The organism is Flavobacterium xanthum (assembly GCF_900142695.1).
Taxonomy (GTDB): Bacteria; Bacteroidota; Bacteroidia; order Flavobacteriales; family Flavobacteriaceae; genus Flavobacterium; species Flavobacterium xanthum.
In genome coordinates this window covers 1-57,671 of sequence record NZ_FRBU01000019.1, presented here as the reverse complement: position 1 = coordinate 57,671, position 57,671 = coordinate 1, and the positions used below count along the sequence as shown (strand labels likewise).

The window sequence follows — 57,671 nt, the reverse complement described above, 5'->3', positions numbered from 1 at the left end:
TGGATTCTTGGGATTACTTTGGTTATTACTGTAATTGTATCCGTTTTGGATTACGTGATTCCAGCTAAAGGCACTAAAAAATTTGGAGGCAGTTCTTACGGTATTTGGGGGACAAACATTGGCTTAGTTGTTGGGATTATTGCTCCCGTTCCTTTTGGCTTCCTTATAGGTCCGTTTGTGGGTGCTTTGATAGGAGAACTTATTTTTGATTACAAAGACCACAACAGAGCGTTGAAAGCCGCTACAGGTTCCTTTGTTGGGTTTCTAGCGTCTACTTTTATGAAGTTTTTGATTTGTGTACTTTTTCTGGGACTATACGGCTCGATTGTTTGGCATTATAAATCTGAACTATTTTAACAGCTTATAAAAAGGGAGGTGTCACTATTTATAAGGCGACAAAAGTTTCCTTACCTACTTTATTTTTAGTCCACTTGTGATAAAAAAAATTGAAGATTACTATTTTTCATGCTAAATATTATTCTATCAGAAAAATAGCTGTCGAAATCACCAACTACGATAGAATGCTTTCCTTTTTAGTAATCAAGATAAAATTTATTGCTAATTTAGATGAATATTAAATTGTCTTTAATAACTAAAATAACGAAGTTTAAGTTTGAACTTTGACCAATGTAACGTGCTATACTAGCTTTTTTAAATTTCAACATTAAAAAAAAAGAAACATTAATTTATCTGCAAAATGATACTTTTAGCAAACTAAGATAAAAATTTTTTATCCTAAAAGTTCAAATTATCGTGCGATACAATTTTTAATTTTCAAAAATATCAATTAAATCTATAAAAAATTACGGACTATATCATGCACCAACTTCACAATTGCCCCATTTGCAACTCGCAGACTATTAATCCTTTTATTCAAACGACAGCTCAAATGCATTCAAGCAAAGAGTTATTTAATTTTGATCAGTGTGCCGAATGTCAACTGGTTTTTTTGAACCCAAGAGTAGAATTAGACGTATTAAAAAACTATTACACTTCTCATTACCTACCTTACAGGGGTTCTGAAGCGTGGGGGAAATTTGAAAAATTAGTTGAAGGAAGCCAGCAAAAGTTAGATTTAAAACGAGTGCAGCGGGTAAAAGATGCTCATTTCATTTCATCAGAGTCGTTAATTTTGGATGTTGGTTGTGGTAAACCATCTTTTTTGAAAGCGTGTCAGCAAAAGTTACATTGCCAAACAATGGGGATTGACTTTAGCGACGAAGGTTGGAAAGAGCAAGAGGCCAGTTTTGAAGGATTAGATTTGCGAGTAGCAGAAATTAAAGAGTTATCAAGTAATTTGCAACCCGATGTTATCACGATGTGGCATTATCTGGAGCACGACTACACTCCATTAGAAAATCTTACCTATTTAAAATCTATTGCGAAACCATCAACAACACTTGTTATTGAAGTTCCCAATTTCGATTCTGCCAGTCGAAAAAAATACAACGAAAATTGGGCTGGTTGGCACACACCGCGTCATATTTCATTATTTTCTCCGAACAACATAGAATTGTTACTTAATAAAAGCGGATGGAAAGTCACCAAACTATTAACTCATGGGACCATGGATCCTTACCTGCTTTATTGGATGAGTGAAATGGAAAAAAAGGGAATACAGTGGGATAAAAATATGGAAGACGAATTTTGGAATTTTATGGTTGGAATGGTACAATTCATGCCCAAAAAATGGATGGAAAAGAAATCATCTCTCGGCATTATGACCGTAATTGCAACACCAAATTAACGAATTTTATAAACTTAAAAGATCTTTACCCTCCCAAGTTCCGGATGATTTATAGGGTTGAAACCTAGAAAAAAGTTCTTCTGAATACCATTCATATTGGCGTGTTTTCTTAATGGCTTCTTGATGTTGCTTGCTTTTATAGGCAAATTGTTTTACCGAGTCAAAATCCTTCCACAAACTGAAAGTCGCCATTTGAATAATGGGAACCTCGCCAACACCTTTAGTGTAGATCAAGCCTTCATTTCCGTTTAAACCCTCTTCAGAAGTGGGAACGTATTTCCAAAACTTTATAAGCCAGTTCCATTTTATGGTTGCTCGAGTAATAATTGCAATCGGTGAATTTTGTTCTAGTTCCGCACCTTTTTCAAAAGGATTTTTGCCAACCCAAGTCCCAACTGCTGAAATATTTTTCATGTAAAGTGTATATATTTCCGCTGTATGTTTCTCATACTGTTTCATCAAATCAGAAGATGAAAAAAAGGTTTGGGCTGCTTCTTCTGATTCCCAAACTTGTAGTAAACAATATACAGACCAATCAGGCAAAGGATTGAAACCTCTTCCTTTTCCACTGCCCATCAATCTGTAAAAAGTCAAACCGTTTACTTTTTTTAAATCTTTATTAGCGAATTGCATCATCCCAAAGCCCCAAGCTTTATCGCTAAACGAAGCATATCTAAAAAAGGTAATTGTACTAATTTGTTTGCTCATGATCAAATAATTTCTAATTAATTATAGTTGGAAGTTAGGAATATAGGTTGCAAATGCTTTTTTATTCGACACTTAGATTCAAGTGATTAAAAAATACAATGCAACAAAAAAGACAAATTGTGCAAGTAGAATAACCACGCTAATTTTAGGATTTATTTTAGGACGAAAAAAGTAAATCAACCCATGAATAAAACTACTGGTAGCAAACCACATCACGTAGTTTTGAAATGGAACTACACTATTTTCCCAACCCCAAAAACCCAATTTCATAGCAACAGGTTCAATGAAAAAGTCCAAGGCAGTCATTATCATAGAAGGGAAAATGACTAATAAAAATGGCTTTTTAGTAAAATATTGAACGACACCATAAGAACTTAATGACAAAAATAACCAATTGACACCAATGACTAGCGGTGTTTCAAAAACTTTAAATCCAAACAAATCACCATACGAATAGCTCCCAAATAACACGCCTGTCGCTACTCCAACTGCCTCAACTGTAAATCCTATCAAAAAAATTAGTACCGATAGGATTAAAAACTTTTTACTAAAATCATTATTAACTTTGTAAAAAACAAATAGCGTTAGTAGTAAGTTAAGAGGTGTGAGCGGCAAAAAGAAATTTTTATATTCTTGCAGCGCTATTCCGAGTGTTCCAAAAAAATAGAACAAGAGCAAAATTCCAATCCAACGATTTTCTATTGATATGGTTTTTATCATTTTACGAGTTTATCAATAATTTTTGCGGACAATAAGGCCAAAGGAATTCCACCACCTGGATGTACACTACCACCACAAAAAAACAGATTCTTGTACTGCGAAGAAAAATTCTTGTGGCGAAAGAAAGCGGCAAACCTATTGTTGCTTGATGTCCCGTATAGCGATCCTTTATACGAATATGTTTTATCTTGTATGAGTTGTGGAGTTAATTGTTGCTCAAATTGAATCAGATCCTCTATACTTTCACCTAAATTTCTTGAAATTTTGCTTAAAATATTTTTTCTAGCCTCGGCAATTAAACTATCCCAATCTTGACCGTAAACGGACGGGACATTAATCATTACAAACCAGTTTTCTTTTCCTTTGGGAGCGTCTCCTTCATTTTTTTTACTGGTAATATTGATATAAATAGTGGGATCTTCGTAGATTGTTTTGGTTTCAAAAATATGATCAAATTCGGCTTTATAATCCTCTGTAAACATAATGTTATGCACATCCAATTGCGGAAATTCTTTATTAACTCCCCAATAAAAAATAAGTGCAGAACTCGATCGTTCTTGTTTATCTACCTCTTTTAATTTTTTTGCAGAAGGAATTAATTTTTCATAAACAGTATGAATATCAGCATTACATACAACAAGATCAGCAGCGTAAATACAAGAGGCTGTAGTAACGCTTTTTGCCACATTATTTTCAGTTCCAATCGCAATAACTTCTTGATTAAAATGAAATTCAACACCAATTTCTTTAGCTAGTTTTACTAAACTATTAGTAATCTCGTGCATTCCGCCTCGAGGTAAGTAAGCACCAAGACCAAACTCCAGATGCGGAATTATATTCAATATTCCTGGCGCTTTATATGGATTTGATCCATTATAGGTGGCATATCTGTTAAACAACCGAATCGTTTTCGAATCGGTAAAGGTATTTTCATTGACCTGATTCATTGTATTAAAAATATTCAAAAACGGCATTTTGAATATAGCCACTAAAGTCGAAAAAGAAAGAAATGAATTTATTTTATGAAGTGATTTGTTAAGGAATTGATCTTTAGTAGCACCATAAATAAAGGCACTTTTATTTAGATGCTTCTTCACCTTTTCGGCAGAATCAGTTGTTTTTCGTTCCATTTCTGCTGCAAAAGCATCGATATCTGAACTTGCTACTATCTGTGTTCCATCCTCATAAAAATAATTACATAAAACATCAAGTTGATCAAAATTGAAATAATCAGTCGATTTTTTTCCAGAGAGATCAAAAAGTTCGGTAACTAAATTAGGCATTGTAAAAAGCGAAGGTCCAGCATCAAACCTAAAACCATTCCCACTAATTTGGGTTAGTTTTCCACCAGGATAAGAGTTTTTTTCAAGAACTTGAACAGCGTAACCCTTGTTTTGTAACCGAATTGCCGCGGCTAGTCCCGAAATTCCAGAACCAACAATGATTGCCTGCTTCATAAAGGTTTTACTATTAAAAAAATGTCGATAAAAAAGATAGTTTTGACGATTAGTTTTCCAGACTAGAAACCGCGGTTCTGTTGAAAATATTTATGATTTAAAAGATAAGCTAAGAAAAAATTGTTGAGTACTATTTTATAAACTTCCCATTTTAAACATTTACTTTTTTAAGCTCTTGTTTTAAAAACTTCCAGGGAACAATCAACATTCCAAAACACTCGCCTTCCTCTTTCCCTCTATGTTTATGATGCACTTTGTGTGCTCTACGGATCGCTTTTAAATAAACATTTTCAGTATTTCTAAACCATTTAAATCTTTGATGAATAAAAACTTCGTGAACTAAAAAATAAGCTAGTCCATACGCTAATATACCAAAACCGACATACATCACTGTCCAGTACCCGTACATTGAACCTAACATAATGCAAAGCCAAGATGGTATCGCATAAATTAGGAAAAAAGCATCATTTTTTTCAAAAAAGACTTCCTTATTGGGGGTATGATGATCAAAATGTAAATTCCATAAAAAACCGTGCATTACATATTTATGTGTAAGCCAAGCCATAAATTCCATTCCCCAAAAAGTTAAAAAAATAATTATAAAACCCATACCTATTAATTTTAAAATCAAACAAAGATTAAATGTATTATTTACATTGAACAATCAACAAAACAGGAACTATTGTAATGATTGTCCTTTTTTTTATGATGAACCTGCAAGTGTAAAAATGGTTTATAAAGGTACGAATTTAAAAAGATAATTTTTACCTATTTAATCTAGTAAATTTGGATCAATTTTAAAAATTTTCGAGAAATATTAAAACATTGATTTTTGCATTTTAGATTGATATCCAAATCCGAAAGTTTTGTACTTCATCCGTATTCGTTACCATTCCTGTTTACTAAAGTTATCAAAAACAAAAAAGCCTTTCGGTTACGAAAGACTTTTTTCTTACTAGCGGTCTGGACGGGACTCGAACCCGCGACCCCATGCGTGACAGGCATGTATTCTAACCAACTGAACTACCAAACCAGTATTTTTTTTAAACTGCAACGCTTTAATGCTCTTTTCCAAGAATTCTTCGGAAACTGCCTCCTCCCTAACATCGAGATGACTGACATGTTTACTAACCAACATCCTTTATTTTAAATCAAAAAAGCTATTCGCCGAGGCGAAAAGCTTTTCATTGGTCTAACTACTAAACCCGCTACGAGTTACAAATTCGTAGCAAACAACACAACTAACGTTAAAAACCTTATGGGGCAAAAAAGCCTTTCTGTTACGAAAGGCTTTCCCCAATATTGCGGTCTGGACGGGACTCGAACCCGCGACCCCATGCGTGACAGGCATGTATTCTAACCAACTGAACTACCAAACCTCTGCGTTATTGCGGTGGCAAAGATACAATAGATTTCCGTTTGCACAAGCGTTTTTTGAAAAAATATTTGATAAATATTCCCCGTTTTATCCAAAGTTTTGTTTTTCAACCAAGTATGTCATTAATATTTTTTCAAAACTTTCATCCACACTCACCGGAATGTACTTTATTCTGTTCTGAGAACAAGTCAGGGCCAACTTTTTAAAGTAACTTTCTATCTGTTTTTCATATTCTTCTTTTATAGTATCGGCAAAAACAGCTACTACCTCGCCTGTTTCAACATCAACAAACTTCCTTGGAGCGTTATCAAAATCAAAATTTAACTCTGTTTTATTATCTACGACGTGAAATAAGACTACTTTGTGTTTATTGTGTTTCAAATGTTGCAATGCATTAAACAGTGCTTCTTCATTTCCAGATTGAAACATATCCGTAAATAAGATAATCATAGAGCGTCGATGAATCTTTTCCGCTATTTGATGTAAAAATGTAATCGTATCGGTACTTTTTTGGACCACAGGTTTTATTAGCAGTCCTTCAAGAGCATTTAAAATCATTCGATGATGGCGATCACTGCCTTTTTCAGGCGCGTAGTACTCGTAAGTATCCGAAAACACACTCATGCCTACAGCGTCACGTTGTTTCTTCAGCAAGTTCATTAAAACCGCCGAAGCCAAGACCGAAAACCCTATCTTATTTTCAAAAAACGGCTGGCTTTTCGTTAATACTGGATAGTGCATCGATGACGAATTATCGATAATAATATGACAACGCAAATTTGTCTCTTCCTCAAACCGTTTCGTATACAAACGATCCGTTTTGGCAAACAACTTCCAATCAATGTGCTTGGTGCTTTCGCCAACATTGTACACTTTATGTTCAGCAAATTCTGCTGAAAACCCATGAAAAGGACTTTTGTGCATTCCTGAAATAAAACCTTCCACAACCTGATTGGCCAATAACTCCAGATGCTGGAAACTAGAAATTTTCTCTATTTGCGATTCGATCTTCATCTACCAAATATATTAAAAGATTAAATGATTTAAAAAATTACCTAAACAAAACTTAATCAAGAAGCTTAAATCAATTCCGCTTAAACAAAAAAAAGGTTTGACTTTCGCCAAACCTTCTCTCTGAACCCAAAAGGATTCTATATAAATCATAATCTACCGATTACAACAACGCGTCTAAACTATCTGCATACGTTTGCTTTGGAGCTACTCCTACTTGTTTACCTACAACTTCTCCATTATGAAAAACCAATACAGTCGGGATGTTTCTCACTCCATATTTAGCTGCAAATTCTTGATTTGCATCAACATCTACTTTTCCTATAACAACTTTTCCTTCGTACTCATTGCTTAATTCATCTATGATTGGACCTACCATTCTACATGGTCCACACCAAGCTGCCCAAAAATCTACCATTACCGGTTTGTCTGATTTCAAAACTACTTCTTCAAAAGTAGCATCTGTTATTGCTAATGCCATAATATTTAATTTAAAGTTTATCGTTTGATTATTTTACTGTTTCAAACTAGAATACAAATTTAGAAATTAAAAACAAATCAAACACTATTCACAAATTAGTTTTGACTATTAATCTATTGCCAATTTCTATCTATAGTATTGGACAAATTATACCTTTTTTTTTCTAAAGCGATCTAGCCTGCCGATCAATGGGTTTCTTCTCCCTAAAAATTCAACACGTGCTATTCGCGCTAAAAAGTGGAAAAATTTCCATTTTAGTAGGCAAAGTCCATTTTGCACTACAAGAAACTCAACTCAAAAAGCAAAGTGTTTTTTTTCAAAATGAAAAAAACTGCCTCTAAAGGCAGCTTTTCAATCTATACTTCAAAACTATTTTATTATAAGCTGTATTTCATTCCAAGTGTTAATCCCAATCCACTAATTCCAACGTAAGAACTCAACTCATCTGTTGGCCTAGTACTATCAATCGTATTAAACTGTGAATTATTCGAATTACTATCCAAACGATCAGAATAATTAGAATGAATCTGTGCCGTGGTACGCGTATTTAATCGATCTGTTCCATTAACAGTAAACTCAGTAGTTTCTTTATCTTTTCCATGAACGGTAAAGTTACGGTATTCTAATTCTGCAAAAGCAGAAAGGTTTTTAGCCAGTTTATAAGAAGTCCCCAATGCGGCTTGAAAACCTAAAGTAGGATTTGGTTTGATAACATCTTTGCTAAACACATTTACACCGGGTGCAGCAACTGCATTTGTTTTAATGGTCAAATCACCATGCACAGGAACAATCACCCCAACTTTTGAGTAAGTCTCAAATCCTTTCACTTCACCTAAAAATAACACAATAGCTGGAGCTAAATCAAAAGCTCTAATCTGACCCACAGATCTCAAGGTTACTGCCCCGTCATCTACTCTTTTCACCATGGTCTTGTCATTACTATTGTAATAATTAATCCCCATTTCTACACCCAAACGATCTGTAAAACGATAACCCACTCCAGCTCCAGTTCTAAAACCTTCCCCAAAAGAACCTGTAATACTTTCTTCTGAAATTAAATTTCCACCCACAAAAACCTTGCTTAATGCTGCTTGTCCGCCTACAGTAGGAAATTCAGTTGCAGCAGTCTGCATAAAATAAGATCCGCCCAATTTAAAATACCAACTTTCCTTTTTTTCGGTTTGCCCTATCATCGTCATGGAACAAATCATAAATCCTAGTAAAAATAACTGCTTTTTCATAATTTCGTTTATTATCATTTATACAAAAATAACTCATTTTTACTTAAAATTTAATAACAAACACAGTCAATTATATGTTAAAAATGATTAAAGTTTAATAGTCAAGCTATTGCAAACGTTTAGGTATAAAAATAAAACTACACACCTGAAGCATAAATTGTGATGGAATTGCTAGAACAAACGCCTTACAAATAATTTTCAAAATCATCCATTTTTACGCTCTCAAATTTTTCATCTTATTAAAAATTATGATTTTAATTTAATTTAAAGTTAATCTGCATTTTCTCTAACTCAACTAATAATTCATTTGAGATTTTAATTTTCAATTTCCTACTCGGCATCGTCAATTTAGTGACCACCTTTATCTCTTCAACTTCTTCCACTTTTGCTACAGCACTAGTACTATCGGGAATTTCCAGAACTTCCATTTCAGGATCATCCTCACTAACATCAACAAAACCAACCTCATCATTTTCCACTTCAATGGGAGCAACAGTAACGAGTCTCTTTATTTTTTCCAATTCCATGATTTCAAAAGACACCGTATTATCTCCCTTATTCTCCTGAAAAAGACGACTTAGTCTATGAATAAAATCGGTTTCTAAATCCGATATATTAAGTAGCAAAATTAATTTCTTGGCAAAAGTTTCCAAAACATCTTGCAACTGCTTTACTTCTACAAATTGCAGTCTCGGCTCTCCTTTTTTTCCTGTATCTCGATCTGTCCAACCTTCTTTCACTAATACTTTCATGAATGTGAAATTATTTTGAATAAAAAAGTGACGAAACTTTAAATACTCCTCACCAAAAATCCGGAATTCATAACTCTCATCGTACCCTTCTAAAGTAAACATCCCCCAACCCTTTCCGTTCTTGGCCACACGATGTTGAACATTATTGATAATTCCCCCAAAAGTTAAATTTTTACTCAGATGTAATTCCATATTTCTCAATGCATCTAATCTGGCATTACAAAAATATTTCATTTCAAATTTATAGTCATCCAACGGATGTCCCGAAATATAAATACCAACCACCTCTTTCTCTTTGGCAAGCTTTTCCATTGTACTCCAATCTTCACAAGGTGGTACAATAGGCTCTGCAATTTGTACTTCGCTCGCATCCCCAAATAGGCTTACTTGCGATGAATTCTCGTTTTCCTGATACTTTGATCCATACCGAATCGCTTTTTCATAAAACGTAATTCCGTCCCCATCATCATGAAAATATTGCGCTCTCGTAGTTCCTAAAAACGAATCAAAACCTCCTGCTAAAGCTAAATTTTCAATCGCTTTCTTATTGGCCGCACGCAAATCAATTCGTTTGGCCAAATCAAAAATCGATTTATATTTTCCATCTTTTCTATTCTCTACAATCGTCGCCACGGCTCCGGAACCAACTCCTTTAATAGCTCCCATACCAAAACGAACGGCATAATCATCATTTACGGTAAACTTGTAAAAGGACTCATTAACATCTGGACCTAAAACTTGCAGCCCCATCCGTTTACATTCCTCCATAAAGAAAGAAACTTGTTTAATGTCACTCATATTATTAGACAAAACCGCTGCCATGTATTCTGCTGGATAATTGGCTTTCAAAAAAGCGGTTTGGTAGGCAATCCAAGCATAACAGGTAGAGTGTGACTTATTAAAAGCATATTCTGCAAAGGCCTCCCAGTCTTTCCAAATTTTTTCCAGTTTATCTTCGGCATGCCCTTTGGCGGCAGCCTGACTGATAAATTTAGGTTTCATTTTGTCCAAAACATCTTTCTGCTTTTTCCCCATCGCTTTACGCAAAACGTCGGCATCCCCTTTGGAGAAGTCTGCTAGTTTCTGGGACAAAAGCATAACTTGTTCTTGGTAAACAGTTATTCCGTAGGTGTCTTTCAGTAATTCTTCACAAGCATCTAAGTCATAAATAATCTCCTCTTCCCCATTTTTTCGCTTGACGAAACTAGGAATATAAGCAATTGGACCAGGGCGATACAGTGCATTCATGGCAATCAAATCAGGGAAAACTGTCGGCTTCAATTCCTTCATATATTTCTGCATTCCAGCAGATTCATATTGAAAAATACCTACTGTTTCTCCACGCTGAAACAGCTCGTATGTCTTCAAGTCATCAATAGGAAAGGTATCTGGATCCAGATCAATACCCGTTCTGTATTTTACTAATTTAACCGTATCCTTGATTAAAGTAAGGGTTTTCAAACCCAAGAAGTCCATCTTTAACAATCCGGCACTTTCTACTACCGAGTTGTCAAATTGAGTCACATATAAATCGGAATCTTTGGCAGTTGCCACAGGTACAAAATCAGTAATATCACTTGGCGTAATAATCACTCCACAAGCGTGAATCCCTGTGTTTCTTAGGTTTCCTTCTAAAACTTTAGCTTGCTGAATGGTTTCTCCACCCAAATCATCTTCATTAGCAAGACCTATTAATTCTTTAATTTTATCGTATTCTTCGGGACGAACTGCTTTCTTAATTACATCCTCTTTTTCATTTAAAAAACGAGCCAAATTCCACTTAGAAGGCATCATCCCCGGAATTAATTTCGCAATTTTATCGGCTTCAAATAGCGGCAAATCCAGTACACGAGCCGTATCTCGAATCGCTGATTTTGTTGCCATTTTCCCATACGTGATAATCTGCGCCACTTGTTTAGACCCGTATTTCCTGATCACATAATCCATAACACTGCTACGTCCTTCATCATCAAAATCAATATCAATATCGGGTAATGACACCCGATCCGGATTTAAGAAACGTTCAAAAAGCAGGTTGTACATCAACGGGTCGATATTGGTAATTTTCAAACAATAAGCCACCACAGAGCCCGCTGCCGAACCCCTTCCTGGTCCTACCGACACGCCCATGCTTCTTGCTTCTGCAATAAGATCTTGTACAATTAGGAAATACCCAGGATAACCCGAATTAGAAATAGTCAGTAATTCAAAATCCAGCCGTTCTTGTATTTCTTCCGTAATTTCAGCATATCGCCTTCTAGCTCCTTCAAAAGTAAGATGCCTTAAATAGGCATTTTCGCCCCGTACTCCACCATCAACTCCATCTTCGGGATTATTAAACTCCACCGGAATTTCAAATTTTGGAAGTAAAACTTCACGTGCCAAATCGAAAATTTCAATTTTATCCACAATCTCAGAGATATTCGAAATCGCTTCTGGTAAATTGTTGAAGAGTTGCTTCATTTCGTCTCCTGACTTGAAATAATACTCCTGGTTGGGTAATCCGTATCGATAGCCTCGGCCGCGACCAATTGGCGTAGTTTGCTTTTCACCATCACGCACACAAAGTAAAATATCGTGTGCATTCGAGTTTTCTTTGTCTATATAAAAAGTATTATTAGTTGCTATTATCTTGACAGCATGTTTTCTTGCCAATGAAATTAAAGAAGCGTTTACGCGATTTTCATCTTCTTGATTGTGACGCATCACCTCAATATAAAAATCTTCTTTGAACTCGTTTTTCCACCAAATTAGTGCTTCCTCAGCTTGATTTTCACCTATGTTGAGGATCTTATTTGGAATTTCACCATACAAGTTTCCCGACAAAACAATAATATCTTCTTTGTATTGCTGAATAACTTTCCTATCGATTCTGGGTACATAATAAAACCCTTCTGTGTAAGCAATCGAAGACATTTTAGCCAAATTATGATAGCCTTTTTTGGTCTTCGCCAAAAGCACGATTTGGTAACCATTATCCTTAACCGACTTATTTTTATGATCTTCGCAAACAAAAAATTCGCAACCCACAATAGGTTTCATCGGAACTTCGGTAGGTTCTTCGCCGTTTTCAATTGCCGCTTTATTTTTGGCTTCAGCCGCTTTATTATGGTATAAAATATCCCGAACAAAATGGAAAGCTCCCATTAAATTGGCATGATCCGTCATGGCTACCGCAGGCATTTTTTGTTGCGCTGCTGCTTTTACCAATGCCGCAATACTAATAGTAGATTGCAAAACTGAAAACTGCGTATGGTTGTGTAAATGAACAAAAGGCGTGTCCACCAGTACTTTTTTATTCTCAGAAAGTGCTGCCTTTGAAACCGCTGGATCTTGCTTCTCTCCAAATTGCTGACGAATTTTATCGGAAGCTTCCTTGAGATTGATATGTTTTAACCCTATGAGTTTTATCTCAGTTGGATTCTTACTTTTAAAATCTTGAAAATAGCTAGCAGGTACATCCAGCTCTTCTTTGGTAAAAACATCACGTCGAATTAACTCTAGAAAACAACGTGTAGTCGCCTCGACATCGGCGGTTGCATTATGGGCTTCACCAAAAGGTTTGTTGAAAAGATAAGAATGCAATTCTGTTAACGTGGGCAATTTGAATTTCCCTCCACGACCACCTGGCAATTTTAACAATGATGCAGTAACTTCAGTACATGTATCCAAAATAGGCATAGAACTCATTTGGCTTTCAACACCCATTCTATAAAACTCACAGCCCATAATATTGATATCAAAACCTAGATTCTGACCCACAATAAATTTGGCTTTGCCTAAAGCAATATTGAATTTTTCTAAAACTTCACTCAAAGAAATTCCATCGGCTTCCGCCAATTCTGTCGAAATTCCGTGAATTCGTTCCGCATCATACGGAATATTGAACCCCTCAGGCTTGACCAAATAATCTTGATGCTCGACGAGTTTCCCCATGTCATCGTGCAACTGCCAAGCGATTTGAATACAACGTGGCCAGTTGTCTGTATCAGAAATGGGAGCGCCCCAACGTTTTGGTAATCCTGTAGTTTCAGTATCGAATATTAAGTACATAATCCACTCCCCAGCCCTCTCCGAAGGAGAGGGAGCTAAAATCAAATGATTCCAACTGCGTATTTAACTGGATTTAAACACTTTAAAATTAGTAAAAGTCACAAAAATAGAAGTTCAAATTTAGTTTTTTTTGAGGTACATATTGAGGTAAGTTATCAACAACCAAAAGAATTTTAAATCCTATTATTAGGATTGACGAACCACCAATTAAAAGTATAAAAGTACTTACGGCTCGAAACCGATCTGTACTTTTATTGCGAAAGGGAATCGTTGAAAACAAAGAAAGCTGCTTCAAATTATGAAATAGCTTTCTCTATGTGATAGCGTAGTATCTAAACAGTCATCATCTCCACCTCTTTTTTAGTGGCACTTTCTTGATTAGCAACAACCCAATTGAACTTGTGTTGATAATGAATTATTTTATTGGCTTGTAATGGATCCATAACCATTAAATAAATCCATTTATTATCTAGAAGATTTTTAAGATGTTCATTTCTTGCAAGAATAGTGCTTACCCTTGATAGTGGCGCTTGTATTAGTACTGACAATCGTAAAGGCTGGTGATACATTTCTAGGTCAGACTCCATTACCGATTGCAGCGGAAGTCCCATTTTTAAATCTCCTCCATTGCCTTGCACCACGCCAAATTTACCAGTAATATTATGGGTGATTTTTGAACCTCCTCCAAAAACCTCATTATCCACCGTTGAAAAATAGTAGTGGTTGTTTATCCATTGCGTCACTACCATAGGACCTTGCATAATGGCTTCTAACGCTTTCCCACTTTCATCGGTTTCCCAGTCATAGGAATGTAGAAAGCATCGTCCATCCAGATCCTTATTTTTTGTTAATTCTCGCGGGCCAACAATAAATCCTGCATTTTTAGCTAAGCCCCATTCTGGTCTCGTTTCTCCCCAGTTATTCGCTTTTTTATGTGCAAAAGCTACACTGTTATTAGCGATATACAGTCTTTCTTGAGTGGCCGTTTGTTGCGTCTTCAGTAAATTCAATTTCAACTTTTGCAATTGCTCGCTATGAGAATCGGGAACTTCTGAATCAAACAGTAAAATTTCATCCGTAGTCGTATTATGTTCCCCTCCAATAAAAACAGTGTTTTCAGGAATAGCAATAGAATGATTCTCTCTCAAGAACTTTTGGACTTCTGGAATATTTGCTATTTTAGCAAGCATTCTTGCATTATGTCTGCCGGGACTTGCTGCACAAGCACCACAATCTAAACTAGAGCCAAAGGGATTGTTCGCAGAATGGCTTCCATGACCTATAAAAAGAACCAATGGAGCAAAACTTTTCCATCCCATTAAATCAAAAGCCCCTTTTACAATCGCTGCCTTTTCTGCTAGTGTAATTTCAAAGTGTGTGTGCTCAGGAGCACCAATATTACTAATCTGCGGTTCACAAATAGATTCATAATTCGTGATGCTTTTTTTGTTCAACTTATATAAAAACGCAGGCATAAGTGTTCTTGCTAATAATGACAGGCCGTAAAAAAACCCCGAACCTTCTACATATCCAAAAGCAGAAGGAAGCATATTTTTCATTCTTTTTAGAAAATATTCCGTAAAGTTTGAAATCTCCTTTTTTCGCCGGTAAACTTGTACTTTTTCAGTATTATTCCGTTGCGGAGATTCGGAAACTTGGTAGGCAGAGTTTAAAATTGGGGGACACGATTTACGTATTAAACCATCATTTAAACTTTCATAATCCATAGCAATCCCAAAAAAACCTGCGTACCCAAAAGTCTCATAAAGTCCTTTATTTTCAACATGTCTTCGTATTAACTCTGATCGAGTATCAATACAAAACACCATTTGAGCCTCTGGAACTTGTTTTTCTTGAACCGATTTTTGACTAACTAACTGTTGGTCTGCTACTACTTGTAAAAGTTGGTTTTGCCAGCTTTTTTCCCATGCTTGTAACCAAATGTACTGCAACTTTGATAGCGATGATGTTCCTGACCTTGCCATATATTCAGGAAAGATCTCCGCATCTATTTTTTTGGCCACCCAAAGTCTAACCGCTAGATAATCCTGTAATGTTATGGGATATTCTTGTTGCCAAAGCGAATGATAGCTATTTCTATGATTTATATACCCTGTCCAGCCTGGTAATGCGGCCAAATGAAAAGTAAATATTTTAGTAAAATCGGCTGCTGCATAACCATCAAGAAGAACTGTTAGTGCTGCAGCGCTTGTTTTTGGTATCTCGTCAGCGGTTGTTTTTGGCATCTCAGTATCATACACCGCCAATTTACGCCATGCGTTATAAAACCCTTCGCTTTTATTTGGCATTTCCCATTCAGCCAAACCTTCATCCATAAATGCAGCAAGCCATTTAGCCATGATTCTATCTAAATCATGATGACCATTTTTTGCAGTTGTTTTTTTATGAGATGCCATTTCTTGCAAATAAAACTCGGGAGATTCTGAAAGTTTGTTCTCTTTAAGCAATTCTACAAGAACGTTCTTATCAATTTCGCCCTTTTTCCATGCTTGTCTAAATAAAGTAGTTTCTGGAAATACAGTCGCATTTAGAAATTCTCGTGCCTGATTTGCCGCTTCTTCAAAAGGGACGCTCTCATAACCTGATAACGGATTTGAAGTTACAAATGAATACAAAGGCCATGTTTTTCCTATAACTAAGGCAGCTTCATCTATACTTTTTTGAATGATTGGATCGATCATAATGATTTTGTTTTATACATTAAAACAGTTTTTTTATAGGGTTGAGATAGGTTCAGCAATTTCATATAGAGCCAAGGATAGTTGCGATAGATACCCAACTTCATTATAAAAAATCCAGCTAAAAAAAGGATACCAAACGCTATTTCAATTGCAGATAGTGCTATTGGCTCATCCACCATCGGCATGTCACTCATTAACATTGTTACACCCTTATACATTAAGGCGTAAGTCACGATACCACAAAGAAATAAAAATGGAGGTAAAATTAATTTTTGGAAAAAGCCAAGACACTGCTCTTTTACAATATTGTAAGTAGCCTGACCAATAGTAATGGCAACAGTAAGTGTTAGAAAAATACCACTGTTTAATTCTGTTCCTTTCCCCGTTAAATATGAAAACAAAACAGCTCCCAGAATTCCAAAGAAAAGTACAATTACAGCTTGAGATGGTTTGATTTTAATTGGTGTTGGTTTTTGCGGTTTCGAAAGTCCTATTTCCTCCCCTGCAGATAAAAATAAATATGCTTTATAAAACCCATGAAGTATTAAATGAACCACAGCTGCATTAAAAAATCCCAACCCGCATTGCATAATCATAAAACCCATTTGGGCAATAGTTGAACAGGCTAATTTTTGCTTCACATTTACCTGAAGAAGCTTAGCGAATTGCGCTATAACAGCCGTTAAACCTCCTATGATAAAAAGAATAATCAAAGTATTTGAGGCAAATAAAACCGTAGAAAACAAAGCTAATAAAATTCCTGAACCATTTACAAATCCAGCATGCATTAAAGCCGATGCTGGTGTTGGCGCCGTCATAGCGGAAAGCAACCAACGATGGAAGGGATAAATTGCGGATTGAATAATCGCGGCCGTGATGATACATAAACCCGCGACAAGGGTAATACCCCGAGGCACAGCACTTAAATTCGAAATAATACCACTTAAAGTGAAAGCTTCCGTTTGAAAAGCCAACAATAGTACTCCTACAGTTAAGAAAAAACTCCCTCCTACGAAAAACTTTAGGGCAAATTTAGAGGCTTCTTTTGCTTCACCCCATTTCGTATCTACACCTATTAATCGAGACATAAAAACACCCATTGATAGCCACATCAATAGTAAAAGCGATACGTGATTAGACATTACAAAAACCATAATAGAGAACGTGAACCCTAAACACAACAAGGAAAATTTGGCATGATACTTAAACCCCCGCAAATAATTTATTCCGAAACTGCTTATGAGTGCACTAAAAAATGTTACTAGCGTCCAAATAAGAACCGTGAAACCATTAATTTTTAAAATATTCTTATAATGCCATTCGGGAATGTTTGCGAAGTTATATACTAAATAAGTCAAATTAATTATAAACAGCAACCATAATGCGTAATGAATAAGCTGAGGAATAGCTTGGAATTGATCCTTTTTAAATGTCATTTTTTAAGATTTTAATTTTGATTGTCTACAATTTTTGATTTGAGGATTTTCATTTACACTTAATTTGTTTTTTCGCCTGTTTGCACTCAAAATAAATTCTTGCTCAACTGCATTTCTTTGTTAATGTAGATTTGGTCCACAACTGATTCAACTGAGTCTCATTAGAAGTTTTGGTGTCTCAACATACTTGAATTCTTCACCGTTGAAGAGGCAATTTTATTAAAGATTCAAATGGACTAAAAGTTCGTTCTATCAATTGAATTTTTTGGTTTATTTCTGTTCGATGATTTTAATCCGTTTGTACACATGCATGGTTTGCTAGTGTCTAGGCATTTAATTCGGGTACAAAGATTACACATTAAACTCATAAATTTTTATTTATATTTATTATTCAAAACATAAATAATTTTTATACGTTTTATCATTGTCTCCTTTCACCATTATTAAAATCCAGAAATACAGCGAATTAAAAAAGTTTTGAAAGACCTTTAGATGGGATAACCAAAGCTATCAAAAGAACTAAATAACATATAGAATCAATTCCTACTCCCGCTTGTCAAAGTCATTGCACGAAGTAAAATAGCAAAAATAAGCGGTACGTTCTGAATCAGGATGTTTTGTTTTGCCTTCATTTGGAGAAAAAAGGAGCGCTTTCATACCGTCTTATTAAATCCAAATAATAAGCAACAAACTACCATAAATAGAATATATAATCAAACCGACTGTCTCTATTTAAAGCTAATGAAACAAATAATTCAAGTAGCTTCGAAAGCCTCTCGCTAAGCGAATTACATAGTGCCTTAATTCTAATATGTGAGTAAATAAAAAGTACGCTCGAAAAGATTGTTCAAATTTATAAAGACGCTGAGAAAGGGAACAATACTACTTTACAAATTTTCATTTCAAGCAAAAGGTGGTAGTAATAATAAAACGGAAGTTGCTGCTACAAAAAAGTCAAAACTTCAGAAATCTTTGATAGGGAGCATTCCAACATGTCTTTAACAGCACAAAAAACAACGGCATCGGAATTACATTATTACAAGTGCTTCTACTGTTAAAATCTAAAAAATAATTGGCTGTTACATTTGTTTACAAAGGATTTACAAACGCTTAAAGGAAAAATTATTAATTAAAAAACCTCTTGTATTGATGATTATAAAAATCTATAAACACCACATGAACAAAATGAAATGGCTTAATTTCATTACTTTTCCAAAAAAGTTCCCGAATGATTCTTCTAACAGTATCTGATAACCAGTTCTAATTTAGAACTTAGCATAAAATCAAAAGAAAATGCTTTTATGTTGAAAAAAAAATAGTAGTGGAAGCACTAGCGTTTTATAAAATCAACATTTAGTACAGACTTCATTAAAAAGTACTGCTGTAAAATTTTTAAACCAGATTTAGTAAAAATTCTATCATATCCAGAATTCGCTTCTAATTTATTTAATTAGTAGTATAATCTTATTTTTAATGGATATTTATAGGAATGAAATCCAATGATCATCAGTTAAAGATGTTACTCTAATAATCAGATAATTATCATAAATCTATTGCTAACACTGAACGAAGACAATAAAAAAAGGCCTAAATTCTAGGCCCTATATTACTTACTAATCAATCCCTAATCACAAGGAATAGTGAAACTATCAAAACTGTCTACTTACCAAATGGTAATGATAAATTTCATTCCTTAATACTGGCTTTTTTTTCCTTTTCTTTTATCGCCTCTTCTCTAAAATAAGCAATATAAGAAACAATTTCTTTGGTTCGTCTTAAATACTCCTCAAAAATATCAGGACGATAAACCTTCGGTTTTCCATTTTCAATAGAGGTGATTTTAGGATCAAAAAAAGCATAAGTATAAAAGGCACTTACTACCATTTTATCCGCTGGTAATGCCTTATCAAAAGCATAAATATATTTCATGGCAGATATTTTGTCCTTCGGATAAATTGATATCAATTGCCAAAAGGCCTTTAAATATTCCGCGTTCATAAGAGTTTCCTTTATATCATTAAAGTCATACACTTCTTTATATACTCCTATTCGATATTCGGGATCATTAATAAGTCTTAAAGCTTCTTTGCTAAATTTCATCTGATTGCCGTCAACTATAACACCAGGCGTTTGAAGTTCATCTATCCATTTTTTAGTCTCTTTTTCATTATTACTAAGGATTTCTGCCTGTTCTGCTGTAATAATAATCTCTTTAGTGTTCCCTACCTTATCAAAATCCTGAGCTGATGCGGTTAGCGATATTCCTAAACTACCAACAGTAATTAACATTAACTTTCTAATTTCTACTAGCATATTTGGTTTTATTAGTTTTTTCATTATTTATTTTTATAGCAATGCGATTCAGTTTTGTATTTAAATTTTCGATTCTAGCATCCAATTGTTCTTGTTGTTGCTGAATTTTACTTACTTGCAAATTCCAATCTCCATTTTGAACACCAACAACAATATTTACCATTTTTGGTCCAGCATTTAATTGATTTTCCCAAGAACGCCCCACTACTAAAGAAAAATGTATAGAAGTCATCTCCTTCGGATGGATTGCAATTCCATACCCTTTGATTGCTGAACTTGCTATAATATAATCTCCAGATTGTACTGGCCCTGTTACCTTTACTGGAACCTGCCCCGTAAAAGCTACATTATTGCCCATCTCTAATTTATGCTCGTCAGGAACATTTCCGGTGATAATTGGCTTATGAGAAACAACCATTATTTGTTCAGCATTAGTCAAATTTTTTGTGATTTTACCGCCTTTCACAGCAATGACATCCCCTGCCGATAAGTATTCGTTTTGATCAATGCGCTCCAACCACTCCGCATAATCACCGTGTCCTGAAGAATATTCAACGCCTATTTTGTTGAAACTATTGACTAGATTTGAGATTTGTGCAACACCAGATGCAACGCCTCCCGCTAAATCAAGTCCAACAAAGCTACTCAATGTATTTAGGACATACACATTATCTAATACCGTGTTATCTCTGAAATCTTTGGTAGACTGAGCTCTAATCGTTCCCACTGCCCTCCCATCTTTATCTTGAAATGTAATATATTGATTTTCAACAGTTAATGAATTAGTAACCGTTGAAAATGTGAAATTTGGTATTGACAAACTTGGTAATCCCGCAGTTGGAATTTCTGGAATCGTTGGAAATAGCTCTGGAATCGCTGGAATAAGTGTAATTCTTGGAAAAACTATCTCCGGAGTAACAATACTTGGAATCTCTGGTGTGCATATTGTAATACAAAATTCTGGAGTACAAACTGGACATATCCCTATTTCCGGAAAACAAACCTCAGGTAAACACCCTCTTCCTCCTGCGAAGAAAGTTATTTTATTTACTAATTTTGTTTTTGGAATAAAGATTTCAGGAGTACCAATTGGCAATTGCAAACCGCTATTTATGACTTTGATTAAGGCGTTTCCTATTTGAGCCATGACTCCCTTTTGAATACTTGCAGGCATTAATTTGAAAAGCTGTTCAGGTGAAAATGAACCTCCATCAAGCCACCCTTTGACCGTATTTATAGGAGTGTCGTAGGCCTGTGCAAAAGTATTTTGAATATTAAGATAACCACTTCCATTCCAAGCTCCGTGGGTCCGTCCTAATTTTATCAGCAAACCATCTCCATTTGCTTCATTTTGGTTTTCATAGGTGGCTACAAAATCTGGATTGTCACTTTTTATATTTATTGTTCTAATCGCAAGATCATTCAAGGTGCCAGAACCTGTTACAGTAACTGAATTATTGATTTGAGTAGCTCCATCAACTGCTACTGTATTTCTAAATACCGTTGCACTTGCCACTATTAACGTATTATTTATCGAAGCTGTTCCATCAACACCCAGCGATCCTGTAAGTTGAGTTGCTGAGCCATTATTAACAGTCAATGATTTATTTAAAACAGCCGTTCCGTCGACAATGAAATCTCCAGAAAACCCTACTTTCCCTGCCACTGTTAAATTTCCACTCGCTAAAACATCTCTATGATAAGCATAAGGAACGAATAATAGAGATTGATTACTGAAATTTGTATACTCTCCATCTATGTTAATCTCTACTTTTAAATCTATTAGACTACCGTCCCAAACAATATTTGTGTAAATACCTGAAAACGCTAATCCTTGGCCTATGACCACGTTAATCATCCCATAGGCATCAGTAGATGTACTATGAACCTCTTGGTATAAAACTTCTCCTGCGGACTTCAAAATAGTAAAACGCAGCTTTATCGTCTTGTTAGGTAAAATATTTCCACCAGGATCAGCTCCGGGTATTTCTTGTGTTTTTGGATTTAATAGTATGGCCTGATAACTCATTCCATCTGTTTGTGCCATAAGTGTGCTACTAGCAAACAAGAACAACATAAATAATAGTAATTTTTTCATACCGATCACATTAATTATTTTGGTCTATTAATAATAAGTTATCTGCTTTTTTATCCAGAATTTTCATAGTAGCTTCTATCTTGTCGAATTTATCTTCATATAATTTTTGTTTCTCTTCAATTTTCGTGATAATTTTAGCCCAGTCTCCGTTGTGAACGCCTACAACCGTATTCACCATTTTAGGTCCTTCGTTAGGCATGTTATCCCAAGCACGTCCTACAGCTAGTACATGATCTTCTGCCTTCATTTTATCTGGATGAATAGCAATTCCATATCCTTTTATTTTAGAATTTGCTACAATATAATCACCAGATTGTACGGACCCCATTACTTTTACGGGCACCTGACCCATAAAAGCAATATCATTACCCATAAATGATTTTCCCTTTTCGGGAGTATTTCCTAATATAATAGGATGATGAGATACTGCCATTATTTGTTCGGCATTGCTTAAATCCCTTGTAATCTTTCCTCCTTTTACAGCAACAATATCACCTGCTGATAAGTATTCATTTTGATCTATACGCTCTAACCACTCTGCATAATCTCCGTTACCTGAAGAATATTCTACTCCTAACTTATTGAATCTATCCGTCAAATTTGAGATTTGCGCAGAACCTGATGCAATACCACCTAACAAATCAATTCCAGTAAAGCTGGCAACGACATTTAACACATAAACATTATCTAATATAGTGTTGTCTCTGAAATCTTTTGTAGACTGTGCTCTGATGGTCCCTGTTGTCCTTCCCTCTTTATCTTGAAAGGTAACATATTGATTTTCTTTAGTTAATGAGTTAGTTACTACCTGTGACGGTATTTCTGGGATTGACAAATTGGGTAATCCATCAGTTGGAATATTCGGGATTCTTGGAATTAGATTAGGAATCGCAGGAAGTATCTCAAACGAGGGAAGTTCCACTTTTGGAGTCCTAACTTTCGGAATGTCTGGAATACCAGGAGGCATAGTTATTCCTGGAAAAATTTCTACTTCCGGAAGAATTAGTGTTTTAGGGACTACAACAGCATCAAAACCAATAGGTAAATTTAATCCATCATTTATTGAACTTGTAATGCTATTTGTTATTTGTGCCATGGCTCCTGCTATAAATGTTGCGGGCATTAAATTAAGAAGTTGGATAGGTGAAAATGACCCCCCATTCAACCAGCCTTTAACTGTGTTTATTTGGCCATCAAAAGCGTTAACTAAAGGGTTCTCAATATTCAAATAACTGCTGCCATTCCAAGCCCCATGAGTTCTTCCTAGTTTTATTAACAAACCATCTCCGTTCCCTCCATTTTGGTTTTCGAAGGTGGCGACAAAAGCGGAATTATCACTTTTTACATTCAAAGTTCTAACGCCAAGGTCATTAAATACCGCGGGACCCGTTACAGTAAATGAATTATTGACTTGCATAGCACCGTCAACTGTCAATGTACTTTTTAAGGAAGTTGCACCTCCTACTGTTACCGCATTATTCATAGCAACTGCTCCATCAACATCCAAGGATCCTGTAAGTTGAGTTGCTGAACCGTTTTTCACGGTTAAGGATTTATTTAAATCAGTAGTTCCCTCGACAATCAAATCTCCAGAAAACCCTACTTTTCCTGCCACTAATAAATCACCCGTCGCCATAATATCCCTATGATAAGCGTATGGAGTAAACAAAAGCGCTTGATTGCTCAAATCTGTGTAGCTGCCATTCAAATTGATCTCTACTTTTAAATCCTTCTTGGTTCCGTCCCACATAATCTTTGTGAAAACGCCATAGGAAGGAGCACCTTGTCCAATCACGAGGTTAATCATACCATAAGAATCAGTCATTGTGGATTGCACTTCCGTATATTCAACTACGCCTGCTGCATTGATGATTGTAAACCGAATTTCCAGTTTTTTATTTGGAAAGATATTCCCACTAACATCTTGTCCTGGAATTTCTTGATTTTTAGGGTTTAATATTAGGGCTTGATAGCTAATTCCATCTGTTTGAGCTGTAAGTTTGATGCTTGCAAACAAGATGAAAGCAAATACGAATAATTTTTTCATAATATTATTATCTTGTTTTATTAGATAGGTTAACCAATAACCCAAAACTTACATTGTTACTTCCTATTCTCAATTTCTCTGGTTTTGCAACCCAAACCACGCTTTTCCCATACATATATTGAACATAAAAGGATAGATTTTCTGAAATAGGATGTGAGAAACCTGTTCCTACTCTAAAATTTAATATGGGTTTATCAAATTCCTCAATCTTTTTCAAATTAATAACCCTATTATTGATCGTCTGGGTTCCCTGAACTAAAAAACCATACGAAGCTGATCCCTTCAAGTAAACTGAAGCTTTCTTAATTTTAAAAAGTTGTTGATCAAGCCCAACACTAAGCTCTAAATAGTTAACATTCCATTCCATAAAATTACCGACTTCATTATCACTACCAATAGCGCCGTATCCGGCATATCGTATTCCTAAAGAACCCTTTAACTGCTGCTGATTAGATATCACTCTATCTCGGTATCCAATTTCCATAAAAGTATGAGCTGTTTGCTGAAGATTACCCAGTTTCTCATTTTGAGAATTAGTGTAATCAAAAGACGACATCGTTTTCCCTGTTTCAAGGTAAAGTTGTTGTGCTGTTGCAAACGTACTTGCAATCATTAACAGGAATAATAAAGTATTTTTTTTCATTTTTTTGATTTAGTATTAGCTTGTCTGCGAGTTTCGTGCTTCATTTTTTATTTAATTTTTAAGTATTTTTTTTACTAATTGTTTTTTGTTCGCAATCACCTTTAGTATATAATTAGCGACTGGAGAACTTCCTAACATCACGTAAACATTTTGACTTGGCGAATATATCTTGGCGAAAACTAACCTTCCAAGCATATCATAAATTTCGACTGAAATTTTATCTGTAATTTCCTCGCTAAATACTATGTTGATGCTTTCCATAAAAGGGTTCGGGTAAACAATGGCTTCAAGACTTAAAAGTGTTTTCTTATCCACTATCTTTGTAAGAACATTAGGTTGTATAAAACCTTGGCGAAATATCAAACTTCCATTGGCGAACGTACCTATAACGCTTGCTTGTCCAACACTTTGCTGAATAACGTAATTTTGATTGCCTAGACTTACTTGGTTAGAAGAACCCGAAACTCCAGTAGTAGATCTAAGCAACAGCTTATTTGATGCACTTTGAGCATGCATTTGGACTAAAAAAAAGCACAATAAAATTGTTAAAATTTCTCTCATTTTTATGTTTTTAATTATTTAATTCTGTTCATTTTTTTTAACAAAGCTTGTGAGTTAACAGATGTATGGCACAATAGAGTTACCCATTTTACCGCCGCATATTTTATAAACAAGCTGCTTGAAATGCTGTTCCTAAATGTTAATTATTTAAATAGTAAAACGCTTATTAAAAACAGGACATTAACAACAATTGAATATAATAGGTATTACTAACTTACTCCTAATATGATCATTGCGAAGTTAATACTTCACTCACATTTAAAACCACGTAGAATTACGTGGTTTTAAATGTGAGTGATTAAAATGCTATTTAAATTCATATAGAGATCACCATTTAGATTTAAACTTAAAAACATACTGGTAATTTCAATATATTCTTGTGCATTCACAATCTCTATGTGACTCTTGAAAAGTTCTGAAAGCGAGAGAAAATAGTTTATTGGATGTCGTAGTATTTCATTAAAAAAAAACTGTTTTTTTAATGAAAAAAATTGTTTTTTTTTAATGAAATATAATTGACGGCATTCCTTAAAAAAAACTAATTATAAACAATCACTAAATAATAATCATTTAAATCCTCTTTTAGTGTAACATCATCAATAATAACGAATAAAAAAGGCCAAAATAAGACAGATCAATAATTTGTTAAAACAATAGCAAAAAACAATTTAAGCCCATTTACCATGGAACAAAATAAAAACACAAAAGGAACACAAAAAGATAATTATTGAAACGCAACTATAGCACGCAATAAAAACAGTTTGGGCATCGTATATAATGAGTAATCCAAATTGACGCCTTTATTACTTTTATTAAATTTGCTTTGACCGTTACAACTACTACAGTTATATGAGTTGTAAAAGAAGAAATACACTTAAAAAAATATTACAATGAGTACTACATTATTTGACAAAGTATGGGATTCGCACGTGGTGCGTAAAATTGAAGATGGACCAGATGTGTTCTTTATTGACCGTCATTTTATTCATGAAGTTACAAGCCCTGTTGCTTTTTTAGGTTTAAAAGAAAGAGGAATCTCGGTTTTATATCCAGAGCGTACTTTTGCCACTGCCGATCATAATACCCCAACCATAAACCAACATTTACCCGTTGAAGACCCATTATCTGCTAACCAACTAAAAGCTTTAGAAGAAAACTCCAAAGAATACGGGATTAGCCACTGGGGATTAGGAAACTCAAAAAATGGAATCGTTCACGTCGTGGGCCCTGAAAACGGAATTACATTACCAGGCGCAACCATCGTTTGTGGCGATTCACATACCTCGACTCACGGTGCCTTTGGCGCTATTGCTTTCGGAATCGGTACTTCTGAGGTAGAAATGGTACTTTCTACCCAATGCATCATGCAACCCAAGCCTAAAAAAATGCGCGTTAATGTCGCTGGTGATCTTCAGTTAGGAGTTACGCCAAAAGATGTTGCGCTTTATATCATCTCAAAACTATCCACTTCAGGTGCTACTGGTTATTTTGTAGAATACGCAGGAAAAGTTTTTGAAGACATGACCATGGAAGGCCGTATGACCGTTTGTAATTTAAGCATCGAAATGGGAGCTCGTGGAGGAATGATTGCTCCAGATCAAACAACTTTTGACTACTTAGAAGGACGTTTATATGCTCCAAAAGGTGATGCTTGGGATAGCGCAGTAGCCTATTGGAAAACCTTAAAAACAGATGTGGATGCTAAATTTGATGAAGAAATCAACTTTGAAGCTTCAGATATTGAACCAATGATTACGTACGGAACTAATCCAGGAATGGGCTTGGGAATTTCTAAAAGTATTCCAAATGCTAAAGATGTTGTTGAAGGAGCAGAAACCTATGCCAAATCTTTAGGGTACATGGGATTCCAACAAGGAGAAGCCATGATAGGCAAACAAATTGATTACGTCTTTTTAGGGAGTTGTACTAACGGTCGTATTGAAGACTTTAGAGCTTTTGCTTCGATTGTAAAAGGCCGCCAAAAAGCCGCTAATGTTACAGCGTGGCTCGTTCCAGGATCACATGTAGTCGAAGCACAAATAAAAGAAGAAGGAATTCTTGATATATTGACTGAGTCAGGTTTTGTATTGCGTCAACCAGGTTGCTCTGCCTGTCTAGCGATGAACGACGATAAAGTGCCAGCTGGAAAATACGCAGTTAGTACTTCCAACAGGAATTTTGAAGGACGTCAAGGACCTGGTTCCAGAACGTTATTAGCTAGTCCATTTATGGCAGCGGCAGCGGCAGTGACGGGAATATTGACGGATCCACGAGAGTTGTTGTAAAAGATTGTTGCATGTAGATTAACGATTTTTGATTTCAAATATCGAAAATCTACTCCACTTTCAACCTCGCTTTTTAATAGATATATAAAAATAGTGGCGACCAAGATTTATTTTTTCAATGAAAATCAAAAATCGTTAATCAAAAATCAAAAATCAAAAATTACAATGGCTTACGATAAATTTACGACTCTTACCAGCACAGCAGTACCGCTTTCTATAGAAAATGTAGATACCGATCAAATTATTCCCGCACGTTTTCTAAAAGCAACAGAACGCGTTGGTTTTGGTGACAACCTTTTCCGCGATTGGAGATATAATAATGATGATTCACCAAAATTAGATTTTGTTTTAAACGATTCTACTTATAGCGGACAAATACTTGTGGGCGGAAGAAACTTTGGATCTGGATCTTCCAGAGAACATGCTGCTTGGGCAGTTTACGACTATGGCTTCCGTTGTGTAGTTTCTAGTTTTTTTGCTGACATTTTTAGAAATAATTGCTTAAATGTGGGCGTACTTCCAGTTCAAGTAAGCGCTGCATTTGCCGATAAAATTTTCAAAGCGATAGCAGCAGATCCAAAAACGGAAATAGAAGTCAACCTTCCCGAGCAAACAATCACACTTAAAGCAACTGGAGAAAAAGAATCTTTTGACATTTCAGGATACAAAAAAGATAATATGATCAATGGATTTGATGATATTGACTATTTACAAAACATAAAAGAGGAAGTGATCACATTTGCAAATGAACTTCCGTACTAAAAAAACTAAAAAGGGAGTTGCTATCGTTTGAAAATAGTGCTGGCTGCGGCAACTCCTTTAATTGTTTTATAAAATATAATTGTACGGTTTAAAATCGACAGAAAAAAGATTGTAATAGCCTCAAAATTAGAAATGGAAAAAAGAAAGATTGAAATAATGGATACGACACTCCGTGACGGGGAACAAACCTCTGGAGTATCTTTTTCTGCTGCCGAAAAGCTAACCATTGCACAATTGTTGCTGGAAGAATTAAATGTTGATCGAATCGAAATCGCTTCTGCACGAGTTAGCGAAGGCGAATTTCAAGGAGTCAAAGGGATTATGGCATGGGCTTCTGCCAAAGGATACAACGACCGAATCGAGGTTTTGACCTTTGTAGACGGCGGGCTTTCTATCGAATGGATGAAAAAAACAGGTGCTAAAGTTCAAAACTTATTGACTAAAGGCTCCCTAAATCACCTAACACATCAATTAAAAAAGACACCAGAACAACATTTTTCTGAAATCGCCCAAACGATAGCTTTGGCCGCAGCTCACCATATTGAAACTAATGTGTATCTCGAAGATTGGAGCAATGGCATGCGAGATTCACCCGAATATGTCTTTCAATATCTAGATTTTTTAACAAAACAACCCGTTAAAAGAATCTTATTACCTGATACATTAGGCGTTTTAATTCCATCTGAAACGTTTGCGTTTATTTCGAAAATTATAAAGAGATACCCAAATACCCATTTTGATTTTCACGCACACAACGACTATGATTTGAGTATTGCTAACGTGATGGAAGCAGTAAAAGCAGGGATTCAGGGGCTTCATGTCACTGTAAATGGAATGGGAGAACGTGCTGGAAACGCCCCTCTAGAAAGCACAGTTGCTGTCATCAATGACTTTTTACCAGAAATAGAAATCAGCGTAAAAGAATCTTCCTTATACTCTGTCAGTAAGTTGGTTGAAACTTTTACAGGCTACAGAATTCCTGCTAACAAACCTATAGTTGGCGATAATGTCTTTACACAAACAGCTGGAATTCATGCTGATGGTGACAATAAAAACAACTTATATTTTAATGATTTACTGCCAGAGCGCTTTGGGAGAAAACGAAAATACGCACTTGGAAAAACATCGGGAAAAGCTAATATTGAGAAAAATCTGCAAGAATTGGGATTACAATTGAATCAAGAAGACCTAAAATTAGTTACCCAAAGAATTATCGAATTAGGCGACAAAAAAGAAACGGTCACAAAGGAAGATTTACCCTATATCATATCAGATGTTTTAGACAGCCAGACCTATGAAGAGAAAATAGTAGTGGAATCGTATATTTTATCCCATGCTAAAGGAATGCGCCCATCCACCACGCTTTCTTTAAAAATAGACGGAGAAGTTATTGAAGAGCATGCACAAGGGGACGGACAATTTGACGCTTTTATGAATGCATTAGCAAAAATTTACAAAAGCAAAAATTTAGAACTACCTAAATTGATTGATTATGCAGTACGAATCCCACCGGGAAGTAGTTCAGATGCATTATGTGAAACCATAATTACCTGGATCAACAACGGAAAAGAATTTAAAACAAGAGGATTAGATTCAGATCAAACGGTGGCAGCAATTATAGCTACGCAAAAAATGTTGAATGTCATCCCCTCCCCAACCGTACTCGAAGGACAGAGAGACGAACCTGAAAAAGAACTGAAACACTAAAAAAAACATTTCTACTAGATCTCAGCTTTCTTTCCTTCGAAAGTGGCTGAGAACAGAAATATCAAACTTTAAGACATGAAATATACAATCGCACTTTTAGCTGGGGACGGAATTGGACCCGAAGTAATCAATGAGGCCGTAAAAGTTTCCGATGCTATTGCAAAAAAATTCAATCACGAAATTATTTGGACACCAGCACTTACAGGTGCTTGTGCCATTGATGCCGTTGGAGTTCCTTACCCAGACGAAACGCATGAAATTTGTATGAAAGCAGATGCGGTTTTGTTCGGAGCTGTTGGACATCCAAAATTCGATAATGACCCAAGTGCTCCTGTTCGTCCCGAACAAGGACTGTTATTAATGAGAAAAAAATTGGGCTTATTTGCTAATGTACGTCCTACTTTTACATTTCCTTCGCTAATTGACAATTCCCCTCTAAAAAGAGAACGCATCGAAGGAACGGACTTGGTTTTCCTAAGAGAATTAACTGGTGGGATTTATTTTGGAGAAAAAGGAAGACTAGATGGAGGCGAAACCGCATACGACACGTGTACTTATACAAGAGTTGAGGTACAACGCTTAGCCAAAAAAGGTTTTGAATTAGCTATGACCCGAACTAAAAAACTCTGCTGTGTTGACAAAGCAAATGTTTTAGAAACATCCCGTTTATGGAGAGAAACAGTGCAAGCAATGGAAAAAGACTATCCAGAAGTAACTGTGAGCTATGAATTTGTAGATGCAGTCGCCATGCGATTAGTGCAATGGCCTAATTCCTATGATGTATTGATTACTGAAAACCTTTTTGGAGATATTTTAACGGATGAAGCATCCGTAATTTCAGGATCGATGGGACTGATGCCATCCGCATCTGTGGGAGAACATACTTCATTATACGAACCCATTCACGGCTCCTATCCGCAAGCAACTGGATTGAATATTGCGAATCCGTTAGCGACTGTTTTATCTGCAGCGATGATGTTTGAAGATGCATTTGGTTTAAAAGAAGAAGCAGAAGCTATTAGAGCAGTGGTGAATAAATCCTTAGAACAAGGAATTGTAACCGAGGATTTGGCCACCAAAGATGCTAAAACCTATAAAACTAGCGAAGTTGGTGACTGGTTAGTTGCGAATTTGTAAATTATAAAAAATTATATTGTTTAAAAATTGAGTAATAGCTAAATATTACAACCTGAAGAACAACACACTTTTTAGCTTTTACTCAACTTTAAGAAAAATAATAAATAACAAAAAAGGTGTCAATTTTCATTGACACCTTTTTTTATAGCTAGAAAAAAATATTAATATCCTCCTCTGTTTCCACCACCACGGTTTTCTCCACCACGGCTGTTTCCACCACCATAACCACCGCGAGAATCTCCACCACGACTGTTATTGTTAAAACTTCTTCTTTCGCCTTCTGGTTTAGGCTCAGATTTGTTAACTACAATTGCACGTCCTTGAACAGTTGCACCGTTCAATTCGTCAATAGCTTTTTGAGCTTCGTCATCATTTGGCATCTCAACAAAACCAAATCCTTTACTTCTTCCAGTAAATTTATCAGTAATAATTTTAACTGAATCAACTGCTCCGTAAGCCTCGAAAGACTCTCTTAAATCTGCTTCCTCAATACTGAATGGAAGGCTTCCAACAAAAATATTCATATGTCCTTATTTAAATAATACAACAAATGTAGTGCATTTTTTTTCTAATCTACTATATATTAGCTTATTTATGATTTTATTTTGAATTTAATATGAAAGTAGTGTGGATAAAACAGCAAGCGCATGTGATTAGTAAACCTTAAAGCCTATATTTTAAGGAACAAGAACACTTACCGGAACTTTATAAAAAACGCCTTGCTGAAAATTCAAAACGGGATCAGCTGAGGAGCTGTCATCAACATTTTTAGCATTAAATTTAAAAGTTCCTGATATTGTACTATTTTCAGCATCATAATCGGTTATTATTATTTCACCATTCCCAATATCAATGCCGGTTGTATATTTAATTTCGTTATTTCCTTGATTTATCACATAAACAGCCGTTTTTGAATTACTTGTGCCCAAAGGATATTTCTGCACTGTGCTAGAAGTCATTTTCAAGGACATTACTTCGGATCCAGTGTAGGCTTCGATTAATAAAGATCCATCGGACGCTAAGGTCGCTTTAGCCTGAACGGCTCTCCAAAACACATTGTTTTTCATACCTTGAAAAGAAGGATTATTAAACCTAACGTCTTCCTCACACGAAACTACTACAAAAAGCACCACAAGAAACAAGATATATTTTTTCATAAAACCTATTTTGAAGTAACAAAAATAAGATATTAAAGTTTAAAAAATTAAACTACGCAGAAAAAAATAGCCGTCAAATCATACGCAACACCATACCATCGATTAAAACACGACTTGGATTAGCGATTATCAATAAAAAATGTATCTTTGCACCCTTAATTAATCGAGGTCGAGTACCTTGAAATTTAATCACAAGATTATGTCAGTAAAAATTAGATTACAAAGACACGGTAAAAAAGGAAAACCTTTTTACTGGGTTGTAGCAGCAGATGCACGCTCAAAAAGAGATGGTAAATACTTAGAGAAAATAGGTACTTACAATCCAAACACAAACCCAGCAACTATCGACTTAAACCTTGATAGCGCAGTAAAATGGTTGCACAATGGTGCTCAACCAACTGATACTGCAAAAGCAATTCTTTCTTACAAAGGAGCTTTATTGAAACATCACCTTGATGGTGGTATCCGTAAAGGAGCTTTAACTCAAGAACAAGCTGACGCAAAATTAGCGACTTGGTTAGAAGCAAAAACAGGAACAGTTGATGCTAAAAAAGATGGTTTAACTAAGGCGCAAGCTGATGTTAAAGCTAAAGCTTTCAAAGCAGAACAAGATGTAAATGCAAAACGTTTAGCTGCAGCTGCACAAGCTGAAGCAGATGCTATTGCCGCTGCAAATCCAGCTGTAGAGGAAGAAGTTGAAGCTTCGGCTGAAGAGACTCCTGCTGCAGAAGAAAATAACGAAACTACTGAAGCATAATTTTAAAAGCGAAGATGCGTAAAGAAGATTGTTTCTACTTAGGTAAGATCGCTAAAAAATTTAGTTTCAAAGGGGAAGTTCTTGCCTATTTAGACACGGATGAACCAGAGTTATACGAAAACTTGGAATCAGTGTTTGTTGAATGCAACAAACACTTGGTTCCATTTTTTATTGAAAGCAGTTCCCTGCACAAAAACGATTTCCTCCGAATTCGTTTTGAAGACATGAATACTGAAGAAGATGCAGATGCTATACTAGGGAACGCAATCTACCTTCCTTTAAAAATGTTACCAAAACTTACTGGTAACAAATTCTATTTCCACGAGGTAATAGGATTTGAAGTTGAAGACACACGCTTAGGAGTTGTTGGAAAAATTCAATCCATAAACGACACTACTGCCCAACCTCTTTTTGAAGTACTTAATGGCGAAGTAGAAATCCTCATTCCTATGATTGACCATTTTCTTGTGAAAATTGACAGAGAAAATAAGAAAGTCATCATGGATTTACCAGAAGGATTGATTGAGATGTACTTATAAAAAAAGTGCTCAGTCTAACAAATACGCAATCACCAATCGCTAATCATCTAGAAAAGTGATCCGTATTCAGTTTTTAGTATTCTATTAAAAAAAATCTGCAATCTGCAATCGTTAATCCTCAATCTAAAATCATTTTGTTCCAATTCAAACAATTTACTATCGAACAGGATCGTTGTGCCATGAAAGTTGGTACTGATGGTGTATTGCTAGGTGCTTGGACGCCAATAACGAACAATCCTTTCGGCATATTAGATATTGGTACAGGAACAGGTATCATAGCCTTAATGTTGGCACAAAGAACCAATGCGGAGCAAATTGACGCGCTAGAAATTGACGGAGAAGCTTATGAACAATCCGTAGATAATTTTGAAAACTCCCCTTGGAGTGACCGCTTATTTTGTTTCCATGCCGGTTTAGATGAGTTTGTAGAAGAACCAGAAGATGAGTATGATTTAATTATTTCTAATCCCCCTTTTTACAGCGAAGATTACAAAACAGAAAACGAACAACGCGATTTAGCCCGTTTTCAAGATGCGATGCCTTTTGAGGATTTAATTGAAGCTGCTGATTTATTATTGTCTGAAAATGGTATTTTTTCAGTAATCATTCCGTTCAAAGAGGAAGATCGATTTTTGGCTATAGCCAAAGAATATGAACTTTATCCAATGAAAATTACACGAGTAAAAGGAACTCCAACTACCGAAATAAAGAGAAGTTTATTGGCCTTTAGCCGAAAAAAAGAAGTTGATTTCTCTGTTGATGAACTCGTTATTGAAACCGCTAGACATATCTATACTCCAGAATACATTGGCTTGACTAAGGATTTTTATTTGAAGATGTAATTGTCAGCAAACTCAAAAATCAAATTTATTAAAATGAATATGATGCAAAACCAAAAACTATTTGGCTATGATTTTACCAATCAATCCTAAAGACAAAGAGTCTCCTGCACCAACAAAAGTAATTTGACCTTTTTTATCTATCAAAACGATTGTTGGATATGCTTGTATATTAAGCTGTTTTATAAATGTATTACTATCATTTAATTTCATAAACACTTGTTGCCATTTTACATTATTTTTCTTTACATATTCTAATACTTCTTCATTCGAATTATCAACAGCGACACCAAGAATATTTATTTTTTTTTCGTTTGTATCATAAAATTCTCTGATATGTGGATAAAATTTAACACAAGGACCACACCAAGTGCCCCAAAATTCCAAAAGCAAAAAATCCTTATCTTTTAACGCATCTTTAAGAACAAAATTATTATTGTACAAATCTCTAAAAGTATAATTTAAAGGTATCATATTCCCAATTGTAAATCGTTCGACATACCCTTTTTTGACCGGATTTAGAAACAATGAATCCATTTTCAATTGTCTTTTAATTGTGTAATTTGAATTATTTATAGCAATTGTATCATTGAAAGAATACTTAAACTGCTTATTAAAAACAAAATCTTTCGAAAAATTAGTGTTTTTATCTTTAACATAGAATTTACTTTTAGCATAGAAATCAGAAAAATAAAACTCATAACCAGCCGCTTTCCCTACCCAAGCATCTACAAATTTAAGAAAGGATAAGTAGGGAATATCTTTTTTATCGATCTTTTGGGATACTTCATTCTCCTTATCAGGAATTAAAACAAACTTTCGTTCAAATTTTATAATTTTTTTATTTTCAAAATATTCGAATTTATAAATTGAAGGCAAATAATTTTTAATCAAAGCCTCGTCAGCATTTGGTAATATGTTGTATTCATATTTAATTTCGTCACTAAAATCCTTATTCTTGTTGGTATCAGCAATTAGTACTTGCTTATTTTTCTTAAAACCAATAAGCACGATTAGCTCTTGATTAATTTTCTTATGCGATAGTGCAAGTGTGTCTATTTTTAATCTTTTGAAGTAGGCAAGTGCTTTAGTCTTCTCCAGTTTATTATCTTTATACATGTCATACGCATATTGCACATAATCCATTGCTACGAAATGAAATTTTAAGGAATCAAGTTCAGGAATCCCTATAAAATTATCAGTATAGGACAACGGTCTTAAATCCGACTGATATTCGTTTAAATTAAAAGTATCTGGATTACTCGTTAACTTTAATTTTATTTGCTTTGTTTGACTTGCAGCAAGATTTAAGAAAAAACAAAATAACACTAGGGCAATTCTCTGAAGGCTTGTCGTCATGGTTAAAAAGCAACTTTTTAGTTAACAAAATTTTAATTTTAAATCCCCACAAGGTAGAGATAAATAGCAAAATTTGCACTACTCAATTACTCGAAAAATCTATATCTGAATAACATTAAGCTGAAAAACCTCAAGGTCGAACGAATCGTTGAAAAACTGTGATTACAGAAAGTACAGATTTTTTAACTGACGAATTAATCATCGAAACTTCAAGACATATTTACACTCCAGAATATGTAGAAGTGACTCAGGAGTTTTATTTGAATATGTAAAAAAAATCTTTTAAACAAAACCTAAATTCCCTCAGTTTCCAATTTAATTTAAACTTTTGTTGTACTTTAGAACTAAATTGCATGAGTAAGCAAATCAAATATAGAAAAATATAACAATTGTTAATGCTTTTGTTATATTTCTTTATGTAAATTTGTGCTCTATAAAATTCATAAAACCATGAAACCAGACTTATTTCAATCTCCAGATTACTATAACCTAGACGATTTACTAACAGAAGAACACAAATTAGTTCGTGATTCTGCCCGAGCATGGGTAAAACGTGAAGTGTCCCCAATTATAGAAGAATATGCTCAAAAAGCAGAATTCCCAAAACAAATTATTAAAGGGTTAGGTGAAATAGGTGGCTTTGGCCCATATATTCCTCAGGAATATGGCGGAGCTGGTTTAGACCAAATTTCCTACGGGCTGATCATGCAAGAAATTGAACGTGGCGATTCTGGTGTTCGCTCCACTTCATCTGTGCAGTCTTCTCTCGTGATGTATCCTATTTGGAAATACGGAAACGAGGAACAACGTGTTAAATACCTACCTAAGTTAGCTACCGGTGAATTTATGGGTTGCTTTGGATTAACTGAACCCAATTACGGTTCAGATCCAGGAAGCATGATCACCAACTTTAAAGATATGGGTGACCATTATTTATTGAATGGTGCCAAAATGTGGATTTCAAATGCTCCCTTTGCTGATATTGCTATAGTTTGGGCAAAAAATGAAGAAGGAAGAATTCACGGTTTAATTGTAGAACGTGGCATGGAAGGTTTTTCTACTCCTGAGACACATAACAAATGGTCGCTTCGAGCCTCTTCAACAGGGGAATTAATTTTTGATAATGTCAAAGTACCAAAAGAAAATTTATTGCCTAATAAATCAGGATTAGGAGCGCCACTTGGTTGTCTTGATTCAGCGCGATACGGAATTGCATGGGGTGCTATAGGTGCCGCGATGGATTGTTACGATACCGCTTTACGCTACGCAAAGGAGAGAATACAGTTTGACAAACCCATTGCAGGAACGCAATTGCAACAAAAGAAATTGGCCGAAATGATTACTGAAATCACAAAAGCACAATTATTAACATGGAGATTGGGTGTTTTAAGAAATGAAGGACGTGCAACAACCGCTCAAATTTCGATGGCAAAAAGAAATAACGTAGACATGGCAATTAACATTGCTCGAGAAGCCAGACAGATATTAGGAGGAATGGGAATAACTGGAGAATATTCTATTATGCGACACATGATGAATCTAGAATCGGTAATCACCTATGAAGGAACACATGACATACACCTACTAATTACTGGTATGGATATCACAGGAATTCCAGCTTTTAAATAGTAGTAAACGACTATTAAAGTATTTATAAAATTGATAGTAAAAGCTTCTTGGAAACAAGAAGCTTTTTTATATTTACATAAAAAATACCACCTATGAATATTGCAACAATCAACAATAGTATTCAGTCCCAAAAAGAACTATTGTTACAACATACTTTATACAAAAAAGTAAAAACCGTTGAGGATTTACAGTGTTTTTTAGAAAATCATGTTTATGCGGTTTGGGACTTTATGTCTTTGTTAAAAGCTTTACAGTCTAAATTAACGTGTACAACAACTCCGTGGTTCGCAACAGAAAACCCACAAACTAGGTATTTAATTAACGAAATTGTGGTTGCGGAGGAATCTGATTTAACATTAGACGGAAAGCGCTCCAGTCATTATGAGATGTATATTGAAGCGATGAAAGCCTGTGATGCGAACACCAGTGGAATCGAACATTTTTTAACTGAGGTAGATTCGCTTAAAAACATATTTGTTGCAATCAAAAAAAGCAATTTGCATCCTAATATCAAAGCTTTTTTAGATTTTACATTCCGAGTTATAGAAGAAGGAAAATCACATGAAATTGCTGCTGCATTCACTTTTGGTCGCGAGGATTTAATTCCGAGTATGTTTACCGAAATCCTAAGAAATTTTCAAGCCAATTTTCCCGAGACGGATTTAACTAAACTTATTTATTATTTCGAAAGACATATTGAATTAGACGCTGATGAACATGGTCCTATGGCCATGAAAATGATCACGGAATTATGCGGAACAGATGCACAAAAATGGTCCGATGTAGAGGAAGTTTCCAAGCTAGCTTTAGAAAAACGAATTGGCCTTTGGGATGCTATCGAAGAGACCATTATGATGAATGTTGAATTGGCTTAATATTAATTTACTAAAAAACCCAACTCTTTTTTTTTACAAATTACAACGCCTGCAGCAGTACAACTTTCAAAACTGGTTCTCAAACAACTATTCAAAGGCTTGTCGCTAGAAGTTTCTGAACTTACTATTGGGTACAATTGGGAATATACAAATTCATAAAGGCGAGAATTTTATCTCGCCTTTTTTTAATTCTCTGGAGCCAATTCTAATTCTAATCCTTCAAGGCTTTCCGTTATTGGAATTTGGCAGCCTAAGCGGCTATTTGGCTTGACATAAAACGCCTCTGACAACATGGCTTCCTCATCATCACCCATTTCTGGCAAGACCACATCGTTTAAAACATAACATTGACAAGAAGCACACATGGCCATTCCGCCACAAGTACCTTCTACAGGAAGTTCATAAGCTTTGCATAATTCCATGATATTCATCGCCATATCTGTAGGAGCTTGCAATTCATGTACTATTCCTTCTCTGTCTTTAATTTTTATTAATACATCCATTTTTTTAAATTTGGAATTGTTTAGTTATCAATTTATAGCGTACTGGAAGTCGTGGAAGATTTGAGCGCCTTAATTAGAAATTAGCGATTTTAACAGTACAAAAAAACCACAAATAAATCATCAAAAGAATACCCCTTTTAAAAAAATCTAATACCTATTAAAAAGGGCATTTTCTTTTAAAGGGAAAATTTTAACGTATTTACATGATATTTACAACAGTTTCAATTTGGGGAGCAAACTTTTTGATGGTCGTTTCCACACCGGCTCTCAGTGTCATTTGGTTAACACTGCAACTAGTACAGGCTCCTTCAAGGCGAACTTTTACGTGTTTACCATCCTCGATAGAAATCAGTGTTATGTCCCCACCATCTGAATTTAAAAAGGGTCTAATTTCTTCTAGTGCCTTTTGAACTTCTATTGTTAATTCTTCTGTTGTCATTTTGTTTGTTTATAGATTTAAAGAGTAGAAAATGTAAAGAGTAGAAATCATGTAAAAGATCCTAATTTCTACTTTTTCTAATTCTCTAATTGTCAATTTTCTAATTTTTTTTCACTGCTGAACAACCCGCCATCGTTGTAATCTTAACCGCTTCTGTGGCTGGTAAACTTTCATTTCTGTTGATAACTTCGCGTACTACATTTCTCGTAATTTCTTCAAAAACAGTTTCAATTATTGAACCCGCTTGCATTGCTGCAGGTCGGCCGTAATCTCCTGCTTCTCGAATGGATTGTACTATGGGCACTTCACCTAAAAACGGTACTTCTAAATCATCTGCTAGATTTCTAGCTCCTTCTTTTCCAAAAATGTAGTATTTATTTTCAGGTAGTTCTTCTGGTGTGAAATAGGCCATGTTCTCTATAATTCCTAAAACTGGAACATTTATCGCTTCAGACATAAACATGGAAACTCCTTTTTTGGCATCAGCCAAAGCAACCGCTTGCGGCGTACTTACGATTACAACACCCGTGATAGGCAATGATTGTACAATCGAAAGATGAATATCTCCAGTACCCGGTGGCAAATCGACTAACATAAAGTCTAATTCTCCCCAATCAGCATCAAATATCATTTGGTTCAACGCTTTTGAAGCCATAGGTCCCCTCCAGATTACTGCTTGACTTGGCGCTGTAAAAAACCCAATAGAAAGAATTTTAACTTCGTAACTTTCAACAGGTTTCATTTTTGATTTCCCATCAACGGTTACAGAAATTGGCTTCTCGCTTTCAACATCAAACATAATAGGCATCGACGGCCCGTAAATATCAGCATCAAGGATCCCAACTGAGAATCCCATTTTTGCTAAAGACACCGCTAGATTAGCAGTAACAGTAGATTTCCCTACTCCTCCTTTACCAGAAGCTACTCCTATGATATTTTTTATTCCAGGGATTTGTTTCCCTTTAATTTCTGGTTTGTCCGGAACCTCTACTTTACTATTGATTTTTATTTTTGCAGCAGCAGATACTAATTCAAGAATTGCTTTTTTAATGTCCTCTTCTGCCCGTTTTTTAATATGCATGGCTGGTGTATGCAAAACTAAATCAACTACAACCTCATCGCCAAAAGTAATTACATTTGCAATTGCTCCACTCTCCACCATGTTTTTTCCTTCTCCAGCTATAGTAATCGTTTCTAAAGCTTTAAGAATATCTTTTCTATCTAATTTCATTTTTAGTTAATTGTTTTCTATTGGCAATGTAACGCCAGAATATTATCTTTATTTAAACTGATTTCAGATTACAAAGATAGCGGATTAAGTTCTTTAAATAAAGGAATTGGATTGGATTTATTGATAGGGCGATAAGTCCTAATTTGACAAGACACAAACCCGACTAGCAATGAATTGCTGACGGGTCTAATTAGTACTTTTCTTAAAACATTATTCGTATTTTAAATATTTTAGAACATCAACTTTTGTTGCTTGATAGGCTTTAGACAAAATAACTATTAAAGTGAGTAACATTAAAGCCAGAAATCCAATTATAAAGGGATAAATAGAAATATCTATTCGATAAGCAAAATTCTCAAGCCATTTATTTAGCAAATAATAAACAGGAAACAACGCTATCAAAAACCCGATAATGCAATACAAAATGTATTGCGCAGACAGCTCTCTGAGTAACATATTCGTATCTGCGCCTAATGCTTTCCTAATCGCAATTTCTTTCATACGCCTTTGTATGGAGTAAGAAGCCAAAGCAAACAAGCCAAAAAGAGCAATACCAATGACAACTACATTTAGCAATGAAAAGATGTTTTTTTGTTTAACATAACCTTCATACGTTCTGGCATATTCTTTATCTACAAAATCGTATTTAAACGGGTATTCTTTATCAACTGTTCTCCAAAATTTCTCGATATTCACAATAGTATTTTCCATATTATCAGAATCCAGTTTTATGAAAACTTTGTCTATATTTCTAGCTATATCTACCGTTTTTAAATGATAAAAAACAATTGGCGGTACTTTTTCTTCAGGACTTAACAGATTAAAATCTTTAATAATACCAATAATTTTCAAATTTTTATTTCTTACTATAATTTCTTTAGCAATTGGATTTTTAATGTTCATTAATTTTAGAGCAGTTTCGTTTATCATCACTGAATTAATCGTATCCGAAGCTAGTTTTCTGTCAAAATTTCTACCTTTTGCTATTTTTATATTTAACATCTCAAACAGCCCAAAGTCTAAAGCTATGCTCTTCACTTTAAAGAGTTCGTCGTTATATAAAACAGGTGTTATTGAATTGTCTGAACCATCAAACGACATAAGACCAGTTGAAGCTTGTCTAACTCCTTTAATTTTGCTTAATTCTTGTTTTATAATGGTGTATTTATTGTAAATATGTTGTCCAACATTTTCTACTTCATAATCTGACGATGGAAAATGTAATGGTACAGAAATCACTTGGTCTCCTTTAAAACCAAGATCTTTATTGCTTAAGTATTGAACTTGTTGATATACAATGTAAGAACCAATAATAAAAAAAGTAGCAACTGCAAATTGAAAAATAAGCATTCCATTACGCAATCCTATACCGTTTTTGCTTCTTCCAAAATTTCCTTTTAATACTTTTAAAGTTTCAAAATTGGATACATAAATCGCTGGAAATATTCCTGCAACCAAAACTGTAATTATAAAAATCAGAATTAATTGCAGGTAAAATTGATTTCCTAGAAGTACAAGATTTTTGTCTAAAAAGTTGTTATAATGAGGCATAGTTAGTTCTACAATTACTAATGCTAGTAAAACCGAAAACAAGCTTATTAAAATAGTTTCAAAAATAAATTGCCTTATAATGTTGCCTTTAGAAGCACCTACAATTTTACGGACTCCAACTTCTTTCGCTCGATTTATTGCATTGGCTGTTGCCAAATTGATATAATTAACAATGGATAAAATGAGAATCAAAATGGATAAACTCATCATGATTAACAAAAATTGATAATTACCTCTACCTTCAGGATAGCTATCCGCTACACAATGCAATCTTGCTTTTGAAAGAGGTTCCATAAAAACTGTAAAATGACCGATTTTCTTAGCCATTTCCTCAGGAGTAAAGCCCGCCTCCTTTGCAACTCTTATTATAAAATCATAATTATATAGCCTTTCTAGGCTCTTTCTTGTATTCTCAATTTTTAATGGATCCTTGACTTTTATTAATAATTTAAAAGCAAAAGGAGCTGTCATATATGTCGCCGTCAATTCCTTCATTCTATTGACTACGGCATTTGGTGCTATTGATGAATTCCCAGGAATTTGATAAACGGCTCGCACAACAAACCTGTGGTCTAAGCATTTTACTTGTTTCCCGATTGGATTTTCATCTCCAAAAACTCTTTTGGCTATATCATCAGAAATAGCAATACTGGAATCATCTTTTAAAGCTGAAACAGCATCTCCCTTGATAATTTTGAAAGGGAAAAAAGAAAAGAAATTATGCTCTACATTGATGATTTTATCTATAAACTCTTTCTTTCCATTATAAATAATTTTATCCTTTTGATACCAACTGTCAGCATACATAATGCTTTCTACATTAGTGTCTTTATCTAAAACAGGTTTTAGAAATAAAGAACAATCTGACGAAGCAGGCGAATCACTTAATTTAACCAAAACCTGAAAAACAGTGTCTTTTTCAGGATTCCATTCATTGTAACTATGCTCGTCATTCCAATATAATAATGCAAAAATTAACCCCGCAATCCCAATACTCAGCCCCAAAACATTGAGAAACGAAAACAGTTTATTTTGCTTGAGGTGGTATATAAATATTTTTATCCAGTTGTGTGCCATAATTTTTAATTCGTTGATTTTGATTGCTTCGCCAGTTCGCCACTTTGGCTCGTGTGATGATTGAAATCGTAGCTTATTGAAAGAGTGTGTTGCAAAGCAATTCAAAAATGAATTCGACGATTAATAGTATCATAATTATTATATTTTAAAAACATCTACATTTCTTTGATTCATTTTTTCAGAGAAAACAACGCCATCCTTCATAAGAATGGTTCTTTGAGAAAATGACGCATCATAATCAGAATGGGTAACCATCAATATAGTTGCACCTTTGGCATGTAAGTCAGTTAGTAATTCCATAACTTCATTTCCGTTTTTACTGTCTAAATTTCCTGTAGGCTCATCAGCCAAAATAATTTTAGGATCGTTTATCAAAGCTCTCGCTACAGCCACACGTTGTTGTTGCCCACCAGAAAGTTGTTGGGGATAATGCTTCAATCGATGCGTAATGTTTAATTTTTCGGCAATTGCTTCTACTCTTAATCTTCTTTCCGAAGCCTTTACGTTATTGTAGATTAACGGTAATTCGATATTATCATAAACCGAAAGCTCGTCTATAAGGTTAAAATTCTGAAAAATAAATCCGATATTTTCCTTACGAACACTAGAACGTCCTTTTTCTTTTAGTCCAATCATTTCTTGGTTAGACAAGGTATAACTCCCGTCTGAAGCACTATCCAATAATCCGATGATATTAAGTAATGTCGATTTTCCGCAACCCGACGGGCCCATAATCGAAAGAAAATCTCCCTCATTGATTTGCAAATTTATCCCGCTTAAAGCCGAAGTTTCTAACTCTTCTGTTCTGAAGATCTTGGTTAGGTTTTGAATTGTTATCATCCTTTTATAGTTTTTTATGTTTTTGATTAAAGAACGCAGTACAGCTGCATTCCGTTTTTACTGTATATTCAGTTCTTCGACTTCTTTATAGTCGGCATAAGACGACGTTATTACTTTTTCTCCTTGTTTTAATCCTTCTAACACTTCATAATAAGAAGGATTTTCTCTACCTAATTTTATATTTCTTCTTACTCCTTTGCTTCCGTTGACAACAAATAGCCACTTTCCAGCGGTTTCCTGATTGAAACTTCCTTTTGGAATGACCAAAATTTTATTCTTTTCAGATAAAATAAGCTTCACGCCAAAACTTAATCCGTCTTGCAGTGCTAAATCTTCTTTGGAATCAAAAAGCAATTCCACCTGAAAACGACCGTTTTTAACCTCTGGAATCACTTTTACCACAGACACGACTACTGTTTTCCCCTTATATTCAATTTGGCCTTTCAACCCCACACGAATTTTTTCCAAGTAAAATTCATCTACTTGCGCGCTCAACTTGTAGCCTTCGCGAGAATCAATTCTACCAATACTTTCTCCAGCTTGAAATGTTTTTCCTAAAATAGGTTCAAATGAAGTTAATCTTCCTGAAACTGGTGCCGCAATCAAGAAGTTTTTTTTATTACTCCTTAGAATATCCAAGCTCATTTCCATCGTTTGTATCGAGCGATTAATTTGCGAAATCTGTATTTGATTAGTTTGTTTCTCCTTTTGAATACTCGTACGAATATTACTTTTACGTTCTTCTTGAAAACGCAGACTTTCCTTTATCAAATTCCAATCATTTCTTGCTATTATATCTTTCTCAAATAATTTAGCATTCATATCATACACCCTCTTAGCATCGTTATAATCATGTTCAATTATAGCCAAATCTTTAGTCAAACTCAGTTCTTGATTTCTAATATTAAGTTTACCGGTATTCAAATTATTAATTTGCTCAATGATTGCTGTTTCCTGCGTCAAGTAATGCAATTCTGTATTCGGATTGTAAATGCGTGCTAGCGGTTGTCCTTGCTTCACCATTACTCCGTTTTCAACAAAAATTTCTTTGACTGAACCACCTTCGATAATATTGACCAACACCAAATTCAATGGTTCCACTTTGGCCTGAAAAATAATAAAATCTTCAAAAAACTCTTGGCTAACTTCTTTTACCAATAGTTCATCCGCTTTTACATTTAAACTTCGCTTTTTAGATACCGAAGCATAAACAACTGCTCCAACAACTAAAAAACTCACAAATCCTATTGTTAAGTACCTAAATTTTCTATTTTTACGGGGAATAACCTTGTCCATTTTTTTTAATAATTTACTGATTATCAACACACAAAAGCATGCCAAAGGATTTATAATTCCTAAAACAATGGTTATCAACACGGTTACAAAAAATCTAAAAAATAAAATGTTCAAAAACGGACAGTCCTCCGTTCAAAAGTGAACAAAAACATATAATGATGCGAAAAAAACAAGCCAAAATACTTATTGTTGACGATCAAGAAGAAATTCTTTTTTCGGCAAAAATGATCTTGAAGAAGCATTTTGAAGAAATTTTTACAACAAATGATCCAAAAAAAATAATTACAATCCTTGGTGAAAACCAAATCGATGTTGTTCTCTTGGATATGAACTACCGCATTGGTTTTGAAGATGGACGGGAAGGCATTCACTTGCTGAAAGAAATAAAAACACTGTCGCCAAAAACAGTTGTGCTATTGATGACCGCTTTTGGCAAAATAGAAACCGCAGTAGAAGGCATGAAAATAGGTGCTTTTGATTATATTTTAAAACCTTGGGATAACGAAAAATTACTCTCCATTATAGATAAAGCCATTGTTGAAAGTCGAAAACTCAATCGAACATTAAACTCAGAACCCGCTCCTAAAAAACATTTTATTGGAAGTTCCTACAAAATAAAACAAGCGTATTCCATTGCTGAAAAAGTAGCAAAAACAGATGCTAATGTCCTTATTTTAGGAGAAAACGGAACAGGTAAATTTGTATTTGCTGAACATATACATCAGCATTCAGACCGAAAAGACAAACCATTCATTCACATTGATTTGGGTTCGTTAAGCGAAAACTTATTTGAAAGTGAACTTTTTGGCTATGCCAAAGGTGCTTTTACCGATGCTAAAACCGATACTCCGGGACGATTTGAAATAGCCGATAATGGAACTATTTTTCTAGACGAAATAGGTAACATCCCTTTGCATTTGCAATCAAAACTATTGCATGTTTTACAAACAAAGAAAGTCACCCGACTAGGCGAAAGCAAACCGCGACCATTAAATGTAAGAATCATAGCAGCAACTAACAGCGATATCAAAGCAGAAGTTGCAAACAAAACATTTCGAGAAGACTTGTTGTATCGTATTAATACCATGGAAATAAACCTGCCGCCTTTGCGAGAGCGAAAAGACGATATTACACCACTGGCGCACTTCCTTCTAAAACAATTAGGCGAAAAATACAACCAAAACGATGTCTGTTTTGACTCCAATGTCGCAGAATATATGGAACGCTATCCTTGGAAAGGAAACATTAGAGAATTAGAAAATAAGATTGAAAGAGCTTTGATTATGTCAGATCACAATACGATTTCGGTAACTGATTTAGACTTACTCAACTTTGAATACAAACTAACAACGGAGGAACATCCCTTATCTGAAATAGAAAAAAATGCTATCGAAAGATCTCTTTTTAAAAATAACGGAAACATCAGCAAAACCGCCGAAGAATTGGGTTTATCGAGAGCTTCGTTGTACCGTAGACTTGAAAAATACGATATTAAAAACAATGACTAATGAATAGCTGGAAATTTTACAATATGCTTTTTGCAAGAGTTATTATTGTCATTGTAACACTTGCTTTTTCACTTCTATTATTTGGAAACAGCTATTTGTATAGTGGCGTTCTTATTTTAGTTTTTGCTCTTTTAATCGGTGGCGAAATGTATTCGTTTATAAAAAAGAAATATAATTTTTATGACAAAACCATAATTTCGATACTTAACAACGACTTTTCTGCTAGTTTCCCTGCTGCATGCAAAGAAGGAGATTATAAAAATTTATGTCTGTTGTATGATATTCTGAAAGAGAAGCAACACGACCTAAGTTCAAAAGAATTAATATATCGCTCGATTATAAACAATATCGACACCGCTGTTATAATTTTAGAAAAAGAGCATGACAACTGGAATATTTTCCTGATGAACGATTGCTTTTCGACGCTTTTCAGTGTCCCGAAAGTGACAAATTGGATTTATCTAAAAAATTATCTGCCGTCGCTTTGCCAAGAAATTGAAAATACCGGCTTCAACGAATTAAAAATGTCCATAAACATTAAAATCGAACAGCAAGACACACAAACGTTTCTGTTGCAGACTTCGTTAACAAAATCGTTTAATAAAGACTACTTTATTATTCTGCTTGACAGCATCCAGCGCGTTATTGAGAAAAAAGAAAAAGAAGCTTGGATTAATTTGATGAAAATCATCTCTCACGAATTAATGAATTCCCTGACGCCCATTCGATCGCTTTCGCAAAATTTACTACAAATCGTAGACCAAGACCATTTAGAAACCGAAGATTTTGAAGACATCAAAAGCAGCATTTCGACCATTATCAACAGAAGTGATCATTTGCAGTTTTTTGTAGAGAACTATCGGAAGCTCGCTGCGCTTCCTACGCCAAACAAAAAACCAACTCCAATTCATTTATTGTTTGAAGATTGTCTTAAAATGATGTCTCCTATTTTCGAATCGGAAAATATAAAAATCAGCAACGAAATCGAAAAAAATAAGATAATTGACCTTGATAAAAACCAAATAGAACAAGTAATTATCAATTTGATTACCAACAGTGTTTTTGCATTAAAAGAAAAAGAGGAAAAGAGTATACACTTGACTACGGCAACACAAAATAATCGTTTTTACATCATCATATCTGATAATGGAGGAGGAATTGAAAGCGAAATTACAGACAAAATATTCCTCCCTTTTTTCACTACTAGAAAAAATGGCGCTGGTATTGGACTTACGCTTTCGAAAAATATCATAGAAGCCCACGGCGGTTATTTGAGTCATAAAACTGATTCTGACCTATCAGGAGGTAAAACGCATTTCACCATCTGTTTTATTCAAGGAAACAGTTAAAACGGGAGGGTGTTGATGCGGGAATTTAAAGGAATTACGCTTAAGATTTCAGTACAGAACAGCCGTTTTTTACTTACTAATGAATGAATGTCTCTGTTATATAAACTAGTTAATCAATTGAATTCAGATTCCTATTCAGTCATTGGCGGCTGCCAAAAATGCTTTTCGAAATCTACAATCTGGTTATCAACCACAACTATCCCTTCATTTTCTAATAATTGCTGCATGAGATTCGTTCCGTCAAAATGCAATTTCCCTGTCAGTAATCCCTTTCTGTTAACTACCCGATGTGCAGGTACATCGTCCAGATTATGCGAAGCATTCATCGCCCAACCCACCATTCTAGCTGAACGAGCAGTTCCTAAAGATTTAGCAATTGCTCCGTACGAAGTGACTTTCCCAAATGGAATTTGCCTCGCAATTGCATATACTCTTTCGAAAAAATTATCGTTTGCCATGCTTCCAAAAGGATAATAAGGGTATCTATTTTTAAGTTTTAATTTACGGAAATTACTTTAGATAATACCGTATGATATTGATCAAGGTAACTAATGATATAAATCCTGTGATGCTTCCAATAATAGTATTCATATTACGCATCAAATAATCTGTTTTATCTTGTATTTTTTGGAAAAAGGTAATATAGAAATAGAATACCAAAAAAGAACCTAATACCACTCCTGAAACAAAAATAAAAACGTGTGCAGTATCAAAGTAAAAGAGATTGTACGACGCTAAAGTTACACTTACAAAGACGTAATAAGGAATAGGAAAAAAATTCAGTGCTGAGAGCAGCATTCCGAGAAAAAAACGGGTGGAGGTACTCTTTTTTTTAATTTTACCTTTTTTCTTTTTTGGCTTTTTAGCGATCAACAAAAAATAGATTGTTAATGCTGAAAAAATCCCAAAACCTACTTCCCGCAATAAAACAATTACATCTGGTCGTTCCTTAATAAACTGGGCAAAAAATATGGCTAGTGCAGCTTGAAAGAAAATTACAATTACGGCTCCTAAGACAAACCAAAAAGCACTTCTTTTTCCTTCTTTAAGATTCACTTTGGCAGCTGTCATATTAATCAATCCCGGAGGTGTAATCCCTACGAAGGCAGTAACGAAACCCAAAAACAAGGAAGTAATTAAATTCATAGGCCAAGTGCAAAATCAAAAAAATCTATTTCAAATATAAAACTATTGTTTAATTTTGAATCGAATATACGTAATTGCTTTGTTAACTTGCAAATATTGTTTCTCATAAAAAGTTTGAAAAGCAGTCACTTCCTCTGGACTTCCTTCATTTACATATACATTATGATTGGCATACAAAACCTCGTGTCCTTCCCCATGCAACAATCCTAAAGTATAACCATGCATAAATTCACTGTCGGTTTTTAAGTTTACAACACCGTCTTTTTTAAGTACTTTTTTATACAATTGCAAAAACTCTGAATTTGTCATTCTGTGTTTTGTCCTTTTGTATTTTATTTGTGGATCTGGAAAAGTAATCCAAATTTCGTCTACTTCATTTTCAGCAAAAATATGATTGATTAATTCAATTTGAGTTCGGATAAACGCCACATTATGAAGGCCGGTTTCAACTGCAGTTTTGGCACCGCGCCAAAAACGGGCTCCCTTAATATCTATTCCAACAAAGTTTTTATTGGGATATCTTTCGGCAAGACCTACCGCATACTCTCCTTTTCCGCAACCTAATTCTAGCACTAGGGGATTATCATTTCTGAAAAATTCAGAATTCCATTTTCCTCTAAGGGGAAATAAATCTCCTACTACTTCCTCTCTAGTTGGTTGAAAAACATTTGTGAATGTTTCGTTTTCCTTGAATCTTTTTAATTTATTTTTGCTTCCCACTTTTTTACAATATTTCGGCAAAATTAAGGAATTATATAAGACCGAATGCCATCGCGGTAAAAAAATGAAAAAACGTTTTTCACCAGCATCCTATTTTCATCCTTTCAACCTATGCCCTAGTTGTTAATTCGCTTTCTATCAAGGAAATTTTTGTTTACCTTTAGATAAATAATCAGGCCATGAAAAACCTTATTTTATTTATTATACTACTGTTGTTCAGCTTTTTAAATTCTAGCGCTTTCGGTCTAAGAAACACAACAAGTAACAAACCTTCTTTGAACCTACCGCTCCCTAAAAAGAAAAACACCATCTCATATATCAAAGTGGACAGCTTAGTCATTACTAGATTTTTTAAAGTATATCCTAATTTAAAAAAACACAAATTGGATGTATTGGCTTTATACAAAAAACGAAACTACCATTCCGTGTGGTTTGACAAGGAAGGAATTATAGAGTTTGCCCATTTACTCCAAGCCAAAGTAGATCAACTCGAGCAGGAAGGCTTAAAGTCAAGCTTTGCCTACAAAGATAAAGTTGCTCTCATTTTTAATAAACAAGTAACGCCAACTCTCACTCCTACTGAAACTGAATTACTGCTATCCACAATGTTTATTTTTTATGCCAAAAAAGTTTACAAGGGCATTGATCCTGAAAAAATAAGGGAAATTGGCTGGTTTATACCCCCAAAAAACCTTTCTTACGCCACTCTACTGCAGTCTTTATTAACTGATCCACAATCATTAGAAAAAGATGATAATTTGCTATTTGGACAGTATTACAAACTCCGCGATGTGTTAAAAAAATACCAACAAATGGAACAAAATGGGGACTGGAACGTAATTGTTAAAGACTCCTCAATACGGGAATACAAACTAGGTGACACTTCCAAAACCATTGCTCAAATCAGGCAACGACTTGCTATCACTGGTGATTTAAAACAAGACTCTAAAAGCAATCGCTACGATGAAGAGCTGCTGGCTGGTATTCTAAATTTCAAAAAAAGAAATGGCTATAAATCAGATCCAATCATTACCTCAAGCCACATTCAAAGGCTAAACATTCCTATTGAAAATTATATCAAAACAATTATGGTAAATATGGAACGTTGCCGTTGGATTGCGCCAGAACTTAACAAAGCACCGGAATACATCATTGTGAACATCCCTTCTTTTAAACTATTTTTTAAAAGAGACGGCAAAACCGAATTAGAATCAAATGTTTTTGTTGGTAGTACCATGAATGAAACCGTTATTTTTAGCAGTATGATTAGTCATCTAGTATTTAGTCCCTACTGGAATATCCCAACAAGTATTGTTCAAAGCGAAATAAAAACAGCGATGGATGGAGATAAAAACTACTTAATTGATAATGACATGGAGTGGAATAAGGGTCGAGTGAGACAAAAACCAGGTCCAAAAAATCCTTTAGGAAAAGTAAAATTTATCTTTCCCAGTTCTAATGACATATACTTACACGACTCACCATCCACAACTTTATTTGAGTCGGAGTACCGCGCCTATAGTCATGGATGTATCAACATAAATAAGGCACAAGAATTGGCTTATTTAATTTTAAACAGCAATCCTGATTGGCCCGTGGAACGCATAAAGAAAGCGATGGATGGCGATAAGGAAACTACCTGCTATCTAAAAAATAAAATTCCAGTTCACTTGGGTTATTTCACTACTTGGGTCAATGATTCTGGCGAAATTAATTTTTTTAATGATATCTATTTAAGGGATGATCGTTTAGCAGAACTCCTTTTTGACAATGACTCCAAATAATACTACTGTTTCGATTTTAATGTTTTGATCATCATGTCTTCCAGTGAAGCTTTTACCTTAATCACTTCATTCGAATTTTCATTAGGTACTGTCATTGATAACACATACTGCTGTATTTTCCACTCTTTATCTATTTTTACCAAAACACCTGAACCCCGGCAAATCTTCATTTGGGTATTCAACAATTCATCGAACCAAGCTATTTTACCCGTTGCATCAGAATAAATATGCCGTTCCAAAGTAGTAAAACTCCACGCTTTACCTTTATCGAAATGTGGTTTCGCGTATGCTTGAAATGCGGTCTTATTCCAATTCTCTGTCGCATCGGTACCTATGAAAACAGCATCATCAGTCATTAAATTAAAATAGGCATTGTAATCCGCATCTGCTGCGGCTTTGTGCCATGCATCAAGCGTAGCATTGCTGTTTGCTTTTAAGCTTGCTTGATTCACCATCGTACTTTTGCAACCTGACAAAGTCATAATAATCAGTAAAATCACTATTTGTTTCATACCTTTTTGCTATTTATTCATGGTTTTTATCCCATCGGATTTTTATTTTTCCCTCTTCATCAACTGCTAGTAAATGCAATACAATTCCCTTATTTCGCTTTTCAGCTCTTTCAACTTTATCGGTGATCAACTCATCCTTTTTAGGATTTCTAAGCGGTGTCGTCAAAGCCAAATTTGTCCCTCTCCCAAAGGAATAAACACCATTCACATCCAAATTCAAAACGTTAGAGCTTACTTTCAAATCTTTTACCCCAACTAAAGCACCATTTATGTCAAAATTACCAGATAGGTTTCTAAACACAATATTATTGACGTCTCTAAACGGAAAAGCATATTTACCTATCGCAGTGATGGGTTCAAAATCAATCAATGCTCCTTGGTCTATTTTAAATTTAGCACTGCCTGCCAATGAATTTGTTTTCAATTGTCCACCAGAGAGAAGCGTTCCTTGCACCGAGGTGGAAGCGGAGAGAAACCCTTTAATGTTTTTAGGTTGAAAAGATTGAATTCCAAAATTATTCAACGAAGTCAGGAATCGGGCAATATCGACACGATTAATTTTTGTGTTTGACTGTAAAAAGAAAAGGTCATCTTTTGGGACCAATTTTCCGTCAAAGGAGATTGTACCGCCAGAACTTTGCACCCAGCCATTCTTCACGATTAACTGATTATTTACCAATAGGATGGTAGCTTTAGCATTAGTCGCCTCCAGTTTACTGTACACCATCTGATCTGCTTTCAAATTCAGCACCACTTGGCATTTATCAATTACAGCATACAATTCAGATGAAAAATCATCTTTTGTATTTTTCTTTTTAGATGCTTTTTGACCTGAATTAGTGATAATACCTACAAATTGTTTTATATCCAGAAAAGGAGCATAAATATCCCAATTGACATTCATTTTTTCAGGATTTTCATAATACAACGTCAGAAAATTATCAATTTTCCCCTCCATAAAAACCTTATTCTTACGGTCTTTGAAATTAATTTTTTTTATCAAAAGTGCTTCTTCAGTAAAATCAAGCTCAATATCTGTTTTTACGAAAGTCAAATTTCTTGGTCCATAATTTACGGTTGCATTTTTAACGTCTACATTTCCAGTAAACAATGGTTGTTGTATTTTTAAATCCAAGATATCAAATTTAAATTCCAGATTCACTTTGGCTTGACCATCAGAAAAATGGATAAAATCTTTAGTCACAATCTCATTCAATCGAGATACATTAAAATCTGATTTAAAACTTCCTGCCGCAGTTGTTTTTTCAAAATTAGAAATAATTCCGATGGGAATTTTAAAAGGAATCGTTTTGTATTTCCCTGAAAAATCGGTCAGGGTAATCGTAGAATTAACATCATTACAACCCGCTCCTTTTTTATATTGGTTGGTGAACGTTGCGTCAAAAGTACAGTCGGTAATAATCCCGTCCGGTATTTTGAGTTCATTATCCCTAATGTTTGTCTTTACAATAATTTCTGGATCTCCTTTAGCATTCATGTCCCCAATAATGGAGCAACTCACATTTATAGGGTTTTTTAAGTCAAATTGGTTAATTTTAGCACTAATATTAGCACTCAATAAAGCAGAAGCTTCGCGCCACAATATGGAGGTTTTAATGGCCATATCAAAAGGAGATTTGTTTGCATCCAAACTAAAATGAGCCTTGATATCAAAAAACTCAGGGCCAATTCCAAAATTAGTGGTGGCAATACTAATCTGGTTTTTAGAGTTGGAATAAACAACTGTCAAAACTCCTTCCACCAAACTATTCTTAATAAAACTCCCTCTTTTAGTATTGAAAGCCATGCTTTTAGCTACTGTTTTCAGATACAGGTTCGTATGCCAATTTCCGTCACTAAATGCAATTTTACTTCGTAAAGCAAGAATGTCGAAATCAAACAACTTGTTTCCCAATTGATTTTCAGAAATGAAATGAACTTGATCCATTATGATCTCATCAAAGGCTGACGTTGTAGCGCTTTTTGATTTTTTGCCTTTTGGCTTAGCCTTAAATATATGCGTGTTTACAATTCCATTTCTTCCTTTAAACAAATGCAAAGTTGCTTGCTGAATTTCGATTTTGTTGATGTTAATCTCATTTGAAAGCAAGTCCCAAAGATCAATTCTAATCTCAATTTGTTGTGCCTTGAGTAGTGTACGTTTATGAAAGACCCACAAACTATCCTTCAATTCAACTTGGCTCAACGCCAAAGTCATGTTGGGAAACCCCTTTAAGAATTTATATTTAATAGCTCCAATGTGGATTGTGCCGGTAATATTTTCGTTGATCTTAGCATTGATTTGGGTTACAATTTCTGCTTTATTAGTATTAAAATAAAGTGCCACAACCGCTGAAGATATAAAAATAAGCACAACTAATCCCGCAAAGAAATAACCAATTCTTTTGCTTACTTTCCTGAAACTTGCCGTTTTAAAATAAGTTCTTGCGCCCTGCCAAAATTGATTCATGCGTACTCCTTTACTGTTTAAAATACAAGATACTATAAAAACTGATGCTCTTATTGATTTCAAACTACAAATTACAATTCAAATTTTTACGCCACAGTTCGAGCGCAGTACTATTAATGATAAAGAACTTGGAAAAGCCCCTTATTTATTAGCGAATAACAGCTGCTTTAAAAAAGGTAGTACACTCTGAAATAAGGCTTTACCCTACAGCTATAAAAGATAAAAACAGCCAAAAATTTACAAAAACGAATACTATTTATTTCATAATTTTTGGATTAATAAAAAAATATTTGATGAAAATAATCTGCTAAACAACAATCTTTAAATCTCAAATATTTTATTATTAGATATTTATACGTTATTTTCTATTATTTACACCTCTACATAATAAGTACGTGTTCCATGTTCAATGATACAGCTCCTTTGCAACCGATACTACCGTACTTGATTTGATGTATTTTTGTACTGCCAACCATCCATTCTTCACGAATTAAAATTGAATCATGAAAAAATTATTTCCCCTATTATTCGTTGTTGTTTTTACACTACTGTTTACTGTTGTTTCTTGCAAAAAGAAAAATAAAGAGGTTGCGATGGCACCAGCGCGTTTAAACGAAATTGAAAAACCTTTTGACAGTACTCAAATTGGGACCTTCTTTGGTAAATATCCAAAGCTAAAAAACTATCGAGGCGATGTTGAGCAATTGTACCGCAAACATGAATTTCATTATATCTGGTTTGATAAGGACGGCTTAAATGAATTTGCCGGTTTGCTTTACAGCAAAGTGAATAGCATGAATCTGGAAGGAATTGAAACTGCCATTCCGTATAAAGAAAAATTAGACGACATCTACGATAATCCGGATGACAATCAAAAGGCTAGTATTGAAACGGAGTTGCTGAGTTCTGCCTTGTACTTTTTTTATGCTGATAAAGTATATGACGGAATCGACATTCAGAAAACAAAAGATTTAGGATGGTTTTTACCTCGAAAAAGACAATCTTATGTGAGTTACTTAGATTCATTGTTAATCAATCCTGCATTAATTAACAAAGAAGAAAAAGGTGTTTTGAAGCAATATTTCCTTTTAAAAGATGTTTTACAGGAATACCGCAAAATAGAAAAAAAAGGCGGATGGAAAGCAATTGCTCTTGATCCAAATGTTAAATCCTATAAACCTGGAGACAGCGCTGCTGCTGTTGCACAAATCAGAACACGTTTGTTTATCACCGATGATATGTCTAGTGATTCCAAAAGTGCCGTGTATGATTCCGAATTAGCTACTGGAATTTTGAAATTTAAAAAGAGAAGTGGCAATACCCTCAACAAAACGATTTTGCCGGAACATATTAAATATATGAACGTGCCTGTTGCGGAACGCATCAAAACCATCATGGTTAATATGGAACGTTGTCGATGGATATCCAATGATATTACTAAATCTAAAGAATTGATTGTGGTCAACATTCCTGCCTATGAACTGACTTTTTTTAGAGATGGCGAACCAGAGTTGCGTTCTAAGGTTGTAGTAGGAAAAGCAATGCACAAAACCGTAATTTTTAGTGCACCAATGAAATACATCGTGTTCCGACCTTATTGGAATGTACCAACAAGCATTCTCAAAAAAGAAATCCTTCCTGCCATTGAGAAAAATCCAAATTATTTAGAAGAACATGACATGGAATGGAAAGATAGTTATGTTAGACAGCGACCTGGACCCGAAAACTCATTGGGATTAGTAAAATTTTTATTTCCCAATTCGAATGCAATTTATTTGCACGACACCCCATCCAAAAGTTTATTTGGAAAAGAAGACCGTGCTTTCAGCCACGGATGTATTCGTGTAGCCAAGCCAAAAGAACTTGCAGCCATAATTATGAAAAATGATCCAAAATGGAATCCAGAGAAGATAGAGACCGCGATGCATGATGGAGAGGAATATTGGTACACGCTTAAAAACAAAATCCCAGTCTATATTGGTTATTTTACCGCTTGGGTAGATACGGAAGGCGTCATTCATTTTTATGAGGATGTCTATAAAAGGGATGAAACGTTAGCAACATTATTGTTTGACAAATAAGTGTTTGATTTGCTCACAAATGATAACCAAAAAAAATGACACTGCCTTATTTAAAAGTCAGTGTCATTTCTTTTTATTTACCTAAAGGTACTTGTTTAATATGTTTTCTTTTTTTCGAAAGTCGTTTCCAACACTTTTTTAATTTTGTCCAAGGCTCCGTGAAATGCTTTCTCGGTAGTATCGGCGTAATTTGTAACGGCTAAGGGCTGCATATTAATTGGTCTGGCTTCGATAAGACATCGTTTGTCATCGAGTCCAGACTTGGCACTATTTTCGTCTCCAAGATGCACTTCTAAACGGGTAATTTTATCTTCAAAACGTGCTAAAGCGGTTCCTAATTCATCTGAAATATACGCTTTCAATCGTGCGTTCCCTTCTACGTTATTGTCTGTGTTGATTTGTACTGTCATGTTTTTATTTATTTAATGATTGTCTTTCAAATTTAACGAACGAAGTTTCAAAAAACGACTGCATTAGTAAAACATTGTGAAAATTAAGGACAAAAGAAATGGATTCAAGGTAGGTTTAGAATTAAGGGATTTGCTTTATTCTCTTTTTCAAACAATTAATTATGATCGAGGAAAATAGGCCAAGTGGAACAAGATCTTCTCTTCTGCTTGCAACTTATCTACTCGATTTTTTTAGAAATAGCGCATAAAAAAACACCAATCTTTCGGAGGGCACTGAAAAACATCGTCTGTTTTGATTTGTGTCATTTTTATAGACCAAAAAAAACGCTTATAATCGAATTTTTAAGATTCGTTATAAGC

Annotated in this window: 45 protein-coding genes and 2 tRNA genes (1 of these 47 running past the window's edge); 15 read left to right on the top strand and 32 right to left on the bottom strand. The window is 34.8% G+C overall.

The genetic code is table 11. The features are described 5' to 3' along the window. Both BUC11_RS09565 and BUC11_RS09560 read left to right on the top strand, forming a co-directional pair. Nucleotides 1-357: the 3' portion of a DUF456 domain-containing protein gene (locus BUC11_RS09565; RefSeq protein ID WP_073353624.1), read on the top strand. The gene continues 144 nt to the left of window position 1, outside the view; the window shows 357 of its 501 coding nt (coding positions 145-501); its start codon lies beyond the left edge, outside the window; its stop codon occupies nt 355-357. 532 nt (nt 358-889) lie between these two features. Continuing rightward, a complete protein-coding gene (locus tag BUC11_RS09560; protein WP_245793837.1) occupies nt 890-1,747 on the top strand; it encodes a class I SAM-dependent methyltransferase in 858 nt (285 codons plus the stop codon). 6 nt (nt 1,748-1,753) lie between these two features. Here BUC11_RS09560 and BUC11_RS09555 read toward each other — a convergent pair whose 3' ends face one another. The 17 genes from BUC11_RS09555 to BUC11_RS09475 all read right to left on the bottom strand — a co-directional run bounded on the left by BUC11_RS09555 (nt 1,754) and on the right by BUC11_RS09475 (nt 25,348). Next, nucleotides 1,754-2,455, bottom strand: coding sequence for a DUF3291 domain-containing protein (locus tag BUC11_RS09555; RefSeq protein WP_073353620.1), 702 nt, complete (start codon nt 2,453-2,455; stop codon nt 1,754-1,756). A gap of 78 nt (nt 2,456-2,533) precedes the next feature. Beyond that, nucleotides 2,534-3,175 carry a carotenoid biosynthesis protein gene (locus tag BUC11_RS09550; RefSeq protein WP_073353619.1) on the bottom strand — a complete coding sequence of 214 codons (642 nt, stop codon included), beginning with the start codon at nt 3,173-3,175 and terminating at the stop codon, nt 2,534-2,536. Then, a complete protein-coding gene (gene crtD, locus BUC11_RS09545) occupies nt 3,172-4,632 on the bottom strand; it encodes a 1-hydroxycarotenoid 3,4-desaturase CrtD (protein ID WP_073353617.1) in 1,461 nt (486 codons plus the stop codon). Before crtD ends, BUC11_RS09550 begins: the two co-directional genes overlap by 4 nt. Nucleotides 4,633-4,783: 151 nt before the next feature. Then, complete coding sequence (locus tag BUC11_RS09540) at nt 4,784-5,242, bottom strand: sterol desaturase family protein (protein ID WP_073353616.1); 459 nt, start codon at nt 5,240-5,242, stop codon at nt 4,784-4,786. Nucleotides 5,243-5,591: 349 nt separating this feature from the next. Further along, a tRNA-Asp gene (locus BUC11_RS09535) sits at nt 5,592-5,665 on the bottom strand. Nucleotides 5,666-5,937: 272 nt separating this feature from the next. Beyond that, nucleotides 5,938-6,011, bottom strand: a tRNA-Asp gene (locus BUC11_RS09530). An 86-nt stretch (nt 6,012-6,097) separates the two neighbouring features. After that, nucleotides 6,098-7,024, bottom strand: a complete 927-nt coding sequence (locus tag BUC11_RS09525; protein ID WP_073353614.1) for a DUF58 domain-containing protein — start codon at nt 7,022-7,024, stop codon at nt 6,098-6,100. 160 nt (nt 7,025-7,184) lie between these two features. Then, nucleotides 7,185-7,502: a thioredoxin gene (gene trxA, locus BUC11_RS09520; protein WP_066083169.1), complete on the bottom strand. Its 318-nt coding sequence runs from the start codon at nt 7,500-7,502 to the stop codon at nt 7,185-7,187. Nucleotides 7,503-7,879: 377 nt separating this feature from the next. Then, on the bottom strand, nt 7,880-8,743 hold the full coding sequence (locus BUC11_RS09515; RefSeq protein ID WP_073353613.1) for an outer membrane beta-barrel protein: 864 nt from the start codon (nt 8,741-8,743) through the stop codon (nt 7,880-7,882). Nucleotides 8,744-8,997: 254 nt separating this feature from the next. Then, a complete protein-coding gene (gene dnaE, locus BUC11_RS09510) occupies nt 8,998-13,548 on the bottom strand; it encodes a DNA polymerase III subunit alpha (protein WP_073353611.1) in 4,551 nt (1,516 codons plus the stop codon). 332 nt (nt 13,549-13,880) lie between these two features. After that, a complete protein-coding gene (locus tag BUC11_RS09505; RefSeq protein ID WP_073353609.1) occupies nt 13,881-16,250 on the bottom strand; it encodes a DUF2309 domain-containing protein in 2,370 nt (789 codons plus the stop codon). After that, complete coding sequence (locus BUC11_RS09500; protein ID WP_073353607.1) at nt 16,247-17,686, bottom strand: proton-conducting transporter transmembrane domain-containing protein; 1,440 nt, start codon at nt 17,684-17,686, stop codon at nt 16,247-16,249. The genes BUC11_RS09505 and BUC11_RS09500 overlap by 4 nt, the downstream gene beginning before the upstream one ends. Before the next feature lie 1,686 nt (nt 17,687-19,372). Continuing rightward, nucleotides 19,373-20,023: a hypothetical protein gene (locus BUC11_RS09495; RefSeq protein WP_073353606.1), complete on the bottom strand. Its 651-nt coding sequence runs from the start codon at nt 20,021-20,023 to the stop codon at nt 19,373-19,375. After that, complete coding sequence (locus BUC11_RS09490; RefSeq protein WP_139259449.1) at nt 19,983-22,097, bottom strand: hypothetical protein; 2,115 nt, start codon at nt 22,095-22,097, stop codon at nt 19,983-19,985. Before BUC11_RS09490 ends, BUC11_RS09495 begins: the two co-directional genes overlap by 41 nt. A 10-nt stretch (nt 22,098-22,107) precedes the next feature. Then, a complete protein-coding gene (locus BUC11_RS09485) occupies nt 22,108-24,144 on the bottom strand; it encodes a hypothetical protein (protein ID WP_139259448.1) in 2,037 nt (678 codons plus the stop codon). Nucleotides 24,145-24,151: 7 nt separating this feature from the next. Further along, the gene (locus BUC11_RS09480; RefSeq protein ID WP_084129595.1) at nt 24,152-24,787 is read right to left on the bottom strand and encodes an outer membrane beta-barrel protein; all 636 of its coding nucleotides are present in this window, start codon (nt 24,785-24,787) and stop codon (nt 24,152-24,154) included. Between the two features lie 51 nt (nt 24,788-24,838). Next, entirely contained in the window at nt 24,839-25,348 is a 510-nt protein-coding gene (locus BUC11_RS09475) for a T9SS type A sorting domain-containing protein (RefSeq protein ID WP_084129593.1), read from the bottom strand. A gap of 890 nt (nt 25,349-26,238) precedes the next feature. Here BUC11_RS09475 and leuC point away from each other — a divergent pair. The 4 genes from leuC to leuB all read left to right on the top strand — a co-directional run bounded on the left by leuC (nt 26,239) and on the right by leuB (nt 31,239). Next, on the top strand, nt 26,239-27,633 hold the full coding sequence (gene leuC / locus BUC11_RS09470) for a 3-isopropylmalate dehydratase large subunit (protein ID WP_073353599.1): 1,395 nt from the start codon (nt 26,239-26,241) through the stop codon (nt 27,631-27,633). Between the two features lie 165 nt (nt 27,634-27,798). Further along, the gene (gene leuD / locus BUC11_RS09465) at nt 27,799-28,395 is read left to right on the top strand and encodes a 3-isopropylmalate dehydratase small subunit (RefSeq protein ID WP_073353656.1); all 597 of its coding nucleotides are present in this window, start codon (nt 27,799-27,801) and stop codon (nt 28,393-28,395) included. Nucleotides 28,396-28,527: 132 nt separating this feature from the next. Further along, a complete protein-coding gene (locus BUC11_RS09460) occupies nt 28,528-30,102 on the top strand; it encodes an alpha-isopropylmalate synthase regulatory domain-containing protein (RefSeq protein ID WP_073353597.1) in 1,575 nt (524 codons plus the stop codon). A 75-nt stretch (nt 30,103-30,177) separates the two neighbouring features. Further along, nucleotides 30,178-31,239 carry a 3-isopropylmalate dehydrogenase gene (leuB, locus tag BUC11_RS09455; RefSeq protein WP_073353596.1) on the top strand — a complete coding sequence of 354 codons (1,062 nt, stop codon included), beginning with the start codon at nt 30,178-30,180 and terminating at the stop codon, nt 31,237-31,239. Nucleotides 31,240-31,400: 161 nt separating this feature from the next. Here the strand turns inward: leuB and BUC11_RS09450 are convergent, their stop codons facing one another. Further along, nucleotides 31,401-31,763, bottom strand: a complete 363-nt coding sequence (locus BUC11_RS09450) for an RNA recognition motif domain-containing protein (protein ID WP_066079550.1) — start codon at nt 31,761-31,763, stop codon at nt 31,401-31,403. 153 nt (nt 31,764-31,916) lie between these two features. Beyond that, complete coding sequence (locus BUC11_RS09445; RefSeq protein WP_073353594.1) at nt 31,917-32,396, bottom strand: DUF6252 domain-containing protein; 480 nt, start codon at nt 32,394-32,396, stop codon at nt 31,917-31,919. 199 nt (nt 32,397-32,595) lie between these two features. Here BUC11_RS09445 and BUC11_RS09440 point away from each other — a divergent pair, with 199 nt between their 5' ends. From BUC11_RS09440 to BUC11_RS09430, 3 genes are all read left to right on the top strand, one after another. Next, complete coding sequence (locus BUC11_RS09440; RefSeq protein WP_066079544.1) at nt 32,596-33,153, top strand: 30S ribosomal protein S16; 558 nt, start codon at nt 32,596-32,598, stop codon at nt 33,151-33,153. A 14-nt stretch (nt 33,154-33,167) separates the two neighbouring features. Beyond that, nucleotides 33,168-33,692 carry a ribosome maturation factor RimM gene (gene rimM / locus BUC11_RS09435; protein WP_073353592.1) on the top strand — a complete coding sequence of 175 codons (525 nt, stop codon included), beginning with the start codon at nt 33,168-33,170 and terminating at the stop codon, nt 33,690-33,692. Nucleotides 33,693-33,826: 134 nt separating this feature from the next. After that, nucleotides 33,827-34,534 carry a tRNA1(Val) (adenine(37)-N6)-methyltransferase gene (locus BUC11_RS09430; protein WP_073353591.1) on the top strand — a complete coding sequence of 236 codons (708 nt, stop codon included), beginning with the start codon at nt 33,827-33,829 and terminating at the stop codon, nt 34,532-34,534. Between the two features lie 57 nt (nt 34,535-34,591). Here the strand turns inward: BUC11_RS09430 and BUC11_RS09425 are convergent, their stop codons facing one another. Further along, the gene (locus BUC11_RS09425) at nt 34,592-35,890 is read right to left on the bottom strand and encodes a TlpA family protein disulfide reductase (RefSeq protein WP_073353589.1); all 1,299 of its coding nucleotides are present in this window, start codon (nt 35,888-35,890) and stop codon (nt 34,592-34,594) included. A gap of 450 nt (nt 35,891-36,340) precedes the next feature. On the opposite strand from BUC11_RS09425, the gene BUC11_RS09420 reads away from it, so the two are divergent. After that, nucleotides 36,341-37,519, top strand: a complete 1,179-nt coding sequence (locus BUC11_RS09420; RefSeq protein WP_073353588.1) for an acyl-CoA dehydrogenase family protein — start codon at nt 36,341-36,343, stop codon at nt 37,517-37,519. A gap of 92 nt (nt 37,520-37,611) precedes the next feature. Continuing rightward, nucleotides 37,612-38,394: a DUF3050 domain-containing protein gene (locus tag BUC11_RS09415; protein ID WP_073353586.1), complete on the top strand. Its 783-nt coding sequence runs from the start codon at nt 37,612-37,614 to the stop codon at nt 38,392-38,394. Nucleotides 38,395-38,579: 185 nt separating this feature from the next. Here the strand turns inward: BUC11_RS09415 and BUC11_RS09410 are convergent, their stop codons facing one another. From BUC11_RS09410 to BUC11_RS09385, 6 genes are all read right to left on the bottom strand, one after another. Next, entirely contained in the window at nt 38,580-38,897 is a 318-nt protein-coding gene (locus tag BUC11_RS09410) for a 2Fe-2S iron-sulfur cluster-binding protein (RefSeq protein ID WP_066079526.1), read from the bottom strand. A gap of 199 nt (nt 38,898-39,096) precedes the next feature. Then, entirely contained in the window at nt 39,097-39,336 is a 240-nt protein-coding gene (locus BUC11_RS09405; RefSeq protein ID WP_073353585.1) for a NifU family protein, read from the bottom strand. 100 nt (nt 39,337-39,436) lie between these two features. Beyond that, nucleotides 39,437-40,567: an Mrp/NBP35 family ATP-binding protein gene (locus tag BUC11_RS09400; RefSeq protein ID WP_073353583.1), complete on the bottom strand. Its 1,131-nt coding sequence runs from the start codon at nt 40,565-40,567 to the stop codon at nt 39,437-39,439. Between the two features lie 210 nt (nt 40,568-40,777). Further along, complete coding sequence (locus BUC11_RS09395; protein WP_073353655.1) at nt 40,778-43,195, bottom strand: ABC transporter permease; 2,418 nt, start codon at nt 43,193-43,195, stop codon at nt 40,778-40,780. A 138-nt stretch (nt 43,196-43,333) separates the two neighbouring features. Then, nucleotides 43,334-44,035, bottom strand: coding sequence for an ABC transporter ATP-binding protein (locus tag BUC11_RS09390; RefSeq protein ID WP_073353581.1), 702 nt, complete (start codon nt 44,033-44,035; stop codon nt 43,334-43,336). Between the two features lie 57 nt (nt 44,036-44,092). Further along, complete coding sequence (locus tag BUC11_RS09385; protein ID WP_084129597.1) at nt 44,093-45,331, bottom strand: efflux RND transporter periplasmic adaptor subunit; 1,239 nt, start codon at nt 45,329-45,331, stop codon at nt 44,093-44,095. 158 nt (nt 45,332-45,489) lie between these two features. Here BUC11_RS09385 and BUC11_RS09380 point away from each other — a divergent pair, with 158 nt between their 5' ends. Both BUC11_RS09380 and BUC11_RS09375 read left to right on the top strand, forming a co-directional pair. Next, a complete protein-coding gene (locus BUC11_RS09380) occupies nt 45,490-46,839 on the top strand; it encodes a sigma-54-dependent transcriptional regulator (RefSeq protein ID WP_073353652.1) in 1,350 nt (449 codons plus the stop codon). Beyond that, nucleotides 46,839-48,188, top strand: coding sequence for a sensor histidine kinase (locus BUC11_RS09375; protein ID WP_073353580.1), 1,350 nt, complete (start codon nt 46,839-46,841; stop codon nt 48,186-48,188). Before BUC11_RS09380 ends, BUC11_RS09375 begins: the two co-directional genes overlap by 1 nt. Nucleotides 48,189-48,319: 131 nt before the next feature. Here BUC11_RS09375 and BUC11_RS09370 read toward each other — a convergent pair whose 3' ends face one another. The 3 genes from BUC11_RS09370 to trmB are packed head-to-tail and all read right to left on the bottom strand — an operon-like array spanning nt 48,320 to nt 50,054. After that, entirely contained in the window at nt 48,320-48,646 is a 327-nt protein-coding gene (locus BUC11_RS09370; RefSeq protein ID WP_073353578.1) for an MGMT family protein, read from the bottom strand. Between the two features lie 52 nt (nt 48,647-48,698). After that, nucleotides 48,699-49,334: a LysE family transporter gene (locus BUC11_RS09365; RefSeq protein ID WP_073353577.1), complete on the bottom strand. Its 636-nt coding sequence runs from the start codon at nt 49,332-49,334 to the stop codon at nt 48,699-48,701. 42 nt (nt 49,335-49,376) lie between these two features. Then, a complete protein-coding gene (gene trmB, locus BUC11_RS09360; protein WP_073353575.1) occupies nt 49,377-50,054 on the bottom strand; it encodes a tRNA (guanosine(46)-N7)-methyltransferase TrmB in 678 nt (225 codons plus the stop codon). Between the two features lie 179 nt (nt 50,055-50,233). Between trmB and BUC11_RS09355 the strand changes: the two genes are divergently transcribed. Next, nucleotides 50,234-51,838 (top strand): L,D-transpeptidase family protein, encoded by a 1,605-nt coding sequence (locus BUC11_RS09355; protein WP_073353574.1) that lies wholly within the window; start codon nt 50,234-50,236, stop codon nt 51,836-51,838. A gap of 2 nt (nt 51,839-51,840) precedes the next feature. Here BUC11_RS09355 and BUC11_RS09350 read toward each other — a convergent pair whose 3' ends face one another. Continuing rightward, a complete protein-coding gene (locus BUC11_RS09350; RefSeq protein ID WP_073353572.1) occupies nt 51,841-52,350 on the bottom strand; it encodes a nuclear transport factor 2 family protein in 510 nt (169 codons plus the stop codon). A 13-nt stretch (nt 52,351-52,363) separates the two neighbouring features. After that, a complete protein-coding gene (locus BUC11_RS09345) occupies nt 52,364-54,820 on the bottom strand; it encodes an AsmA family protein (protein WP_073353571.1) in 2,457 nt (818 codons plus the stop codon). A gap of 503 nt (nt 54,821-55,323) precedes the next feature. Here BUC11_RS09345 and BUC11_RS09335 point away from each other — a divergent pair. Continuing rightward, nucleotides 55,324-56,901, top strand: a complete 1,578-nt coding sequence (locus tag BUC11_RS09335) for a L,D-transpeptidase family protein (protein WP_073353569.1) — start codon at nt 55,324-55,326, stop codon at nt 56,899-56,901. Nucleotides 56,902-56,996: 95 nt separating this feature from the next. Here the strand turns inward: BUC11_RS09335 and BUC11_RS09330 are convergent, their stop codons facing one another. Then, a complete protein-coding gene (locus tag BUC11_RS09330) occupies nt 56,997-57,311 on the bottom strand; it encodes an HPF/RaiA family ribosome-associated protein (RefSeq protein WP_066079491.1) in 315 nt (104 codons plus the stop codon). Nucleotides 57,312-57,671: the final 360 nt, after the last annotated feature.

What these genes read in the sequence shown, in the direction of transcription:
- BUC11_RS09460 (WP_073353597.1), top strand. Translation starts at nt 28,528, where the DNA reads ATGGAAAAAAGAAAGATTGAAATAATGGATACGACACTCCGTGACGGG.
- BUC11_RS09450 (WP_066079550.1), bottom strand. Translation starts at nt 31,763, where the DNA reads ATGAATATTTTTGTTGGAAGCCTTCCATTCAGTATTGAGGAAGCAGAT.
- BUC11_RS09425 (WP_073353589.1), bottom strand. Translation starts at nt 35,890, where the DNA reads ATGACGACAAGCCTTCAGAGAATTGCCCTAGTGTTATTTTGTTTTTTC.
- BUC11_RS09395 (WP_073353655.1), bottom strand. Translation starts at nt 43,195, where the DNA reads ATGGCACACAACTGGATAAAAATATTTATATACCACCTCAAGCAAAAT.
- BUC11_RS09560 (WP_245793837.1), top strand. Translation starts at nt 890, where the DNA reads ATGCATTCAAGCAAAGAGTTATTTAATTTTGATCAGTGTGCCGAATGT.
- BUC11_RS09390 (WP_073353581.1), bottom strand. Translation starts at nt 44,035, where the DNA reads ATGATAACAATTCAAAACCTAACCAAGATCTTCAGAACAGAAGAGTTA.
- crtD (WP_073353617.1), bottom strand. Translation starts at nt 4,632, where the DNA reads ATGAAGCAGGCAATCATTGTTGGTTCTGGAATTTCGGGACTAGCCGCG.
- BUC11_RS09385 (WP_084129597.1), bottom strand. Translation starts at nt 45,331, where the DNA reads ATGGACAAGGTTATTCCCCGTAAAAATAGAAAATTTAGGTACTTAACA.
- trxA (WP_066083169.1), bottom strand. Translation starts at nt 7,502, where the DNA reads ATGGCATTAGCAATAACAGATGCTACTTTTGAAGAAGTAGTTTTGAAA.
- BUC11_RS09495 (WP_073353606.1), bottom strand. Translation starts at nt 20,023, where the DNA reads ATGAAAAAACTAATAAAACCAAATATGCTAGTAGAAATTAGAAAGTTA.
- BUC11_RS09525 (WP_073353614.1), bottom strand. Translation starts at nt 7,024, where the DNA reads ATGAAGATCGAATCGCAAATAGAGAAAATTTCTAGTTTCCAGCATCTG.
- BUC11_RS09515 (WP_073353613.1), bottom strand. Translation starts at nt 8,743, where the DNA reads ATGAAAAAGCAGTTATTTTTACTAGGATTTATGATTTGTTCCATGACG.
- BUC11_RS09445 (WP_073353594.1), bottom strand. Translation starts at nt 32,396, where the DNA reads ATGAAAAAATATATCTTGTTTCTTGTGGTGCTTTTTGTAGTAGTTTCG.
- leuD (WP_073353656.1), top strand. Translation starts at nt 27,799, where the DNA reads ATGGCTTACGATAAATTTACGACTCTTACCAGCACAGCAGTACCGCTT.
- dnaE (WP_073353611.1), bottom strand. Translation starts at nt 13,548, where the DNA reads ATGTACTTAATATTCGATACTGAAACTACAGGATTACCAAAACGTTGG.
- BUC11_RS09420 (WP_073353588.1), top strand. Translation starts at nt 36,341, where the DNA reads ATGAAACCAGACTTATTTCAATCTCCAGATTACTATAACCTAGACGAT.
- BUC11_RS09355 (WP_073353574.1), top strand. Translation starts at nt 50,234, where the DNA reads ATGAAAAACCTTATTTTATTTATTATACTACTGTTGTTCAGCTTTTTA.
- BUC11_RS09550 (WP_073353619.1), bottom strand. Translation starts at nt 3,175, where the DNA reads ATGATAAAAACCATATCAATAGAAAATCGTTGGATTGGAATTTTGCTC.
- BUC11_RS09350 (WP_073353572.1), bottom strand. Translation starts at nt 52,350, where the DNA reads ATGAAACAAATAGTGATTTTACTGATTATTATGACTTTGTCAGGTTGC.
- BUC11_RS09415 (WP_073353586.1), top strand. Translation starts at nt 37,612, where the DNA reads ATGAATATTGCAACAATCAACAATAGTATTCAGTCCCAAAAAGAACTA.
- BUC11_RS09330 (WP_066079491.1), bottom strand. Translation starts at nt 57,311, where the DNA reads ATGACAGTACAAATCAACACAGACAATAACGTAGAAGGGAACGCACGA.
- BUC11_RS09490 (WP_139259449.1), bottom strand. Translation starts at nt 22,097, where the DNA reads ATGAAAAAATTACTATTATTTATGTTGTTCTTGTTTGCTAGTAGCACA.
- BUC11_RS09500 (WP_073353607.1), bottom strand. Translation starts at nt 17,686, where the DNA reads ATGACATTTAAAAAGGATCAATTCCAAGCTATTCCTCAGCTTATTCAT.
- BUC11_RS09440 (WP_066079544.1), top strand. Translation starts at nt 32,596, where the DNA reads ATGTCAGTAAAAATTAGATTACAAAGACACGGTAAAAAAGGAAAACCT.
- rimM (WP_073353592.1), top strand. Translation starts at nt 33,168, where the DNA reads ATGCGTAAAGAAGATTGTTTCTACTTAGGTAAGATCGCTAAAAAATTT.
- BUC11_RS09370 (WP_073353578.1), bottom strand. Translation starts at nt 48,646, where the DNA reads ATGGCAAACGATAATTTTTTCGAAAGAGTATATGCAATTGCGAGGCAA.
- BUC11_RS09555 (WP_073353620.1), bottom strand. Translation starts at nt 2,455, where the DNA reads ATGAGCAAACAAATTAGTACAATTACCTTTTTTAGATATGCTTCGTTT.
- BUC11_RS09345 (WP_073353571.1), bottom strand. Translation starts at nt 54,820, where the DNA reads ATGAATCAATTTTGGCAGGGCGCAAGAACTTATTTTAAAACGGCAAGT.
- BUC11_RS09540 (WP_073353616.1), bottom strand. Translation starts at nt 5,242, where the DNA reads ATGGGTTTTATAATTATTTTTTTAACTTTTTGGGGAATGGAATTTATG.
- BUC11_RS09375 (WP_073353580.1), top strand. Translation starts at nt 46,839, where the DNA reads ATGAATAGCTGGAAATTTTACAATATGCTTTTTGCAAGAGTTATTATT.
- BUC11_RS09380 (WP_073353652.1), top strand. Translation starts at nt 45,490, where the DNA reads ATGCGAAAAAAACAAGCCAAAATACTTATTGTTGACGATCAAGAAGAA.
- leuC (WP_073353599.1), top strand. Translation starts at nt 26,239, where the DNA reads ATGAGTACTACATTATTTGACAAAGTATGGGATTCGCACGTGGTGCGT.
- BUC11_RS09335 (WP_073353569.1), top strand. Translation starts at nt 55,324, where the DNA reads ATGAAAAAATTATTTCCCCTATTATTCGTTGTTGTTTTTACACTACTG.
- BUC11_RS09485 (WP_139259448.1), bottom strand. Translation starts at nt 24,144, where the DNA reads ATGAAAAAATTATTCGTATTTGCTTTCATCTTGTTTGCAAGCATCAAA.
- BUC11_RS09410 (WP_066079526.1), bottom strand. Translation starts at nt 38,897, where the DNA reads ATGGATGTATTAATAAAAATTAAAGACAGAGAAGGAATAGTACATGAA.
- BUC11_RS09475 (WP_084129593.1), bottom strand. Translation starts at nt 25,348, where the DNA reads ATGAGAGAAATTTTAACAATTTTATTGTGCTTTTTTTTAGTCCAAATG.
- BUC11_RS09365 (WP_073353577.1), bottom strand. Translation starts at nt 49,334, where the DNA reads ATGAATTTAATTACTTCCTTGTTTTTGGGTTTCGTTACTGCCTTCGTA.
- BUC11_RS09505 (WP_073353609.1), bottom strand. Translation starts at nt 16,250, where the DNA reads ATGATCGATCCAATCATTCAAAAAAGTATAGATGAAGCTGCCTTAGTT.
- leuB (WP_073353596.1), top strand. Translation starts at nt 30,178, where the DNA reads ATGAAATATACAATCGCACTTTTAGCTGGGGACGGAATTGGACCCGAA.
- BUC11_RS09405 (WP_073353585.1), bottom strand. Translation starts at nt 39,336, where the DNA reads ATGACAACAGAAGAATTAACAATAGAAGTTCAAAAGGCACTAGAAGAA.
- BUC11_RS09480 (WP_084129595.1), bottom strand. Translation starts at nt 24,787, where the DNA reads ATGAAAAAAAATACTTTATTATTCCTGTTAATGATTGCAAGTACGTTT.
- BUC11_RS09400 (WP_073353583.1), bottom strand. Translation starts at nt 40,567, where the DNA reads ATGAAATTAGATAGAAAAGATATTCTTAAAGCTTTAGAAACGATTACT.